Origin of the sequence: Nonomuraea sp. NPDC048881, assembly GCF_040649795.1 — a bacterium.
In the GTDB taxonomy this organism is placed as follows: Bacteria; Actinomycetota; Actinomycetes; order Streptosporangiales; family Streptosporangiaceae; genus Nonomuraea.
The window spans coordinates 1-54,493 of record NZ_JBEZGC010000035.1 but is presented as its reverse complement, the minus strand read 5'-3'; the positions used below and the strand labels follow the sequence as shown (position 1 = coordinate 54,493).

The 54,493-nt window shown below is 72.7% G+C and carries 55 protein-coding genes, 1 tRNA gene and 1 pseudogene; 34 read left to right on the top strand and 23 right to left on the bottom strand.

Translation table 11 applies throughout. The annotated features are described in order from the left end of the window. Nucleotides 1–547: 547 nt before the first annotated feature. A tRNA-Ile gene (locus AB0C33_RS49940) sits at nucleotides 548–621 on the bottom strand. A 239-nt stretch (nucleotides 622–860) separates the two neighbouring features. Here AB0C33_RS49940 and AB0C33_RS49935 point away from each other — a divergent pair. Then, on the top strand, nucleotides 861–1,406 hold the full coding sequence (locus AB0C33_RS49935) for a histidine phosphatase family protein (protein WP_358302497.1): 546 nt from the start codon (nucleotides 861–863) through the stop codon (nucleotides 1,404–1,406). Between the two features lie 256 nt (nucleotides 1,407–1,662). On the opposite strand, the gene AB0C33_RS49930 is transcribed toward AB0C33_RS49935, so the two are convergent. After that, on the bottom strand, nucleotides 1,663–2,595 hold the full coding sequence (locus AB0C33_RS49930) for a LysR family transcriptional regulator (RefSeq protein WP_352327067.1): 933 nt from the start codon (nucleotides 2,593–2,595) through the stop codon (nucleotides 1,663–1,665). A 96-nt stretch (nucleotides 2,596–2,691) separates the two neighbouring features. On the opposite strand from AB0C33_RS49930, the gene AB0C33_RS49925 reads away from it, so the two are divergent. Together AB0C33_RS49925 and AB0C33_RS49920 are read left to right on the top strand one after the other, a co-directional pair. Next, complete coding sequence (locus tag AB0C33_RS49925) at nucleotides 2,692–2,916, top strand: DUF6158 family protein (protein ID WP_125631040.1); 225 nt, start codon at nucleotides 2,692–2,694, stop codon at nucleotides 2,914–2,916. After that, the gene (locus AB0C33_RS49920) at nucleotides 2,916–3,155 is read left to right on the top strand and encodes a hypothetical protein (protein ID WP_358302494.1); all 240 of its coding nucleotides are present in this window, start codon (nucleotides 2,916–2,918) and stop codon (nucleotides 3,153–3,155) included. The genes AB0C33_RS49925 and AB0C33_RS49920 overlap by 1 nt, the downstream gene beginning before the upstream one ends. Before the next feature lie 132 nt (nucleotides 3,156–3,287). Here AB0C33_RS49920 and AB0C33_RS49915 read toward each other — a convergent pair whose 3' ends face one another. Beyond that, entirely contained in the window at nucleotides 3,288–3,455 is a 168-nt protein-coding gene (locus AB0C33_RS49915; protein WP_352353608.1) for a hypothetical protein, read from the bottom strand. After that, complete coding sequence (locus AB0C33_RS49910; RefSeq protein WP_358302491.1) at nucleotides 3,452–5,083, bottom strand: sodium:solute symporter family protein; 1,632 nt, start codon at nucleotides 5,081–5,083, stop codon at nucleotides 3,452–3,454. The genes AB0C33_RS49915 and AB0C33_RS49910 overlap by 4 nt, the downstream gene beginning before the upstream one ends. A gap of 102 nt (nucleotides 5,084–5,185) precedes the next feature. On the opposite strand from AB0C33_RS49910, the gene AB0C33_RS49905 reads away from it, so the two are divergent. After that, on the top strand, nucleotides 5,186–5,965 hold the full coding sequence (locus AB0C33_RS49905) for a putative hydro-lyase (RefSeq protein WP_358302488.1): 780 nt from the start codon (nucleotides 5,186–5,188) through the stop codon (nucleotides 5,963–5,965). Here the strand turns inward: AB0C33_RS49905 and AB0C33_RS49900 are convergent. Continuing rightward, the gene (locus tag AB0C33_RS49900; protein ID WP_358302485.1) at nucleotides 5,874–8,147 is read right to left on the bottom strand and encodes an excinuclease ABC subunit UvrA; all 2,274 of its coding nucleotides are present in this window, start codon (nucleotides 8,145–8,147) and stop codon (nucleotides 5,874–5,876) included. The two genes, AB0C33_RS49905 and AB0C33_RS49900, sit on opposite strands and share 92 nt — an antisense overlap. A gap of 52 nt (nucleotides 8,148–8,199) precedes the next feature. On the opposite strand from AB0C33_RS49900, the gene AB0C33_RS49895 reads away from it, so the two are divergent. Next, nucleotides 8,200–8,820 carry a TetR/AcrR family transcriptional regulator gene (locus AB0C33_RS49895; RefSeq protein WP_358302482.1) on the top strand — a complete coding sequence of 207 codons (621 nt, stop codon included), beginning with the start codon at nucleotides 8,200–8,202 and terminating at the stop codon, nucleotides 8,818–8,820. Here the strand turns inward: AB0C33_RS49895 and AB0C33_RS49890 are convergent. After that, on the bottom strand, nucleotides 8,745–9,389 hold the full coding sequence (locus AB0C33_RS49890; protein ID WP_358302479.1) for an ATP-binding protein: 645 nt from the start codon (nucleotides 9,387–9,389) through the stop codon (nucleotides 8,745–8,747). The two genes, AB0C33_RS49895 and AB0C33_RS49890, sit on opposite strands and share 76 nt — an antisense overlap. An 85-nt stretch (nucleotides 9,390–9,474) precedes the next feature. On the opposite strand from AB0C33_RS49890, the gene secY reads away from it, so the two are divergent. Then, nucleotides 9,475–10,764, top strand: coding sequence for a preprotein translocase subunit SecY (secY, locus tag AB0C33_RS49885; protein ID WP_358302476.1), 1,290 nt, complete (start codon nucleotides 9,475–9,477; stop codon nucleotides 10,762–10,764). Nucleotides 10,765–10,812: 48 nt separating this feature from the next. Here secY and AB0C33_RS49880 read toward each other — a convergent pair whose 3' ends face one another. The 3 genes from AB0C33_RS49880 to AB0C33_RS49870 form a co-directional block, all read right to left on the bottom strand. Next, on the bottom strand, nucleotides 10,813–11,463 hold the full coding sequence (locus AB0C33_RS49880; protein WP_352353595.1) for a response regulator transcription factor: 651 nt from the start codon (nucleotides 11,461–11,463) through the stop codon (nucleotides 10,813–10,815). 170 nt (nucleotides 11,464–11,633) lie between these two features. Continuing rightward, nucleotides 11,634–12,821, bottom strand: a complete 1,188-nt coding sequence (locus tag AB0C33_RS49875; protein WP_358302473.1) for a sensor histidine kinase — start codon at nucleotides 12,819–12,821, stop codon at nucleotides 11,634–11,636. A 129-nt stretch (nucleotides 12,822–12,950) separates the two neighbouring features. Further along, a complete protein-coding gene (locus tag AB0C33_RS49870; RefSeq protein ID WP_358302470.1) occupies nucleotides 12,951–13,856 on the bottom strand; it encodes an aryldialkylphosphatase in 906 nt (301 codons plus the stop codon). Between the two features lie 149 nt (nucleotides 13,857–14,005). Between AB0C33_RS49870 and AB0C33_RS49865 the strand changes: the two genes are divergently transcribed. Continuing rightward, complete coding sequence (locus AB0C33_RS49865; protein WP_358302467.1) at nucleotides 14,006–14,461, top strand: TIGR02611 family protein; 456 nt, start codon at nucleotides 14,006–14,008, stop codon at nucleotides 14,459–14,461. Nucleotides 14,462–14,534: 73 nt separating this feature from the next. Further along, nucleotides 14,535–15,464, top strand: coding sequence for a hypothetical protein (locus tag AB0C33_RS49860; protein WP_358302464.1), 930 nt, complete (start codon nucleotides 14,535–14,537; stop codon nucleotides 15,462–15,464). Here AB0C33_RS49860 and AB0C33_RS49855 read toward each other — a convergent pair. Both AB0C33_RS49855 and AB0C33_RS49850 read right to left on the bottom strand, forming a co-directional pair. After that, nucleotides 15,459–15,779, bottom strand: a complete 321-nt coding sequence (locus tag AB0C33_RS49855; RefSeq protein ID WP_357700902.1) for a co-chaperone GroES — start codon at nucleotides 15,777–15,779, stop codon at nucleotides 15,459–15,461. The two genes, AB0C33_RS49860 and AB0C33_RS49855, sit on opposite strands and share 6 nt — an antisense overlap. A 74-nt stretch (nucleotides 15,780–15,853) precedes the next feature. Continuing rightward, nucleotides 15,854–16,765 carry an endonuclease/exonuclease/phosphatase family protein gene (locus tag AB0C33_RS49850; RefSeq protein WP_358302461.1) on the bottom strand — a complete coding sequence of 304 codons (912 nt, stop codon included), beginning with the start codon at nucleotides 16,763–16,765 and terminating at the stop codon, nucleotides 15,854–15,856. 67 nt (nucleotides 16,766–16,832) lie between these two features. Between AB0C33_RS49850 and AB0C33_RS49845 the strand changes: the two genes are divergently transcribed. Further along, nucleotides 16,833–18,086: an ArgE/DapE family deacylase gene (locus tag AB0C33_RS49845; protein ID WP_358302458.1), complete on the top strand. Its 1,254-nt coding sequence runs from the start codon at nucleotides 16,833–16,835 to the stop codon at nucleotides 18,084–18,086. 19 nt (nucleotides 18,087–18,105) lie between these two features. On the opposite strand, the gene AB0C33_RS49840 is transcribed toward AB0C33_RS49845, so the two are convergent. Further along, the gene (locus tag AB0C33_RS49840) at nucleotides 18,106–18,423 is read right to left on the bottom strand and encodes a rhodanese-like domain-containing protein (protein ID WP_352323684.1); all 318 of its coding nucleotides are present in this window, start codon (nucleotides 18,421–18,423) and stop codon (nucleotides 18,106–18,108) included. A gap of 37 nt (nucleotides 18,424–18,460) precedes the next feature. Between AB0C33_RS49840 and AB0C33_RS49835 the strand changes: the two genes are divergently transcribed. Then, nucleotides 18,461–19,099 (top strand): helix-turn-helix domain-containing protein, encoded by a 639-nt coding sequence (locus AB0C33_RS49835; RefSeq protein WP_358302454.1) that lies wholly within the window; start codon nucleotides 18,461–18,463, stop codon nucleotides 19,097–19,099. Nucleotides 19,100–19,170: 71 nt separating this feature from the next. On the opposite strand, the gene AB0C33_RS49830 is transcribed toward AB0C33_RS49835, so the two are convergent. Genes AB0C33_RS49830 through AB0C33_RS49820 form a run of 3 tightly spaced genes read right to left on the bottom strand, consistent with a single transcriptional unit; the run spans nucleotide 19,171 to nucleotide 21,958 of the window. Further along, entirely contained in the window at nucleotides 19,171–19,974 is an 804-nt protein-coding gene (locus AB0C33_RS49830) for an ABC transporter ATP-binding protein (RefSeq protein WP_358302451.1), read from the bottom strand. Next, a complete protein-coding gene (locus AB0C33_RS49825) occupies nucleotides 19,974–20,981 on the bottom strand; it encodes an iron chelate uptake ABC transporter family permease subunit (protein WP_358302448.1) in 1,008 nt (335 codons plus the stop codon). Before AB0C33_RS49825 ends, AB0C33_RS49830 begins: the two co-directional genes overlap by 1 nt. Continuing rightward, entirely contained in the window at nucleotides 20,978–21,958 is a 981-nt protein-coding gene (locus tag AB0C33_RS49820; RefSeq protein ID WP_358302445.1) for an iron chelate uptake ABC transporter family permease subunit, read from the bottom strand. The genes AB0C33_RS49825 and AB0C33_RS49820 overlap by 4 nt, the downstream gene beginning before the upstream one ends. Nucleotides 21,959–22,160: 202 nt before the next feature. On the opposite strand from AB0C33_RS49820, the gene AB0C33_RS49815 reads away from it, so the two are divergent. Beyond that, nucleotides 22,161–23,177: an ABC transporter substrate-binding protein gene (locus tag AB0C33_RS49815; protein WP_358302442.1), complete on the top strand. Its 1,017-nt coding sequence runs from the start codon at nucleotides 22,161–22,163 to the stop codon at nucleotides 23,175–23,177. Here AB0C33_RS49815 and AB0C33_RS49810 read toward each other — a convergent pair. Together AB0C33_RS49810 and AB0C33_RS49805 are read right to left on the bottom strand one after the other, a co-directional pair. Then, a complete protein-coding gene (locus tag AB0C33_RS49810) occupies nucleotides 23,171–25,588 on the bottom strand; it encodes a helicase-associated domain-containing protein (RefSeq protein WP_358302439.1) in 2,418 nt (805 codons plus the stop codon). The genes AB0C33_RS49815 and AB0C33_RS49810 overlap by 7 nt on opposite strands. A 77-nt stretch (nucleotides 25,589–25,665) precedes the next feature. Further along, nucleotides 25,666–26,160, bottom strand: a complete 495-nt coding sequence (locus AB0C33_RS49805; RefSeq protein WP_358302435.1) for an ATP-binding protein — start codon at nucleotides 26,158–26,160, stop codon at nucleotides 25,666–25,668. Between the two features lie 232 nt (nucleotides 26,161–26,392). Here AB0C33_RS49805 and AB0C33_RS49800 point away from each other — a divergent pair, with 232 nt between their 5' ends. From AB0C33_RS49800 to AB0C33_RS49780, 5 genes are all read left to right on the top strand, one after another. Further along, nucleotides 26,393–27,214 (top strand): helix-turn-helix transcriptional regulator, encoded by an 822-nt coding sequence (locus AB0C33_RS49800; RefSeq protein ID WP_352323686.1) that lies wholly within the window; start codon nucleotides 26,393–26,395, stop codon nucleotides 27,212–27,214. Next, nucleotides 27,215–27,451 (top strand): DUF397 domain-containing protein, encoded by a 237-nt coding sequence (locus tag AB0C33_RS49795; protein ID WP_352323675.1) that lies wholly within the window; start codon nucleotides 27,215–27,217, stop codon nucleotides 27,449–27,451. It abuts the gene before it with no gap. 87 nt (nucleotides 27,452–27,538) lie between these two features. Then, complete coding sequence (locus tag AB0C33_RS49790) at nucleotides 27,539–27,790, top strand: hypothetical protein (protein WP_358302432.1); 252 nt, start codon at nucleotides 27,539–27,541, stop codon at nucleotides 27,788–27,790. Nucleotides 27,791–27,833: 43 nt separating this feature from the next. Beyond that, nucleotides 27,834–28,592, top strand: a complete 759-nt coding sequence (locus tag AB0C33_RS49785; protein WP_358302429.1) for a hypothetical protein — start codon at nucleotides 27,834–27,836, stop codon at nucleotides 28,590–28,592. 20 nt (nucleotides 28,593–28,612) lie between these two features. Further along, nucleotides 28,613–29,386: a maleylpyruvate isomerase family mycothiol-dependent enzyme gene (locus AB0C33_RS49780; protein WP_358302426.1), complete on the top strand. Its 774-nt coding sequence runs from the start codon at nucleotides 28,613–28,615 to the stop codon at nucleotides 29,384–29,386. Between the two features lie 38 nt (nucleotides 29,387–29,424). Here AB0C33_RS49780 and AB0C33_RS49775 read toward each other — a convergent pair whose 3' ends face one another. Both AB0C33_RS49775 and AB0C33_RS49770 read right to left on the bottom strand, forming a co-directional pair. After that, nucleotides 29,425–30,009: a histidine phosphatase family protein gene (locus AB0C33_RS49775; protein ID WP_352323671.1), complete on the bottom strand. Its 585-nt coding sequence runs from the start codon at nucleotides 30,007–30,009 to the stop codon at nucleotides 29,425–29,427. Beyond that, nucleotides 30,002–30,928, bottom strand: a complete 927-nt coding sequence (locus tag AB0C33_RS49770; protein WP_358302423.1) for a TIGR03621 family F420-dependent LLM class oxidoreductase — start codon at nucleotides 30,926–30,928, stop codon at nucleotides 30,002–30,004. The genes AB0C33_RS49775 and AB0C33_RS49770 overlap by 8 nt, the downstream gene beginning before the upstream one ends. Before the next feature lie 58 nt (nucleotides 30,929–30,986). On the opposite strand from AB0C33_RS49770, the gene AB0C33_RS49765 reads away from it, so the two are divergent. From AB0C33_RS49765 to AB0C33_RS49720, 10 genes are all read left to right on the top strand, one after another. Next, nucleotides 30,987–31,754, top strand: coding sequence for a phytanoyl-CoA dioxygenase family protein (locus tag AB0C33_RS49765; RefSeq protein ID WP_358302420.1), 768 nt, complete (start codon nucleotides 30,987–30,989; stop codon nucleotides 31,752–31,754). Then, nucleotides 31,739–32,695 (top strand): phosphotriesterase-related protein, encoded by a 957-nt coding sequence (locus AB0C33_RS49760; RefSeq protein ID WP_358302417.1) that lies wholly within the window; start codon nucleotides 31,739–31,741, stop codon nucleotides 32,693–32,695. Before AB0C33_RS49765 ends, AB0C33_RS49760 begins: the two co-directional genes overlap by 16 nt. Beyond that, on the top strand, nucleotides 32,692–33,909 hold the full coding sequence (locus AB0C33_RS49755; protein WP_358302414.1) for a cytochrome P450: 1,218 nt from the start codon (nucleotides 32,692–32,694) through the stop codon (nucleotides 33,907–33,909). The genes AB0C33_RS49760 and AB0C33_RS49755 overlap by 4 nt, the downstream gene beginning before the upstream one ends. Continuing rightward, the gene (locus AB0C33_RS49750; RefSeq protein WP_358302412.1) at nucleotides 33,906–34,718 is read left to right on the top strand and encodes an SDR family oxidoreductase; all 813 of its coding nucleotides are present in this window, start codon (nucleotides 33,906–33,908) and stop codon (nucleotides 34,716–34,718) included. The genes AB0C33_RS49755 and AB0C33_RS49750 overlap by 4 nt, the downstream gene beginning before the upstream one ends. A gap of 72 nt (nucleotides 34,719–34,790) precedes the next feature. Further along, nucleotides 34,791–35,648 (top strand): Gfo/Idh/MocA family oxidoreductase, encoded by an 858-nt coding sequence (locus AB0C33_RS49745; RefSeq protein ID WP_358302409.1) that lies wholly within the window; start codon nucleotides 34,791–34,793, stop codon nucleotides 35,646–35,648. 215 nt (nucleotides 35,649–35,863) lie between these two features. Continuing rightward, on the top strand, nucleotides 35,864–36,841 hold the full coding sequence (locus AB0C33_RS49740; RefSeq protein ID WP_358302406.1) for an ABC transporter substrate-binding protein: 978 nt from the start codon (nucleotides 35,864–35,866) through the stop codon (nucleotides 36,839–36,841). 2 nt (nucleotides 36,842–36,843) lie between these two features. Beyond that, nucleotides 36,844–37,902: an iron ABC transporter permease gene (locus AB0C33_RS49735; RefSeq protein ID WP_358302404.1), complete on the top strand. Its 1,059-nt coding sequence runs from the start codon at nucleotides 36,844–36,846 to the stop codon at nucleotides 37,900–37,902. Beyond that, entirely contained in the window at nucleotides 37,899–38,675 is a 777-nt protein-coding gene (locus tag AB0C33_RS49730) for an ABC transporter ATP-binding protein (protein ID WP_358302401.1), read from the top strand. Before AB0C33_RS49735 ends, AB0C33_RS49730 begins: the two co-directional genes overlap by 4 nt. After that, entirely contained in the window at nucleotides 38,672–39,310 is a 639-nt protein-coding gene (locus AB0C33_RS49725; protein ID WP_358302398.1) for an adenosylcobinamide amidohydrolase, read from the top strand. The genes AB0C33_RS49730 and AB0C33_RS49725 overlap by 4 nt, the downstream gene beginning before the upstream one ends. Before the next feature lie 21 nt (nucleotides 39,311–39,331). Beyond that, nucleotides 39,332–39,949, top strand: coding sequence for a Uma2 family endonuclease (locus tag AB0C33_RS49720; RefSeq protein ID WP_358302395.1), 618 nt, complete (start codon nucleotides 39,332–39,334; stop codon nucleotides 39,947–39,949). Here the strand turns inward: AB0C33_RS49720 and AB0C33_RS49715 are convergent. Continuing rightward, nucleotides 39,915–41,600, bottom strand: coding sequence for a hydantoinase B/oxoprolinase family protein (locus AB0C33_RS49715; RefSeq protein ID WP_358302392.1), 1,686 nt, complete (start codon nucleotides 41,598–41,600; stop codon nucleotides 39,915–39,917). The genes AB0C33_RS49720 and AB0C33_RS49715 overlap by 35 nt on opposite strands. Further along, entirely contained in the window at nucleotides 41,597–43,600 is a 2,004-nt protein-coding gene (locus AB0C33_RS49710) for a hydantoinase/oxoprolinase family protein (protein ID WP_358302389.1), read from the bottom strand. The genes AB0C33_RS49715 and AB0C33_RS49710 overlap by 4 nt, the downstream gene beginning before the upstream one ends. A 102-nt stretch (nucleotides 43,601–43,702) precedes the next feature. On the opposite strand from AB0C33_RS49710, the gene AB0C33_RS49705 reads away from it, so the two are divergent. The 6 genes from AB0C33_RS49705 (at nucleotide 43,703) to AB0C33_RS49680 (ending at nucleotide 51,429) form a co-directional block, all read left to right on the top strand. Next, nucleotides 43,703–45,178, top strand: coding sequence for a hypothetical protein (locus tag AB0C33_RS49705; RefSeq protein WP_358302386.1), 1,476 nt, complete (start codon nucleotides 43,703–43,705; stop codon nucleotides 45,176–45,178). Continuing rightward, complete coding sequence (locus tag AB0C33_RS49700) at nucleotides 45,178–46,896, top strand: protein kinase (RefSeq protein ID WP_358302500.1); 1,719 nt, start codon at nucleotides 45,178–45,180, stop codon at nucleotides 46,894–46,896. The genes AB0C33_RS49705 and AB0C33_RS49700 overlap by 1 nt, the downstream gene beginning before the upstream one ends. 70 nt (nucleotides 46,897–46,966) lie before the next feature. After that, nucleotides 46,967–47,623, top strand: coding sequence for a response regulator transcription factor (locus tag AB0C33_RS49695; RefSeq protein ID WP_125630960.1), 657 nt, complete (start codon nucleotides 46,967–46,969; stop codon nucleotides 47,621–47,623). Nucleotides 47,624–47,693: 70 nt separating this feature from the next. Next, nucleotides 47,694–49,757 (top strand): DUF6421 family protein, encoded by a 2,064-nt coding sequence (locus AB0C33_RS49690; protein ID WP_358302383.1) that lies wholly within the window; start codon nucleotides 47,694–47,696, stop codon nucleotides 49,755–49,757. Continuing rightward, nucleotides 49,754–50,383 carry an SDR family NAD(P)-dependent oxidoreductase gene (locus tag AB0C33_RS49685; protein WP_357986948.1) on the top strand — a complete coding sequence of 210 codons (630 nt, stop codon included), beginning with the start codon at nucleotides 49,754–49,756 and terminating at the stop codon, nucleotides 50,381–50,383. Before AB0C33_RS49690 ends, AB0C33_RS49685 begins: the two co-directional genes overlap by 4 nt. Next, nucleotides 50,380–51,429 (top strand): low specificity L-threonine aldolase, encoded by a 1,050-nt coding sequence (locus tag AB0C33_RS49680; RefSeq protein ID WP_352353523.1) that lies wholly within the window; start codon nucleotides 50,380–50,382, stop codon nucleotides 51,427–51,429. Before AB0C33_RS49685 ends, AB0C33_RS49680 begins: the two co-directional genes overlap by 4 nt. 7 nt (nucleotides 51,430–51,436) lie before the next feature. Here the strand turns inward: AB0C33_RS49680 and AB0C33_RS49675 are convergent, their stop codons facing one another. After that, nucleotides 51,437–52,858: an NAD(P)/FAD-dependent oxidoreductase gene (locus AB0C33_RS49675; protein WP_358302381.1), complete on the bottom strand. Its 1,422-nt coding sequence runs from the start codon at nucleotides 52,856–52,858 to the stop codon at nucleotides 51,437–51,439. Between the two features lie 58 nt (nucleotides 52,859–52,916). Continuing rightward, entirely contained in the window at nucleotides 52,917–53,570 is a 654-nt protein-coding gene (locus tag AB0C33_RS49670) for a DUF305 domain-containing protein (protein WP_358302379.1), read from the bottom strand. Between the two features lie 120 nt (nucleotides 53,571–53,690). On the opposite strand from AB0C33_RS49670, the gene AB0C33_RS49665 reads away from it, so the two are divergent. Beyond that, entirely contained in the window at nucleotides 53,691–54,392 is a 702-nt protein-coding gene (locus AB0C33_RS49665; RefSeq protein WP_358302375.1) for a DUF3105 domain-containing protein, read from the top strand. A gap of 21 nt (nucleotides 54,393–54,413) precedes the next feature. After that, nucleotides 54,414–54,493: pseudogene (locus AB0C33_RS49660) on the top strand (Scr1 family TA system antitoxin-like transcriptional regulator); the annotation flags it as partial.

Below are 54,493 nucleotides of genomic sequence, written 5' to 3'. Positions count from 1 at the left end.
ACCCGGAGGTGGCCCGGGCCGCCGCGGAATCCACCGCCGCTCTCGTCAACACCGCAGCCGCAGGCGCGCAGGCCGCCCGGCTGATCACTTTGCCGACCCACACCGGCGACGCCACAACCTGAACCACCGAACCCAGCAGGCCCGTCGCTTCTTCGGCGGGCCTGTGTCTTTGTCCTCAGCGCTGTCGTGCAGGTGATGCAGCCGATCGATCCCTAGCGCGTCCTGTAAGAGGGTCGAGAGGTCGCCGCGAGAAGCAGCGGATCTTTTATCGGCTGGTCAGAAAATGCCTGTTGAGCCCGACGGGGCAGCTTGGGTGAGACTTGACCCGCCGAAAGCTCATCGCTGACTTACGGCGCTGGGTAGGTCTTCCGGCTTGATCTTCTGTTGGTCGTCGCCGGGGTCTGAACTGACGATGGCGGTCTAAATGATCTACCGGCATACACGGTGCGTACACAAGAGCAACCATGGAGCAACCAACCATGATCAACAGGAAGATCCGAGGGTGGCGAGAACCGAGAAACACCAGGTCGGACGTGGTTTTGAAGAGTAGGGCGGGTGGGACTTGAACCCACGACCCACGGATTATGAGTCCGATGCTCTGACCGGCTGAGCTACCGCCCCTGGATTCAGTTGTGACATGCGGTGTGCGGCGTATGGATCTTGGTGAGGCTCGCGCATGTCAAGGCTAGAGCATCGGATCCGGGTGTGCCGCACGGCCGGATGGGGACGGGGTCCCGCGGACATCATTCCATGCCGGGCAAGGTTGGTGGAGTCGTGTCGATCATATTCGGGTCTCGGTTGGGGGTTGTGTTTGCTGTGGGCGGAATGGGAGGGGTTGGGAGGGGAGGTACGGTGCCGATATGGCGATCAAGGTGGTGTACGAGACCCACTCCATCACTGTGGACAACGAGATCGGCGTCGCCACCGGGTGGCTGCCCGGGGAGTTGTCCGAGCGGGGGCGGGAGCTGGCCGCCGAGCTCGGGGGGCGGAGGCGGGGGGTGGACGTCGTCTACTGCTCGGATCTGCGCAGGGCGGTCGAGACGGTGGAGGTGGCGTTCGGGGGTGGGAAGAGCGGGAAGGGCGGGAAGGAGGTCCGGCTCGACGCGCGGCTCAGGGAGTGCGACTACGGCAGCTACAACGGACGGCCGGTGAGCGAGGTGGCAGCCCTGCGCAGGCGGCACATCGACACGCCGTGGCCGGGCGGGCAGAGCTATCGGCAGGTCGTGGCGGCGACGGCCGCGTTCCTCGACGACCTGCGGGAGGAGTGGCAGGGGGCCACGGTGCTGGTGGTGTCCCATTCGGCCAATCGGTGGGCGTTGCAGCACCTGCTGGACGGCACTCCGCTCGAGGACCTGGTGGACGCGCCGTTCGAGTGGCGGCCCGGGTGGGAGTACGAGGTGGCGTAGCGCCTTGGGGTACGTGGTGGCGTAGCGCCTTGGGGTGCGACGTGGCATGGCGCCTTGTCTGGAGGCGGGGGCCGGTTCGGGGTGGGGTTGGACGTGAAGGGTCGCGGCCCAGGCAGCCGGACATGGCTGATGCGCCGATCGCGTCCGCGATCAGCGCCGGCGGGTGGAGCTGGGTTGTCTCCCGCCGCTGGGGGTGCCGTCACGGTAACGGCGGGCCCACGGGGCGAGGAGTTATTACTTCACTCCTATCAGGGTGTTATGGCGCGGTGCCGTACGCCGGGTTGCGTGCGAGCCAATCGGAGTAGACCGGACTGCGGCGTACGGCCTCGGTGTGCGCCTGTTTGGCCTGGGCGACCACCCAGGTGGCGTCGGGGGCGGTGGGGTGGCGGCCGAGGAGCTGCCGCCAGCGCAGCGGCGCGCCGGACAGCGGGACCATGGCCAGCCCCGGCAGGGCCTGGTGGGTCGCCTGGCAGAGCACCACGGCGCGGCCCACCTGGGCGAGGTGGGTGCAGGTCGGGACGTCCGTCTCGTAGATCGTTCCGGGGGTGAAGCCGGCTCGGGCGCACGCCATGGCGAAGCAGTCGGCGAAGCAGCCGTCGCCGGGGGTGACGGCCCATTGTTCGCCGGCCAGGTCGGCCAGCTCCACCTCTTTCTCCTTGGCGAGCGGATGGTCCTCGCCGACGAGGGCGAAGACCGGGTCGACGCTGATCGTCTCCCACAGGAGCGTTCCTGTGGGGGTGCCGGAGTCGCCGCAGGCGCCGGTCAGCACGTAGTCGAGGCGGCCGAGCTCGACCATGTTGATCAGCTCGTGCGTTGACCACGACGTGAACGTGGTGACCGTGCGCTCCGCGGCCAGCCGGTCGACCAGGCCGCCGAGTATCGGGCCGTTGGTGGCGCCGATGCGGAAGCCGGGGGAGGGGGTGTGGGCGAATCGTACGGCCTCGTCCTGCAATTCCTTGGCCGCGGGGAGCAGCACGCGCGCCCGGGCGAGCACCAGCTCGCCGAGTCGCGTGGGCCGCGCCCCGTGGCGGTCACGTTCGAACAGGGCGCCGCCGAGCACCCTCTCGATCCGTTTGAGCTGGGCGGTGAGGGCCGGCTGTGCCAGCCCGAGCAGGGACGCGGCCTTGCTCACACTTCCCGCGTCCGCTACCGCGCGGACGATCCTGAGGTGCCTGAGCTCAAGGTCCATACCGGGAAGGTAAGGCGACGAATCGCTCCCAAACAATGGCTATATGTCAGGAATTGTGACAGATATTGTCGGGGGTGTCTGGGGTAGGGGGAACCCATGACGACGATGGGAATAGATCCGGCCCAGCTCAGCGACGAGGATGTGGTACGCGAGCTGCGGCAACTCCATGCCACTCGTAGTGACACATTCTTCCATGGATCAGACGATGCTCTGGCACGTCACACTTCCCGTACCAATGAGCTAGAGGCGGAATACCTTCGCAGGTTCCCCGACCGCGAGGTCGATCCGGCCAGGCTGAGGGAGGGGGCGAGGCAACGTTGATGTCCGAGGGGCATGACGTGCAGGAGCTGTCGGACGTCGACATCCACGTCTACGAGGCGGTGGCCTCGCAGGCGATCGGGTCCGGCGGCGTGGCCGGCCTGGAAGCGGTGATCCGGGCGACCGGCCTGGAGGACGACGAGGTGCGCGACAGCCTGGCCGTCCTCGCGAACCAGGGGTACGTCGTCCCGCGGGGCGACGGGTACGGCCTCGGTCCCCACACCTTCGAGGTCGAGTACTGAACGGGCGCGGACGGCTCCGCGCCGCCGCCGCCGCGCCGCCGCCGCCGCGCCGCCGCCGCCGCGCCGCCGGCGCGGAGCCCACAGGCCGGGCGTACGGCCTGTGGGCTGTAGGGCGGGTCGAGGGCGGTGCGGCTAGGGCTTGAGGGGGCGGAGGCGGGCCCACAGGACGAAGGCGGCGCCGAAGACGGCCATCGGCAGGCCCGTCCACAGGTTCACCGCGTCCCCCAGCAGGCCGGCCACGACGAGGATCACGCCGTACAGCAGGAACAGCCCGCCGATCACCATCCGGATGTCGCTCACAGGATCACTCCGTACAACAGGGCGGCCAGGATCACGGCGCCGGTGCCGAGCAGCACCGGCGAGCGGTACCAGCGTGTGTCGCCGGCGAGGGCGTCGTCCTCCAGGTCCGCGGCGCTCAGGCCGTACACCAGGCCGCGCAGCTCCCGCTCCGGCTTGGGCGTGGTGACCAGCGTGACGATCACCGACACCAGCACGTCCACGGCGAAGGCGATGCCCGCGCCCCAGAAGCTGGCGTTCAGCTCGGTGCCGAAGTCCACCACGCCGGCCTTGTAGGCGAAGTACGACGCGAAGGCGCTCAGCGTCCCCGCCAGCAGCCCCCAGAACCCGGCCCACGGCGTCATCCGCCGCCAGAACAGCCCGACGACGAACGTCGCGAACAGCGGCGCGTTGAAGAAGCTGAACAGCGCCTGCAGGTAGTTCATGATGTTGGAGTAGCCGGCCGCGATGAACGCCGTGCCCACGCCGAGCGCCACGCCGGCGACGGTGGCGACGCGCCCGACGTTCAGGTAGTAGCCGTCCGGGCGGTCGGGCCGTACGTGCGCCTGCCAGATGTCGTTGGTGAACACCGTGTTGAACCCGCTGATGTTGGCCGCCATCCCCGCCATGAACGAGGCCAGCAGCCCGGTCACCGCGACGCCGAGCACGCCGTTCGGCAGCAGGTCGCGCATGAGCAGCGGGATCGCGTCGTTGTAGTCCTGGCCCTTGCCCAGGTCGCCGAAGAGCACCAGCGCGATCATCCCCGGCAGCACCGTGACCAGCGGGATCAACAGCTTGGGGAAGGCCGCGATGATCGGCGTCATCCGGGCCGCGTTGGTGTTCCTGGCCGACAGGGCGCGCTGCACCTCGGCGAAGTTCGTCGTCCAGTAGCCGAAGGAGAGCACGAACCCCAGCCCGAAGACGATCCCGATCCAGTGGGCCTGCATCGGGTTGGCGCCGGCGGTCCCGGCCCAGGTGTGCAGGCCGCCCTCGCCGAGCGCGCTCTGCCGTACCTTGTCGAAGAGCCCGGCCACGCCGCCGACCTTGACCAGGCCGAGCACGGTCAGCGGGATCAGCCCGGCGAGGATCACGAAGAACTGCAGCACCTCGTTGTAGATGGCCGAGGACAGCCCGCCGAGCGTGATGTAGGAGAGCACGATCAGCGCCGAGACCACCACCGACACCGGCAGCGGCCAGCCCAGCAGGGCCTCCATGACCAGGGCGAGCGCGTACAGGTTCACCCCGGCGATGAGGATCTGCGCGACCGCGAACATGAGGGCGTTCAGCAGCTGGGTGGCGCCGTTGAAGCGCTTGCGCAGGAACTCCGGGACGCTGCGCACCTTCGAGCGGTAGTAGAAGGGCATCATCACGATGCCGAGGAACACCATCGCGGGGACGGCGCCGATCCAGTAGTAGTGCACGGTCATCGCGCCGTACTGGGCGCCGTTGGCCGCCATGCCGAGGATCTCGATCGCGCCCAGGTTGGCCGACACGAACGCCAGCCCGGTGATCCAGGCGGGCAGTCCGCGGCCCGCGAGGAAGAAGTCGAGGCTGGAGCTGATCCGGCGGCGGGCGGCGAACCCGATGGCGAGCACGGTGGCGAAGTAGACCGCGATGAGCAGGTAGTCGAGGAGGTTGACGTCTAATCGCACAACCGGCCCGCTACCCGGAAAACACCGCGATAGCCGTACGGCCGGGCGTCCCGGTGAGGTGCGATTGTGGACCGTGCGAGCCGGTCGCCATAGTGTCGAGAGGTGGACGTCGCCACCTTGACCCCCGCGCAGGCGCGGGCCCGCTTCCGCGTCGGCGAACGGGTGCCCACCGCGGGCTGGTGCCGCGGCTGGACGCAGGCCAACCTGATCGCCGTGCCCGCCGCCCTGCGGTACGAGCTGCTGCTGTTCGCCCACCGCAACCCCCGGGCCTGCCCCGTGCTGGACGTGGGCGAGCCGGGCGCCTGGTCGACCACCCTGTTCCGCGGCGACCTGCGCACCGACCTGCCCGGCTACCGCCTCTACCGCGACGGCGAGCCCGTGGCCGACCTGGACGAGGTGACCGGGCAGTGGCGGGCCGACCTCGTGCCGTTCCTCATCGGCTGCAGCTTCACCTTCGAGGCGGCGCTGCTGGCCGCCGGCGTCCCGGTACGGCACCTGGAGCAGGGCAGGAACGTGCCGATGTACCGCACGAACGTGCCGTGCGAGTCCACCGCCTCGCTGTCGGGGCCGCTGGTCGTCTCGATGCGGCCGGTCCCGGAGGAGCTGGTGCGGCGGGCCGTCGAGGTGAGCGGCAGGTATCCGCGGGTGCACGGCGCGCCGGTGCACGTGGGCGACCCGGCCGCGATCGGCGTGCTCGACCTGGGGCGTCCCGACTTCGGTGACCCGGTGGAGCTGCGGCCGGGGGACGTGCCGCTGTTCTGGGCCTGCGGGGTGACGCCGCAGGCGGCGGTCATGGCGAGCGGCGTGGAGTACGCGATCGGTCATCTGCCCGGTCACATGGCCGTGCTGGACGTCCGGGACGACGACTATCGAGTGACTTGACCAGATATTTCGCGGTATAGGTGGATGCTTCGGTCAGTTCGGCCGGGGTGCCTTCGAAGATCACCTCGCCGCCGTGCCGGCCCGCCTCGGGGCCGAGGTCGATGACCCAGTCGGCGTGCTTGACCACGTCGAGGTCGTGCTCGACGACGATGACCGTGTCGCCGCCGTCCACCAGCCGGTCGAGCAGGGCCAGCAGCGTGTCCACGTCGGCCATGTGCAGCCCGGTCGTCGGCTCGTCGAAGACGTACACCTGGCCGCGCTCGCGCATCCGGTGCGCCAGCTTGAGCCGCTGCCGCTCCCCGCCGGACAACGTGCTGAGCGGCTGCCCGAGGGTCAGGTAGCCGAGCCCCAGCGCGCCGAGCCCGCCGATGCCCGGCAGGTCGAACAGGCCCGCGGCCTCCTCGGCCGTCATCGCCAGCACGTCCGCGATCGTGCGGCCCTCCACCGTGTACGACAGCGCCTGCGGGCTGTACCGGCTGCCTCCGCACGCGTCGCACACCCGGGTCACCGGGTCCATGAACGCCAGGTCCGTCTTGATCTCGCCGCGCCCCTTGCACACCGGGCACGCGCCGGCCGAGTTGAAGCTGAACAGCCCCGGCCGCACCCCGTTGGCGTCGGCGAACAGCTTGCGCAGCGGGTCCATGGCGTCGAGGTACGTGGCCGGGGTCGAGCGCGGCGAGCCGCCGATGGCCGACTGGTCGATGAGCACCACGTGCGGATGCCGGGCGACCAGCTCCTGGCGCATCAGCGTGCTCTTGCCCGACCCGGCCACGCCGGTGACCGCGGTGAGCACGCCGAGCGGCACGCGTACGGTGACGTCCTTGAGGTTGTGGGCGTTCGCGCCCTCGACGGTCAGCCAGCCGGCCGGGGCGCGCACGGCGTCCTTGAGCCCGGTGACCCGCCGCAGCATGCGGCCGGTCAGCGTGCCGCCGGACGTCAGGGCCGCCACCGTGCCCTCGAACACGACCCGGCCGCCCCGCGTGCCCGCGCCCGGCCCCATGTCCACCACGTGGTCGGCCAGCTCGATCAGGTCGCGGTCGTGCTCGACGACCAGCACCGTGTTGCCCTTGTCGCGCAGCTCCACCAGCAGGTCGCCGAGCCGGTGGACGTCACGCGGGTGCAGCCCCACGCTGGGCTCGTCGAAGATGTACGTCATGCCGGTGAGGCTGCTGCCCAGGTTCCGCACGGTCTTGAGCCGCTGCGCCTCGCCGCCCGACAACGTCGGCGTCCCGCGGTCGAGGCTGAGGTAGCCGAGGCCGATGGCGTCGATCCGGCGCAACGACTCCACCGCCGCCTCGGCCACCGGGTCGCCCAGGCCCTCCAGCACGCCGATGAGGTCGGTCACCTCCATCGCGCAGTGGTCGGCGATGGACCGGCCGTCGATGCGCGAGGCCAGCGCGGCCGCGTTGAGCCGCCGGCCGCCGCACTCCGGGCACGTGGTCTGCCGCACGTACGGCGCCGCCGCCTTGTCGAGCTGGTCGAGGTCGCGCTTGAGGTGGACGCGCTCGAACCGGGTGACCAGCCCCTCGTAGGTGTTGGTGTACTCGCCCCGATTGACCTTGAAGCCGCCGCCGTACAGCAGCAGGTCGCGCTCCTGCGGCGTGAAGCCGCGCAACGGCTTGTCCGGGTCGAACAGCCCCGACCTGGCGTAGAGCTGCCACACGTACGACCCGGGCGGGGCCATGCGGATCGCGCCCTCGTTCAGCGAGAGGTCCTCGTCGAGCATCTTGCCGACGTCGGCCTCCACCTTCTTCCCCAGACCGTCGCAGACCGGGCACATGCCCTGCGGGTCGTTGAACGAGTACGCCGTCGCGGGCCCCGCCGACGGCTCGCCGCGCCGCGAGAACAGCACCCGCAGGATCGCGTGCACCTCGGTCATGGTGCCCACGGTCGAGCGGGCGCCGCCGCCGACCGGCTTCTGGTCCACGATCACGGCGGCGGTCAGGCCGGACATGCGCTCAGCGCGCGGGCGCTCGTGCTTGGGCAGCCGGTTCCTGACGAACGCGCTGAAGGTCTCGTTGAGCTGCCGCTGCGATTCCGTGGCGATGGTGCCGAACACGATCGAGGACTTGCCCGACCCCGACACGCCGGTGAACACCGTCAGCCGCTCCTTGGGCAGCCGCAGCGAGACGTCCTTGAGATTGTTCTGCCGCAGGCCGATCAGCTCGATGTCGCGCGACACGTGCCACACCCCCAATAGCTTTGGCTACTACCTATAGCCTAAGCTATTCCATGTGGCTGACATTCCCGACCGGCGAGCACGACGGCGAGCCGAGACGCAGGCCGAGATCCTCGGCATCGCCCTCGACGTGATGGCGGAGGAGGGCGTCGCCGGGCTGAGCCTGGCGACCGTGGCCAGGCGGCTCGGCATCCAGCCGCCGTCGCTGTACAAGTACTTCCCGTCCCGGCACGCGGTCTACGACGCCCTGTTCAGGCGCGGGCAGGAGGGCTACCTGGCGGCCGTGCGGCGGGGGGCAGAGCCGCATGAGCCGGGGCTGGCGGCCATGGGGTCGTCCCTGGAGGCCGGAGCGCGGTGGATCATGGAGAACCAGGTGCTGGCCCAGTTGATGTTCTGGCGGCCGGTGCCGGGGTTCGCGCCCTCGCCCGAGGCGTACGCGCCCGCGCTGGCCGTCCACGAGCACTTCGCCGAGCTGATCAGGGCCGCCGTCGGGCGCGGTGAGCTGCATCCCGACGCCGCGGGCGAGGAGGGGCTGGCCCTGGCCGCGAGCCTGATCGCCGGGCCCGTGTCCCAGCAGCTCAGCAACGAGCCGGGCGCCTCCTACGAGGAGGGGCGGTTCACCCGGCTCGTCCCCCGGCTGCCGGCCGTGTTCGCGGCGGTGTACCCGCCGCCATGAGCAGGTCGCGGCGGTGTGCCCGCCGCCGTGAGCTGGTCGCCGAGCGGCGGCGCGCCCCGCCGGTTGTCGATCTCCAGGTGCGGCACGACGGGCGGCTCGTCCACCCGGATGTTCCGCAGGTAGTCGGCGAAGGCCGCCAGCTTGCCCGCGTCCCTGGCCAGGCCGCGCGCCTCCAGCCGGGCGCGCAGCGTCGGCCCGTCCGAACGCACCCACAGCAGGCGCACGGGCGGGCCGCCCAGCTCCGCCACCCACCGGGCCCACCGCGCCGCGTCGTGCACCTGCGCGGTGAACGGGCCGTCGAGCAGCACCGGGCAGCCGTGGCCGCGGATCTGCGCGGCGATCCTGGTCAGGCCGGTGTACTCGTGGTGCTTGACGTGCCGGTCGTACCAGGGGCCCTCGCGCTCGCCCTGGTCGCGGCCGTGGGCCCGCAGGACCTCCGCGACGAGGTCGCCGTAGACGGTGTCCTTGTCGAGCAGGGCGGGCACCGGCGACAGGCGGGCCAGCAGCTCGGCCGCCACCGTGGACTTGCCCGCCCCCGGCGGCCCGCTGATCACCCACACGGTCGTCATGCGCCCAACCTACGCGGATCTGCGTACGCGGGTGCCTCGCCTGGGCGGACGACGTCCGGCCCGCCCGCGGACAGACTTCCTGCTCATGCTGACCGTCTTCGCCAGAGCGTTCCGGGTGCCGGAGCTGCGCAGGAAACTGCTGTTCACCTTGGGGCTGATCGTGCTGTTCCGCCTCGGCCAGATCATGCCCGCGCCCGGCGTGGACGTCGTGGCCGTGCGGCAGTGCGTGGGCTCGGCGAGCGGCGGCGTCTTCGACATGATGCAGATGCTCAGCGGCGGCGCGATGCTCCAGCTGTCGGTGTTCGCGCTGGGCGTCATGCCCTACATCACGGCCAGCATCATCCTGCAACTGTCCGCCGTCGTGGTGCCGCGGCTCGACACGCTCAGGAAGGAGGGGTCCAACGGGCAGGCGCGGATCACCCAGTACACCCGTTACCTGACCGTCGGCCTCGCCGTCCTGAACGCCACGACCGTCGTCACCCTGGCGCGCTCGGGGAACCTGCTGCCCGGCTGCGCCCGTCCGCTGCTGCGCGACCAGGGGCTGCTCGCGGTGTCGGTGATCGTGGCGACGATGGTCGCGGGCACCTGCGTGGTCATGTGGATGGGCGAGCTGATCACCGACCGGGGGATCGGCAACGGCATGTCGATCCTGATGTTCACGCAGGTCGTGGCGGTGTTCCCGGGGTACATGGCGAAGATCTTCGTACTCACGCCGTTCGGGTTCGCGGTGATGCTGGCGGCCGGGTTGTGCCTGGTGGCGGCGGTGGTGTTCGTCGAGCAGGCTCAGCGGCGGGTCCCCGTCCAGTACGCCAAGCGCATGGTGGGGCGGCGCATGTACGGGGGGAGCAGCACGTACATCCCGCTCAAGGTCAACCAGGCGGGGATCGTACCGGTGATCTTCACCTCGTCGCTGCTCTACGTGCCGACGCTGGCCGCGCCGCTGCTCGGCGCGGAGGCGGGCGCCTGGGTCTCGCGCAACCTGACCGCCGGGACCCATCCGCTCTACATGAGCGTGTACGTGCTGCTGATCGTCTCCTTCGCCTACTTCTACGTCGCGATCACCTTCAATCCCGTCGAGGTGGCCGACAACATGCGGCGGTTCGGGGGGTTCGTGCCGGGGATCCGGCCGGGCGCGCCGACGGCCCGCTACCTGGCGTACGTGTTGTCGCGGCTGACCGCGCCCGGAGCCCTCTACCTCGGCGTGCTGGCGCTGCTGCCGCTGGTGGCGTTCGCGATCCTGCGTGACCCCGGCACGCAGCAGAACTTCCCGTTCGGCGGGACCAGCGTGCTCATCATGGTCGGCGTCGGGCTGGACACGGTCAAGCAGATCGAGGCTCAGCTCCAGCAGCGCAACTACGAGGGCTTCCTGCGGTAGGCCGCGGGCCCGGCAGGAGGGTTACCTCCGGCGGGCCGCGGGCCCGGCTCAGACCGGCGGCGCGAGCCCGGCCCGCATGGCGAACACCACGAGCTGGGCCCGGTCGCGGGCGCGCAGCTTGACCATGGCCCGGCTGACGTGCGTGCGCACGGTGTCGGGGCTGATCACCAGCTCCCTGGCGATCTCGTCGTTGGACCGGCCCGTCGCCACCCACGCCACCAGCTCGCGCTCGCGCGGGGTGAGCGTGCCCAGGCCCTCGACGGGCTCGGCGCCGCCGCGGCCGAACAGGCCGATGACCTTCCTGGTGATGGACGGCGACAGCAGCGCCTCGCCCGCCGCCACCACCCGCACGGCGTTGACCAGCTCGTCGGGCGCGCTGTCCTTGAGCACGAATCCGCTCGCCCCGGCCTGGAGGGCGGCGAAGACGTACTCGTCGACGGCGAACGTGGTCACCACGACGATCCGGGTGCCGGCCAGCGTGGGATCGGCGGCCACGGCCCGCAACGCGGACAGGCCGTCGGTGCCGGGCATGCGGATGTCGAGCAGCAGCACGTCGGGACGGGTGCGGCGGATCAGGTCGAGCGCCGCCGCGCCGTCGGCCGCCTCGCCCACGCACTCCATGCCGGGCTCCCGCTCCAGCAGCGCCCGCAGCCCCATCCGCACGACGGCCTGATCGTCGGCGACCGCCACCCTGATCACGCGGCCCCCGGCGTCCGCACCGGGCAGGGCTGTGCCGGCGGCGGGCGCGTCCGGGCCTGTCCGGACGGGGGGTGGGCCGGGGGCGTGCGCGCCCGGGCCTGGGTGGTGGGGGCCTGGACCGGGGGTGTGCGCGTCCGGGCCTGGGGGGTGGGGGCCTGGGCCGGGGGCGGTCATGCCTCGTACCGGGGGAAGCGGGCGGTCACCTGGAAGCCGCCGCCCTCGCGGGGCCCGGCGGTGAGCCGGCCGCCCGCCTCGGTGACGTGGGCGCGCATCCCGGCCAGCCCGCGGCCCTCGGCGGCGCCGTTCCAGCCCGCGCCGCGGTCGGCCACCTCCAGGACGAACGCGCACGGGCCGTCGGCCAGGCGCACCGAGGCCCTGGTCGGGCCGGCGTGCCGGAGCACGTTCGTGAGGGATTCGCGGACCACCCGGTAGACGGCGTCCTTGAGGTGGGCGGGCACGGCGGGCTCGGCGGGCTCGACGTCGACCGGCAGGCCTGCGGCGCGTACGCCCGCGATGAGGCCGGGCAGGTCGGCGGCCGGCGGGTCGATGCCGTCGAGCGCGGCGCGCAGGTGGGCCAGGGCGGTGGTGCTGGTCTCCCTGATCGCCCGGAGCGAGGCCCGTGCCTGCTCGGGGTCGTCGTCGAGGACGACGAGCGCGAGCCCGGCCTGCATCGCGATGGCGGCGAGCCCGTGACCGGCGGCGTCGTGCACCTCCCCGGCGATCCGCGCCCGCTCGGCCGCCACCACTTCGGCCCTACCGAGGAAAGCCCCCGACCGCCCGAGCACGGCGTCCGGCGCGTGCGGGGCGGCGGTCGCGGAGGCATCGGCGGTGGCGGCGGGCCGGGCGGGACGAACGGTGGCGGCGGGACGGGCGACCGCGGGCGCCGGGATCCCCCAGGCCGCCCCCACCGGCCAGGCCCCGCGCCCCGAAGCCGCATCCCCGGCCCCCGGACCGCACAGCGCCCCGCCCCCAGCAACGGGCGCACCCGGGACGAACGCGGACGGCAACGAGGAGTGGGAAGTGAGTGCGGACGGCGACGCGGTGTGCGAGGCGAGCGCGGACGGCGGCGTGGTGTGCTGCGAGGCGACCGCGGACGGTGGCGTGCTGTGGGAGGCGAACGCGGACGGCGGTGGGGCGGTGTCGGAGGCGTGGGACGAGGGCGGGGGCTCGGCGTCGGCGGCGGCCGCCGCTGCCGCGGCCCTGGCCTGCGCGAGGCCGCTGAACGACCACGGGACGGCCAGCCACCCGGCCCAGGCCAGCATGACGACGACCGGGACGTCACCCACCCGGCTCAGGCGCGACAGCGCCGCGACCGACCTGCGCAGGCGCCCGCCGCGTTGCGTGTGCTCGCTCACCATCCCCCACCCGGCCAGGCTCGTGTCGCCCCGATCCTAGCGAGTTCTGGGCGGCACGGTCCGATCACCGCCCGCCCGGCCGCCCCGAGACGATCTTGACGACAGCGCCCGGTGTCGGGGCGGGGCCCCGGGTCAGCGCATGCCGTCGGTGAGCCAGCGCAGGGGGTTGTCGTGGGTGATCAGGCGGATGACGTCCTCGCCGGTGCCGGCCTCGCGCAGGCGGGGGAGCAGGCTGTGGAACAGGTGGGCGTACCCGCAGCCGCCGTACCGCTGGACCTGGGCCACGCGGCTCAGGCCGGTGCTGAGGAGCAGGCGGTCGGCGTGGCCGTCCTCGATGAGGCCGAGCGCGATCCTGGCCGCCTGGTCGGGGCCGAGCGCCAGGACGCTGAGGCTGACGTACGCGCCCGCCTCGGCGATCTTGCGGGCGCCGCCCAGGTCGCCGGAGTAGCCGGCGGCCACGCGGGAGCCGGGCAGGTTCTCGCCGAGCAGGATCTCCAGCAGCGCCGGGGCGTTCTGGCCGTGGGTGGCGACGGGCAGGCGCGACTGCCGGGAGGCGCGGGCGGCGGCGCGCAGGCAGCGCTCCTCGCGGGCGGTGGGCTCGGCGCCCCAGCTGCCGACCTCGCCGATCACGCCGGGGAAGACACCCGTGCCGTCCACGCCGCTGGAGATCTCGGTCATCAGGCGCCGGGTGAGCTGCTCGACGTCCTCGTCGCCGACGTCGGTGAACGGCTGGGCGAAGAAGCCGGTCGAGGCGATCACCGGCACCCGGCTGCCGGCCGCGATGCGGGCCAGGGCGGCGGCGTCGCGGCCCATGCCGAGACAGGTGAGCTCGACCACCAGGTTGAGCTCGTCGGACTGGCGCAGCTCGCGGAGCTCCGCGGTGACAGTGGTCTCCTCGTCGAGCCAGCGGTGGGGGTCGGAGTCGATGCCGACCGCCCAGCGCATGTCGTTGCGCAGGTGCTCGTGGGGGAGTACGGCGCCGTTCACCGCTGCCGCGCGGATCGGGCCGGTGACGGTGCGAAGGATGACCTCGGGCATAGCCGACATTAACCGATAGTTGCCGGAATACCCTTCCTTCTGGCGGGAAATTTTACTCTTCGTCCTGTTTGGCGGCCTGCTAGTGGTCTGCAAGTGTTCCTGCCAATGTGGGCCGTATCCTGAGAAGCAGCCGACGACACGGGGGAGACGTGCCGATCCAGAACTCCGAGACGGGCGACGCCGACGTGATGAAGGACGAGGCCGCCGAACGCTCCGCCATGCCCGCCCGCCGCGGCGGTCTGAAGGGCCGGCTCGACGGCATACGGTCCACCCGCGCGGGCGCGCTCACGCTGAAGATCGTGGTCGGCGTCATCGGCGCGGTGATGGTGGTCGGCGGCCTGATCATGGTGCCGTTCCCCGGGCCCGGCTGGCTCGTGGTGTTCGCCGGGCTGGCGGTGCTGGCCACCGAGTTCCACTGGGCCCACCGGGTGCTGGAGTTCGGCAAGCAGACGCTGCACGCCTGGACGCAGTGGTACAAGCGGCAGGGCTGGACGGTGCGCATCCTCGTGCTGCTGGTGACCGTGGCCGCCGCCGCGGTGATCGTCTATTTCGGCATGCTGACGCTCGGCATCGACCTGCTGGAGATCGCCCAGCGTTTCGTCTAGTTCCGCGGGGGCCTTTCAGACCGGGTCGTTATCGTTCCCGGAATCGCCGCCTTTCTCTGCCTATTCTGCGGGCGTGCTCGCTCACCTCGCCGTCGCGCTGTCGCTGACGTTCCTCGCCTCGGCCGCCGCTCGGGCCGACCTGACGTTGCCGGAAACCGGCGGCATGAAATATCACGAGAAATCGGGTGACCCGGTACGGCTGAGCGCGTACGGCCTCGGCACCGGCCGCACGTACCTGCGCGCCGCCACCGGCGACTCCTTCACCCGGCAGAAGGGCCTGTCGGAGGTGGCCGTCTCGCCCGACGGCCGCCTGACGGCCGGGGTGCCGTCCGTCTACCGGGCGGGCTACGACTCCGTGGTCGTCACCGACCGGGCCACCGGCAAGACCGCGCGGATCCGTACCGTCAAGAAGCCCATGACGGCGGCCTACGCCTCCTGGTCCAGGGACGGCAGGAAGCTCGCGCTCACCGTCGAGCAGAAGAGCGGCGGGACGTGGCGGGTGCTCGGCTTCACGGTGGTGGACGTGCGCGCGGGCACCGCGAGCACGGTCCGCGTCGCGGGCCTGGCCCGGAAGGCCGGGTTCTGGTGGAGCCCCGACGGCAACCTCGTCAGCATGTACGGCACCGGCCTGCGCGTCTACCGTCCCACGGACGGCGCGGTGCTGCGCACGTACGCGGACGTGGGCCTGCCGACCGGCCCCGAGGACTCCTACGCGCCCTCGGGCAAACGCCTGACGACGTGGTGCCCCTCGCGGTTCAAGGAGCAGGTGTGCCTGGTCGACCTGGCCACCGGCACGATCGCCCAGCGCGTGGCCGTCGAGCCGGCGGCCCTGTTCGGCTGGTGGGACGACACCCACCTGATCGCCGTCACGACGGCCGGGAAGGGCCGCCGCCTGTCGGTGCTCGACCTGACCGGCCGGACGACGCGGGTGCTCGCGGACGTGCCCGCCGCCACCTGGGCCGCCGAGCTGTGGGTCAACTTCGCCAGGACCCGGGTGTCATAGGTACAGGCCCGTGCCGTGGTCGGTCTCCTGGGTGGCCACCGCGTGCAGGTCGCGCTCGCGCATCACGAGGTAGACCCGCGCGTGCACCTCGACCTCGAACTGGTCTTCCGGGTTGAACAGCACCTTGTCGCCCACCTTGACCGCGCGCACGTTCGTGCCGACGCCGCAGACCTCGCCCCACGACAGCCGGTTGGCCATCTTGACCGTCGCGGGGATGACGATCCCGGAGCCGCTGCGCCGCTCCTCGGCCTCCTGCTCCAGCCGGATCATCACCCGGTCGTGCAGCATCTGAATCTCGAACTTGGGCGCTTCCACGGGTCACAGTTTACGAGCCGCCGCAGCTCCGGGATCCCGCGGTCGTCCCAGGTCCCGCCTTCCCCGGGATGGGGTCACGGCAGCAGGAGCTCGGCGTACACCGGACGGTGGTCGCTGCCGACCGGCGCGAGCACCCGGAAGTCCCGCACCGCCATGCGGTCGCCGGCCAGCACGTGGTCGATCGTCACGCCGGGCAGCGGCCCCCATCCGCCCCACGTCGTGGACAGACCGCGGCCCATGGCGTCGGCCGCGTCGCGGTAGCCGGCGGCCAGCAGCTCGCGGAGCGGGAGGTGGTCGAGGGTGGCGTTGAAGTCGCCGGCCAGCACGCGCAGCCGTCCACCGCCGCGCGGCAGGCGCTCCAGCCCAGCCAGCCAGCACGGCTGCCTCCCCGTCCGCTTGGGGGCGCACGGATGCACCGAGACGATCTCCACCCGGGCCCCGCCGGGGTGCGTCAGCACGGCCGTGGCCTGGCCGAACCCGCCCGCCTCGATCAGCTCGCCGGCGGTGAGGGGATGGCGGGCGTACACGGCCGAGCCGCCCACGCCCTTGGCGGGCCACGTCACCGCGTACGGCAGCAGCTCGCGCAGCCCGGCCGCCGCCAGCCGCCGCTCGGCGAGGGGCGTGAACTCCTGCAACGTCAGCACGTCCGGCCGCAGCGACCTGACCTGAGCGGTCAGCTCGGCCGCGTCGGCCGTGCCGACCAGCAGGTTGGCGGCCAGCACGCGCAGCGGCGCGCCGTGGGCGGCCGGCGCGGGGTCGGGCAGCGCGCGGGGCAGCACCGCGACGCCCAGCGCCAGCACCGTGACCAGCGCGACCGCCCCCGCCGCCCACCGCCGCAGCAGCCCGGCGAGCACCAGGCCCAGGGCCGCCCCCACCGCCGCGTGCGGCGTGAACGCGACCACCGGCACCCACGGCCAGTCCGGCTCGAACCCGCTCAGGCGCACCGCCGCCCAGACGGCGAACGGCGTCACCGCGATCCAGCTCATCCAGCTACGCACGTTCTGTATCGCCATATGTCGTGAAAGGCGTTCACGGCGTGAGAAAGTGTGCTGCATGCGCGACGTGGAAGCCCGGGTCCTGAACGCCATCGACGAGGCGGAGACCGTCGGCCTGCTGGCCGAGACGGTGCGCGTCCCGAGCGTCACGGGCACCGACGCCGAGTCCGACCTCCAACACCGCTTCGCCCGCCTGCTCACCGAGGCCGGCCTGGACGTGGACGTCTGGAAACTCGACCTCGCCGACCTCACCGCGCGCGCCGGTTTCCCCGGCACCGAGGCCCCCAGACAGGAGGGCTACGGCGTCGTCGCCGTGACCGAGGGCGAGGGCGTGCCGGCGCTGGCCCTCCAGGGCCACGTGGACGTCGTCCCGACCGGCGACCTGGCCAAGTGGGAGGGCAGCGACCCGTTCGCCGCCCGGATCACCGGCGACGTGCTGCACGGCAGGGGCGCCTGCGACATGAAGGCCGGCCTGGTGGCCAACCTGGCCGTCGTCCGGGCGCTGAAGCGGGCGGGGGTGCGCCTGGCCAGGCCCCTCGCGGTGCACTGCGTGATCAGCGAGGAGGACGGCGGTCTCGGCGCGTTCGCCACCCTGGCCAGGGGCCACACGGCGGAGGCCGCGGTCATCACCGAGCCCACCAGCGGCGCGGTCATCACCGCCAACGCCGGCGCGCAGACCTTCCGGCTGGAGGTCGCCGGCCGCGCCGCGCACGGCGCCACGCGGTACGAGGGCGTCAACGCGATCGAGGTCTTCTGGCCGGTGTTCGAGGCGATCAGGCGTCTGGAGGCCGACCGCAACCGGGACGTGCCGGAGCTCTTCGGCGCCAACCCCATGCCGTACCCCATCGAGGTCGGCACCGTGCGGGCCGGCGACTGGGCGAGCACCGTGCCGGACCTGCTGGTCGCCGAGGGACGCCTCGGCGTGCGCCTGGACGAGGATCCGGCCGCGGCGCGGGCGGCCTTCGAGGAGGCCGTCGCCTCGACCGGCCATCCGTGGCTGCGGGACAACCCGCCCGCGGTGACCTGGCCGGGCGGCCAGTTCGCCAGCGGCCGGCTGCCCGCCGGGCACGAGCTGCTCGGCGCGGTCAACCAGGCCGTCGCCGACGTCGCGGGCCGCCGTCCGGCCGAGGCGGCCGCGCCGTACGGGAGCGACCTGCGCCTGTACGCGGCGGGCGGCGTCCCGACCCTGCACTACGGCCCGGGGGACGTCCGGTTCGCGCACGCGCCCAGGGAGCAGGTCGAGCTGGCCGAGCTGCGCGAGGTCACCCGCGCGCTGGCGCTGCTCGCGGTGCGCCGCTGCGGCGTCCTGTGAGCAGCTCCCGGTACGACGGTCACAGGGACGACTCGACCGGCAGGCCGGCCCCGACCCAGTCCTCGATGCCCTCGACGTACCGGCGCACGTCGGTGTAGCCGAGCGCGGTCAGCCGGTTGGCCACGGCCTTGCTGTTGCCGCAGGCCGGGTTGGAGCAGTAGGTGACGATGGTGGCGTCCTTGTCGGGCAGCAGCTCGGCGGCGCGCTCGGCGACCTCGCTCTCCACCAGGGCGACGGCCCCGGGCAGGTGCTGCTGAGCGTAGTAGGAGCCGCCGAGCGTGTCGAGCACGGTCACGCTGCCCAGACGGGCGTGCAGCTCCTCGCGGGTGATGGTCATTGTGGCCTCCGAGCGAAATGGACTAGAGTCCGGATGTGTGAATGGCCAGGAACCTAACGGACCGCAGTCCGGTTCGTCAAGCGAGCCGCTGGAGCTGCTGACCGGCAAACCGGTCAGGGAACGCGCGGACGCGGCCCGCAACAGGGAGAAGGTGCTCGCGGCCGCCGCGCGGCTGTTCGCCGAGAAGGGCGTGGAGGCGGTGTCGATGGACGCGGTCGCCGCCGAGGCGGGCGTCGGCAAGGGCACGCTGTTCCGCCGGTTCGGCGACAAGTCGGGGCTGGCGGTGGCGCTGCTGGACGCCCGCGAACGCGACCTGCAGCAGCGCGTGCTGTCGGGGCCGCCGCCCGTCGGCCCCGGCGCTCCGGCCGCCGAGCGCCTGACCGCTTTCACGGCCGCCTACCTCGACTACCTCTACGCCCACCTGGACCTGGTGCGGATGTCCGAGACGGCCAGCCCGGGGGCCCGCTACCGCATCGGCGCCTACCGCTTCTGGCACCGCCACGTCGCGATCCTGCTGGCCGAGGCCCGGCCCGGCGGCGACGCCGACGTGCTCGCCCACACCCTGCTGGCCGCGATGGGCGCGGAGGCGGCCGGGGTGTTGCGCGAGGAGTACGGCCGCGAGCGCGCGACCGCGGGCATCACGGCCCTGGCCGCCGCCCTCGCCCAGCCGGTCTAGCTCAGCCGGTCTAGCTCAGCCGGTCCGGCTCAGGCGGTCCGGCTCAGGCGGTCCGGCTCAAATGCTTCGGCTCAGGCGGGGGCGGCCACCCGCCGCCGCGCCTCGGGCACGATCATCGGCGTGCCCGACTGCGGGTCCTGGATGATCTCGCACCGCAGCTCGAACACCCGGTGGACCAGCTCGGGCGTGACGATCTCGGCCGGCACGCCCTCGGCCACGACCTGGCCGGCCCGCATGACGATCAGGTGGGTGGCGTACCGGCACGCCTGGTTGAGGTCGTGCAGCACGGCGACCATGGTCCGGCCGGCCTCGTGCAGGTCGGCGCAGAGGTCGAGCACCTCGATCTGATGGGAGATGTCCAGGAACGTGGTGGGCTCGTCCAGCAGCAGGATCGGCGTCTCCTGGGCCAGCGCCATGGCCAGCCACACCCGCTGCCGCTGCCCGCCGGACAGCTCGTCCACGATCCGGTCGGCCAGCCCGGCGACGTCGGTCGCGCGCATGGCCTCGGCCACGGCCGCCTCGTCGGCCCTCGACCACTGGCGCATGAGCCGCTGGTGCGGGTAGCGGCCGCGGGCCACCAGGTCGGCCACGCTGATCCCGTCGGGCACGATCGAGCTCTGCGGCAGCAGGCCCAGCCGCCGCGCCACCTCCTTCGACGGCAGCGCGGTGATCACGCTGCCGTCCAGGTGCACGGCGCCCTTCCTGGGCTTGAGCATCCTGGCCAGCGCGCGCAGCAGCGTGGACTTGCCGCACGCGTTCGGGCCGATGATCACGGTGAAGGACTCGTCCGGGATCGCCACGCTGAGCTCGGTGGCCACGACGCGTTGGTCGTAGGCGAGGGTGAGGCCGGTGCCCGACAGGCGGTGGTCAACCATCAGTGACGGTCCTTTCGCAGGAGCAGGGCGAGGTACGTGCCGCCGACGGCGGCGGTGACCACCCCGACGGGAAGCTGGGTCGGCGCGAGCAGCCGCTGGGCGACCAGGTCGGAGGCGGTCAGCAGCACCGCGCCCATGAGCGCCGAGGCGCCCATCGTGACGCCGGGGGAGCGGGTCAGCCGGCGGGCGATCTGCGGCGCGGCCAGCGCGACGAAGACGACGGGCCCGGCCGCCGCGGTGGCCACGCCGGTCAGCAGCACCCCGGCGGTGATGGCCGCCGCCCGTACGGCCTCGACCTTGACGCCCATGGCCCGGGCCGCGTCGTCGCCCATCTCGATCATCCGCATCGGCCGCGCCACCAGCGCGCACACGGGCAGCAGGACGGCCAGCGCCACCGCGACCGGGATCGCGTGCTCCCACCCGCGCCCGCCGAGGCTGCCGGTCAGCCACGCGCCCGCGGTGGCCGCGTCGTTGATGTTGGCCCTGGTCAGCAGGTAGTTGTTGACTGCCAGCAGCAGCGTGTTGGCGCCGATGCCGACCAGCACCAGCCGGTAGCCCTGCACGCCGCGCCGGAAGGCCAGCGCGTAGACCAGGACGGCGGTGACCACGCAACCGGCCAGCGCGCCGCCCGCGATCGTCATGGCCGAGCCGCCCGCGACGACGGCGAGGATGCCGCCCGTCGAGGCGCCGGCGGTGAAGCCGATGAAGTCGGGGCTGCCCAGCGGGTTCTTGGTCAGGCTCTGGAAGATCGCGCCGCCCGCTCCGAACGCCGCCCCCACCAGCAGCCCGGTGACCACGCGCGGGGCCCGCAACCTGCTCACGATCAGCTCGGCGACCGGCGTGCCCTGGCCGAACAGGGCGTCCAGGATGTCGGGCACGGAGACGGTGAACTCGCCGGTGGCGATCGCCGCCACGCCCACCCCGCAGCCGACCGCCACGAGGGCGGCGCAGACGAGCAGGGACCGGGGCGCGAGCCGTACGGACCAGGGGCCGAGACGTACGGTCACAGCGCCGCCACCCGCCTGCGCCGGGCCAGCAGGATGAAGATCGGCGCGCCGATCACCGCCCACACGATGCCCACCTGCACCTCTCCCGGACGCGCGATCAGCCGCCCGACGACGTCGGCGCCCAGCAGCAGCACCGGCGCGGCCAGCGCCGAGTACGGCAGCACCCACCGCTGGTCGCCGCCCACCAGCGCGCGCACGGCGTGCGGCACGACCAGCCCGACGAACCACAGCGGCCCGGCGGCGGCGGTCGCGGCCCCGCACAGCAGCGTGACGGCCACGCCGGTGAGGACGCGCGTCCTGCCGACCGCGACGCCCAGCGAGCGCCCGGCGTCGTCGCCGAGCGAGAGCATGTTGAGCGGCCTGGCCAGCGTCAGCCCGAGCGCCAGCCCCGCCACCATGAAGGGGGCCAGCCGCACCAGCGTGTCCGCGTTCTGCCCGGCCAGCGAGCCGGTCAGCCAGAACCGCATCCGGTCGAAGGTCTGCGCGTCCATGCGCAGGATCGCCGAGGCGACGGCCGTGAACACCATGCCGAGCGCGACCCCGGCCAGCGCCAGGCGTACCGGTCCGGCGCCGGAGCGGCCGGCCGCGGCCAGCGCGTAGACGACGACGGAGGCCACCGCGGCGCCGCCGAAGGCGAACCAGACGTACACGGCGGGGTCGGAGAGGCCGAACAGGCCGAGCGCGAGCGTGACGCCGAGCGCGGCGCCCTCGTTGATGCCGAGCAGCCCCGGGTCGGCCAGCGGGTTGCGGGTCAGGCTCTGGATGAGCGCCCCCGCCAGGCCCAGCGTCGCGCCGACGCCGATGCCGAGCAGCGTGCGAGGGATGCGCAGCTCGCGGATGACGACGTGGTCGCTGGAGCCGTCGGGGGCGAGCAGCGCGTCGATCACCGTCGAGAACGGCACCGACCGCGCCCCGAGCGCCACGCTCGCCATCGCCACCAGCGCCAGCACCCCCGCGGTCACGACCAGCCCACTCACCAGCACGGACGCGGACCGGCGCGGCCGTGGCCCCTCCGCGGTGGCCGGCGGTCGCCCGCCGGCGGGCTCAGCCGCGTCCTCAGCCCTGTCCTCAGCCGTGTCCTCAGCCGGGCGCACCCGACCCCCTCTCGTAGCGGTCAAACTTAGGCAAGGCTAATCTAATGTCTCTGTAAGAAGGCAAGCCTAACCTTAGGAGCTGGACATGTCGGGACCGGTATTCGCGCGCAGAGGCTTCCTGGCCGCCACGGCAGGGCTCGCGGCGGCCCTGACACTGTCGGCCTGCGGCGGTGGCGGCACCCAGGCGGCGGGCGACGGCGACGCGACCGCCTCGGCCGCGCCCGCCGCGCAGGGCTGGACGTTCACCGACGACCGCGGCAAGAAGCTGGACCTGCCCAAGCGCCCGTCCCGGGTGGTGGCCCAGGTGGGCGCCGCCGCCGCGCTGTGGGACTTCGGCGTGCGCCCGGTCGCCGTCTTCGGCCCGCACAAGCTCGCCGACGGATCCAGGGACCCGCAGGTCGGCAACGTCGACATCGCCAAGGTCGAGGGCCTGGGCAACGTGTGGGACGAGTTCAACGTCGAGAAGTACATCTCCCTCCAGCCCGACCTGCTGGTCAGCAGCATGTACGTCAAGGGCGACCTCTGGTACGTGCCGGCGAAGTCGAAGGAGACCATCGAGCAGGTCGCCCCCACCGCCGGCGTCCTGCTCACCGGCCGCAGCGCCACCCAGGTGATCGGCAGGTACGAGGAGCTGGCCAGGTCACTCGGCGCCGACCTCCAGGGCGTGCCCGAGGCCAAGGCCCGCATGGAGGCCGCGACCAAGGAACTGGCCGCCTTCAAGGACCTCAAGATCCTCTTGATGTCCGGCGGCGCCGACGCCATGTGGGTCGTCAACCCGCCCGAGTACCCCGACATCGTGCATCTCACCGAGAACGGCCTGGACGTCGTCAAGCCCGCGAAGGTGGACGAAGGCGGCTTCTTCCAGACCCTGAGCTGGGAGAACGCCGACACCTACGACGCCGACGTGATCCTCTACGACACCCGCACCCAGTCGCTCAAGCCCGAGGAGATGCTGAAGAAGCCCACCTTCGCCAAGCTCCCGGCGGTCAGGGCGGGCCAGTTCTACCCGTGGCGGGCCGAGGCCCCCTTCAGCTACCAGGGCTACGCCACGTTCCTGGAGGAGCTGGTGTCGAACCTGAAGAAGGCCAAGAAGCTTCAGTAGGCCCCGCGCACCTCGACGATCTCGGCGAGCGGGAACTCCAGGTAGTCGCCGGCCTCCTCGCACCAGGCGTCGAGCGCCCCGGCGCGCAGCTCGCCGTGGCTGATCGTGGCCGTCAGGCCGTCGGCCAGCGTGATGCCCGCCCGGACTCCCCGGTCGACGACGAAGCCGAGCAGCGACTGCTGGGCGGTCGGCAGCCTGGTCGCCATCCGGCCGATGACCGCCCAGGTGCGGCCGTGCTTGCCGGAGTCGTCCCGGCCGGCCGCGACCAGGCGGCGGGCGTGCTCGTGCGGGTCGGGGGCGGGCTCGGCGATCACGTACGGCGCGTGCGGCTCCGAGCCGGGCGTGAACTCCGACAGCTCGGCCACCTGCCCGCCGGGCAGCAGGATCAGCTTGCCGTTGTGCGGCTCCTCGGCCCTGGCCCGGTGGATGGTGATCTCCCCGGTGTCGGAGACGGGCACGGGGGAGTAGCCGTTCTCGCGCAGGGCGGCCAGCGTGCGCTCGGCCGGCGCCGCGCTGATCAGCACCGTGGGGGCCAGCAGCCGCAGGCCCAGCCGGGCCAGCCGCCGGTGCCCGGCGATCTCGGCGAGCAGCGCGGTGTCGCCGGCCTGCACCACGCAGCCGACCGTGGAGACCGTCACCTCGCCGTGCCGGCGCGCGGTGTCGCGCACCAGGTACTCAAGGGGCTGCGGGATCGTGCCGACCGTGGCCAGCTCGTCGAGCAGCTCGTCGGCGTCGTAGCCGTGGTCGAGCGCGCCGCGCACGCTCTCGGTGGTGAAACGCCACACCGAGGCCGCGCCGCGCGACTCGCGCTCGGCCACCCGGTCGAGCAGCGCCGCCAGCTCGGCCGACGGCGGCCCGGTCACCACCGCGGTGAGGTCGGGGCCGAACAGCGCGCTCCTGCGCACGCTGGCCAGCGCCCTGGTGGACGCCTCGGCCAGCACCGGATCGTGCTCGACCTGCGGGACGGCGTCGTCGTTCTCGTCGCCGGGGTCGGCGGTCAGCCCGGCCAGGGCGCGGCCGAGGTCGGTGAGCGCGCCGTTGGCCAGCAGGCCGAGCAGCGTGGCCTCCTCCAGCACGGCCGGCGCGCACTCGGCCAGCAGCGCCTGGTCGAGCAGCGGGGCGTGCCAGTGGACGTTGCGCACGAGGCTGTCGCGGTCGGCGAAGGCGGTGCCGGCCGGCAGATGGGCCAGCGCCGCCAGCACGGCCCTGCGCACCCTGGCCACCGCGCTGCCCGAGGGGTCGTCGCCGAGCACGGTGGCGTACTTGCCGTCGACCTTGCGCAGGGACGAGCGTTCCATCCGCCACCACGCCGACAGCAGCACCCGCAGCCGGGCCGAGCCCTCGTCGAGCCGCCAGCGGTCGAACCGCTCGGTGGGGATCATGCCGCCCGACTGCTCGTCCCAGGCCAGCAGCCTGGCCACCGCGCAGACCTCCAGCAGCAGGCGGGTCTCGTCCTCGTCGCAGCCGGTCTCCTTGGCCACCCTGCGGACCTCGCGCACGCCCACTCCGCCGGTCTTGAGCAGCGGCAGCGGGGTCTTGGAGGTGTTGTCGAGCAGGGCCGCGCAGCGCTCGACCACGTGCGGGGCGGCCAGCGTCATCAGGTGGTCGACCTCCTCGGGGTCGACCGGGATCGAGGCCACCTCGGGCGCCTCGGGCTGGAACGGCGGATGGTAGGCGGGGCCGCGCAGGCACAGCGCCACCTCGCGGGGGATCTCGGCGACGTGCCAGCTCGGGCGGAACAGCAGGCCGTGGTCGGCGCACCACTTCTCCGGCGTGCCGGGGGTGACGAACCGGCCGCCGTCGACGTCGCGGGCGGGGCCGTCCCAGGCGAGGCGGCCGAGCAGCGCGAGCGTGCCGTCGGGGGCGGTGGCCGTCAGCCGGTCGAGGCGGCCGGGGTCGGACAGCAGCTCGATGACGCGGGCGATCGTGCGCCGCTTGTTGCCGTGGGCGGGCAGGCCGAGCACGCGGGCCAGGGCGCGCAGGGCGTCGTTGCTGATCGTCCAGGAGTTGAGGTAGTGCTCCAGCGGCTCGCCCAGGCCGAGCGGCGCCGCCCACCAGCGCGCCACGCCCTCGGCCAGATGGATCACGCCGTCGGCGTCGGGCCAGGCCAGCGCGTGGTCGTACAGATGGTCGAGCCAGGGGGCCACCGTCTGGCCCGGGACGCCGAGGAAGGCGGCCAGCCCCTCGGGCGTCGGCCGGCTCATGGTCAGGCCGGCCTCGGCCAGTTGCAGGGCGGGCAGCGGCAGCCCCCGCATGGCCTCCATGACGGCGAAGCCGTTGCCCAGGCGCTGGGCCAGCGTGTCGAGCCTGCGGGGCCAGGGCGGCGCGATGGCGTCGGGCCTGTTGGCCAGGATGCGGGCAAGCCGGTTTTCGTCTAGTGTGCGCAGCCAGCCGAGCAGGTGATCTTCCATCTGTCAGCACTCTCATGGGGTCGCGTGGGACTCACCGTGAGCCATGACCATCCACGGTAGTGCAGAGCACCCCTCTCTCAGGAGAGGACTGCCCAGACGATCTTTCCGTGGGGCGCGAGTGCCGACCACCCCCAGCGGAGGCTGAGTGATTCGACGATGTGGAGACCCAGGCCGCCGGTGTCAAGGGGGCCAGGGTATCGCAGCACGGGCACCGAGGTGCCGGGATCGGTGAACGCGCTGGTGACGAGCGAGCCGCGGCGCACCAGGGACATGTGGACCGGGCGCTGGCAGCGGGGCTCGTCGAGGCGCAGACCGTGGCGCAGGGCGTTGGTGGCGAGCTCGGAGACCACCAGTTCCATGTTCTCGGCCAGCTCGCCGAGCCCCCAGCCGGACAGGGTCCCCGTGGTGAAGCTGCGCGCGGAGTGGACCGAGGAGGCGGTGGGCGGGAGCACGTACGTGGCGCTCGCGGACGGGCCGGTCACCAGGAGATCGCGAGCCGCCTCCGGCCACCAGCCGACGGGCGGCCACCAGTCGAACGTGGTCCACTGGCCGGACGCCGTGGTGGATTGCACGTGATCATTCTGCGGCAATCTCTCGTGCAGGTGCAAGAGCGAATGCACGTGCAGACAACTCGTGCAACCGCTACGGTTCTCCTCAAGTGGTCAATATGGGGGAAAGGGGATCTTGTCCGCGGCCCATGATCTTTCGGCCGCCAAGTGACAGACTGTGTCTTCAAGGAAACGACACAAGGAGCAGCACGTGTCCATTGATCCGCCCGGCTCCGGCTCGACCGTTCGGCGCATCATGCTGGGTGCGAGCCTCAGGCGCCTGCGCGAGGCCTCTGGGCTCGACCGCGGCCAGGCCGGGTTCCACATCCGGGCGTCCGAGTCCAAGATCAGCCGTATGGAGCTCGGGCGTGTCGGGTTCAAGACACGTGACGTGGAAGACCTGCTCACCCTGTACGGCGTCGTCGACGATGCCGAACGCCGTGCCCTGCTGGAGATGGTCCGCGAGGCCAACACCCCCGGGTGGTGGCACAAGTACTCCGCCGAGCTGCCCTCGTGGTTCACGACGTACGTGGGCCTGGAGGAGGCCGCGAGCGTGATCCGCACCTATGAGGTGCAGTTCGTGCCCGGCCTGCTGCAGACGGCCTCGTACGCGCGATCGGTCTTCCAGCTCGGCAATCCCGACGCGAGTCCGGACAAGATCGAGCGCCGCGTGCACATGCGCATGCAGCGCCAGGAGCGCTTCACCCAGAAGGACGGCCCCAAGCTGTGGGCCGTCATCGACGAGGCGGCGCTCAAGCGGACCATCGGCGGGCGAGAGGTCATGTCCGAGCAGCTCCAGCATCTGCTGGAAGTCGCCGCCCTGCCCAACATCACCCTCCAGGTGATGCCCTTCAGGTTCGGCAAGCACGCCGCCGAGGGGGGCGCGTTCAGCATCTTGCGGTTTCCCGAGTCCGATTTGTCGGACGTTGTCTACGTCGAGCAGCTCTGGGGTGCCCTGTACCTGGACAAACGTGAGGACATCGACCCGTACCTCACCGCCATGGAGCAACTGTGCGTGGAAAGCACCACGCCAGGGGGCACCGTCGAGCTCATCGGCGGTCTTCTCAGAAAGATGTAGATGAACCACACCTACAACGGCATGCCCGCGGCCGACCTCACCCAGGTCGCCTGGCGCAAGAGCCGCTACAGCAACTCGCAGGGCAACTGCGTGGAGCTCGCGGAGCTTCCCGACGGAGGGATCGCGGTCCGCAACTCGCGCTTCCCCGACGGTCCTGCTCTCATCTATACCCGCGACGAGATCCGGGCCCTGGTGCTCGGCGCGAAGGACGGCGAGTTCGACGGCCTTCTCGTGTAACAGCCTGTTCACCTCCGGCGCGCTCCCTTAACGGGGGTGCGCCGGTGGCGTAACCGGCGGGGACTTTCCGCCGGTCAGGATGGGCGCATGCTCGACCGGATGAACCTGTACCCGATCGCCGACGACGTGCTGCTCGCGCCGGGCGGCAAGGTCGTGGTCCGCACGTACGGCGTGGCGCCCGCGGGCGCCGCCATCTCCTACCGCACCTGGGTGACCGGCCTGCGCGACCAGCCGCGCTACTGGCACTGGGGCCACTTCGAGGACGCCGCCTCCGGGCACCGCCGGGTGCTGGAGTGGCTGACCGGCAGGGGGCCGCGGCCTTCCCAGGCGCTGACCTGATCGCTATCCTCGTGCCAAGCAAATGCTTGGTAGAGGAGGCGTGGTGCGGCGCGCGATCCACCTGCTCGAAGAGGTCGACTTCCGGCCGATGAACTCCAGGCGGCCGCTGGAGTACCTGACCTGGCTGACCCGCTACAAACGCGAGGACGAGAGCCGCGCCGAGCCCGCCCTGACCACCGGCATGTCCATCAGGTCGCGCGAGATCGACCTCGTCGGCGCCTTCTACGCCGTGGGCATCACCGGCCACCCCCAGTTCAAGGCCGTCACACTGTGGGACTGCCACGGCGGGTGGGACGGCGGCTGGCGCCAGATGATGGACATCTACCAGGGCGTGGACGAGCGCCTGTTCCTGTCCGACATCGACGACCTGCGCTTCTCCGCCTTCTCCAGGCCGCTCGGCGCCGCGCCGGGCTGCCCGCCGCTCGCCGAGGCCCCCGCCGCCGAGTTCTACCTCTTCGAGAGCGCCCGGGTCCGCCCCGGGGCCGCGCTGGACTACCTGGAGGCCGTCCGCGCCGAGCGCGCCCCGCTGCTGGCCGAGCACGGCCACACCCTGACCGGCCTGTACGAGGTGCTGTTCTGCGACACCGAGGCCGTCACCATGTGGGCCGTCTCGCTGGAGGACCACCTGGCCACCCAGCGGGCCCGCGACGCCGCGCTCGGGCTCGACGACGAGGTCCCGCCCGATTCCCGGCTGCTCGACTGGGGCAGGCGGGCCCGCGGCTACCTCGAAGGCCCCTGGCGCGAGACCCTGCTCGCGCCGTTCCCCGGCAGCCGTCTGGCGCGGGAACCGCGGCCGGGTTAGCGTCGGCTGCGGAGGCAGCCATGACGGACCCGTACCTCTACGGCGTGGGTGAGGCCGGGGGCGTGGCGTCCGTGACCGTGCCGTACGCCGAGCAGGTGGCGCTCATGGACGACCTGCTCGCCGAGCTGAGCCCGGCCCAGTGGGACGCGCCGATCGCCCGGCACGGCACGGTCCGCGCCCTGGTGGGTCACCTGGCCGCCAACGACGCCACCGTGACCTCCTTCATGGGCCTGCCCGGCGCGGGCGCGGCCTCGGAGCACCGGCGCTGGCGGGAGCAGGCCGGGGCGCTGCTGGAGCGGCTCTCCAGGACCGGGGCGCTGCTGGAGCGGCTCTCCAGGACCGGGGAGGTGCTGCTCGGGGTGGAGGTGGCGCTGGCGGGGGTGCGCCCGGCCCGCGCGCCGCTGCGCCAGGCCCTGGTCCAGCGCACGTTCGAGACCTGGACGCACGCCGACGACATCAGGGCCGCGACCGGCCGGCCGCCCGCGCCGCCGCACGCCGGGCACGTGCGCCTGGCCGCCGAGTTCGGCCTGGCGCTGCTGCCCCGGGCGCTGCGGGGGCCGCGCCGCGACGTCTCGGTCACCGTCGTGCTGACCGGGCCAGGGGGCGGCACCTGGACGGTCCCGCTCTCGCGCACCCCGGGCCGGGACGCCGGGCTGATCTCGGCCGGCGCGGTGGACTTCTGCCGGCTGGTGGCCGGCCGGTGGCCCCCGGACGCCTTCCCGCACGCGTCGGAGGGCGACCGGGACCTCGCCCGCGACCTGATCCGCGCCGCCGCCACCCTCGGCTGCGACTGACGGGTCTCCTCAAGGGGCCGCGACCCCGGCGTTCCGGCTCAGGCCACCGGCGAGTTCCAGCTCAGCAGCACCGGTTCGGCGTGCTCGAAGCCGAGCCGGGAGTAGGTGCCGGTGTCGAGCCGCAGCAGCCGCCCGTCCGCCGGGTCGAGGCCGAGCCAGCGGGCGGCCAGCACGCGCAGGAAATGGCCATGCGCCACCAGCACGACCCGCCCCTCGGCCCCGCGGGCCCGCTCGATCACCCGGTCGGCGCGCGCGGCCACCTCGGCGGCGCTCTCGCCGGGATGCTCGGCGTCGCCGGGGATCACGCCGTCACGCCACAGGTACCAGCCGGGCCGGGTCTTCCTGATGTCCGGCGTGGTGATGCCCTCGTAGCCGCCGTAGTCCCACTCCCACAGGTCGGGGTCGACCTCGTAGTCCGTCAAACCGGCCAGCTCCGCCGTACGGCGGGCCCGCTGCGCGGGGGAGACCAGCGCCAGCCCGAACGCGGACGCCTTGACCAGCGGCGCCAGCGCCCTGGCCTGATCCTCCCCCTCGGGCGTCAAGGGCAGGTCGGTACGGCCGGTGTGCCGGCCGGCCGTGCTCCATTCGGTGGCTCCGTGCCTCAGCAACAACATCTCATCCATGAGGTCCATCATCCGGCAGGGCCGCCAGCTCCTCGACGACAGGGGTGAAGGCGGCCAGGTCACGCTCATGGTGCAGCACGAAGTAGGTGACGCCGTGCGCGTCGCGCCAGTGGCGCAGCTGGTCCGCGATGTCGCGGCGGGTGCCGAGCAGCACCTGCGGCGTGTCGCCGAGGCCCGAGCTGTCGGCGGCGCTCCACGACTCCTCCGGCTTGCGCTCGCCCACCTGCATCACGCTGGTGCCGATCTCCAGCAGGTGGTGGCGGGGGCTGCGCCGCAGCAGCGCCAGCTTGGCGAGGAACGCCTCCGGTCCGGCGTCGCGCGGGTCGGGGCCGGTGCCGTCCGCTTTGACGCGGGTGCCGAGGTTGACGATGTCGGCGTGCTCGGCGGCCAGGGCCAGCATGCGGGGGCCGCCGCCGCCCAGCAGGATCGGCGGGCGCGGGCGCTGCACCGGCCGGGGCTCCTGCGCCAGCCCGGCCAGGCGGTAGTGCGCGCCCTCGTACGTCAGCGGGCCGCCGTCCCACAGGCCCTTGATCACCTCCAGGGCCTCGCGCAGCCGGTCGAGGCGCACGCCGGGCGGGTCGAGCCGCAGCCCGGCCCGGTCGTACTCGTCGGCCATCCAGCCGGTGCCGAGGCCGAGCTCCAGGCGTCCGCCGGAGAGCAGGTCCAGGGTGGCGGCCTCCTTGGCCAGCACGGCCGGGTGCCGGAAGTCGTTGGCGAACACCAGCGTGCCGACGCGCAGCCGGGTGGTGGCGCAGGCCGCCGCCGTCAGCGCCGCGACGGGCGCGAAGCGCGGGCCGACCAGATGGTCGGGCACCAGCAGCACGTCGAAACCGGACGCCTCCAGCCGCCTGGCCCGCTCGGCCCACTCCTTGCCGGACCGCGCCCCGCGCAGCACCGCACCGAACCTGAACCGTCGCACGGCATCCTCCTCGACCGGATCTTACCAAGCGCTTGCTTGGAGTGGCACACTGGTGGCCATGGAGATCCCGGTACGCCAGGCGACGGACGACGAGGCGGCGTTCTTCGGCGAGCACGGCTGGGTCCGCCTGGACCGGCTGGTCGCCCCGGACACGGTCGGCGAGCTGCGCGAACGGGCCCGCGAGCGCCTGCGGTCGCGCGGCCGGGCCGGCAACACGCCGGTCGACCGGGCCTTCGGGCAGTCCCGCGACGTCGCCGCCGAGGACGAGCTGTTCGGCGCGCTGAGCACCAGCCCGGCCATGGGCCGCAACGCCGTGCGGCTGCTGGGCGGGGTGCGGGCCGTGCGCGTGCAGGTCACCAACCTGCTGGTCAAGGAGCCGGGCGAGCACGGCGCCACCGAGTTCCACCAGGACTTCCCGTGGATGCCCATGGACCGCTCGGCCATGCTGACCGTGTGGCTGGCGCTGGCCGACGTGCCCGCCGACATGGGGTCGCTGCGCTTCTACAGCGGCTCCCATCGCTGCGGCGTGCTCGGGCGCAGCTTCACCCGCGCCGGGGACGACCAGCTCAGCCAGCATCCCTGGCTCGCCGAGCTGGAGCTGTCGCCGCCGCTCGACCTGCGGGCCGGGGACGCCACCGTGCACCACGCGCTCACCGTGCACGGCGCGCCCGCCAACCGGCGCGACGCCGCCCGCCTGTCGTTCACCGTCACCTACTTCGACGCCGACGCCCTCTACACCGGGCTGCCGTACCGGCAGACCGACGGGCTCGGCCTGGAGGTCAACCGGCCCTTCGAGCACGAGAGGTTCCCGTGCCTGAGACCGTGAGGGGGCCGGTCGCCGACCTCGGGGCGACGCTGATGCACGAGCACGTGTTCGGGCTCAGCCCGGAGATCCTGTGGAACTGGCCGGACGTGCCCGAGGGCTGGGACCTGGAGCGGCGGGCGCGGGAGGCGGCGGCCAAGCTGGACGCGCTCAAGGCCGAGGGCATCGACACGATCGTCGACCTGACCGTCGTCGGCCTCGGCCGGTACGTCCCGGCGGTCCAGCGGGTGGCCGAGCTGACGTCGGTGAACATCGTGGCCGCCACCGGGCTCTACACCTACGACGCGCTGCCGCCGTACTTCGGCAACCGGGGGCCGGGGTCGCTGTTCGGCGGTCCGGACCGGCTGGCCGAGTTCTTCGTCCGCGACCTCGCCGAGGGGATCGGGCGGACCGGGGTGAAGGCGGCCATGCTGAAATGCGCCTCCGACCATCTAGGCATGACCAAGGGGTGCGAGCGGGTGTTCCGGGCCGTGGCCGAGGCCCACCTGGCCACCGGCGCGCCGATCACCACGCACTCGCACAGCGCCTCCAGGGGCGGGCTGGAGCAGCAGCGGCTGCTCGGCTCGCTCGGCGTGGACCTGGAACGGGTGGTGATCGGGCACGCGGGCGACTCGACGGACCTGGCGTACCTGGAGGAGCTGGTGGCGGGTGGCTCCTACCTGGGCATGGACCGGTTCGGCATCGAGACGATCAGCTCGTTCGAGGACCGGGTGGCGGTGGTGGCGGCGATGTGCGAGCGCGGCCACGCCGGAAAAATGGTTCTAGGTCATGATTCGTACTGTTTCAATGACCGGTTCGACCCCGACGTCGTACGGCGTCGCCATCCGAACTACCACCTCCTGCACATCTCCCGCGACGTCGTGCCCGAACTGCGCAGCCGCGGCGTCACCGGCGACCAGCTCCACCAGATGCTCGTCGACAACCCCAGGAGGATCCTGCGATGACCTCTGCGACGCCCCCCGCCTCGGCGCAGGACTTCGACGTCGCCGCCGACTGGCACGTCGCCGCGCCGTACGACTTCCTGCGCCGTCTGCGCGCCGGACTGCCGGTGTTCCGCAGCGAGCATCTGGGCGCGTACGTGCTGACCCGCCACGCCGACGTGCGCGCCGCGTACGGCGACCCGGCCCGCTTCTCCTCCGAGGGGTCGCTCACGATCTCCCGCAGCCTCACCCCGCAGACCCGCGCCAAGCTGGGCGAGCACGGCTCGTTCCTGTCCAGCTTCGTGGCCAACGTGGACCCGCCCGACCACACCCGCCTGCGCCGCTCGGTCTCCCGGGCCTTCACGCCGCGGGCCGTCGCCGCCATGGAGGAGCGCTTCCGGCGGCTGAACGAGGACGTCCTCGACCGGGTCGCGCCGAGGGGCCGGGCCGACTTCGTCGCCGAGATCGGGCACGAGCCGTCGGTCAAGCTGACCGCCCGCTTCATCGGCGTGCCCGCGGCCGACGAGGCGTTCGTGCAGGCGCACGTCAAGGACTGGTTCATGCTGTTCCTGTCGCCGCAGCCGCCGGCCCGCCAGCTTGAGCTGGCCGACAGCTTCCTGGCCTACCTCGACTACGTCGACCGCCTGGTGGCCGCCCGCGCCAAGGACCCGCGGGACGACTTCACGTCCCTGATGACCTCGCTGATCGGCGACGAGCTGAGCCGTCGGGAGGTCGTCGAGCTGATCTCCACGATCCTGCTCGGCGGCAACGACACCGTCCCCAACCAGCTCGGCAACAGCGTCCTGCGGCTGCTGCGCGAGGACGCCTGGCCGGTGCCGCCGGACCTGATCCCGGGGGCGGTCGAGGAGTGCATGCGGATCGACGGCGCCTCCCTGGGCTCCTTCCGGCACGCCGTCCAGGACGTCGTCCTGCACGGCGTGACGATCCCGGCGGGCTCGCTCGTCCTGCTGTCCACCGACTCCGCGGGGCACGACGAGACCGTCTTCCCCGACCCGGAACGGTTCGTGATCGACCGTCCCAACGCCGCCGACCACCTGGTCTTCGGGTACGGCATCCACTTCTGCGTCGGGGCGGCGCTCGGCCGTCTGCAGCTGCGCACCGCGCTCGACGTCCTCGGGCGCCGCCTGCCCGGCCTGCGGCTCGCCCCGGACGCGCCCGTCGCCTTCCGCAGGTCGCTGGTGGGCCGCGGGCTGAGCGCGCTGGAGGTGGAGTGGTGACCGCGGATCCCTCGAACGGGCGGTTCGGCGGGCGGGTGGCGCTGGTGACGGGGGCGGGATCGGGCATCGGCGCGGCGTGCGCGGCCCGGCTGGCCGCCGAGGGCGCCCGGGTGGGCGTGCTCGACCTGCGCGCCGCCCCCGCCCGGGCCACCGCCGCCGCCGTACGGGCCCGGGGCGGCGCCGCCATGGCGCTGACCTGCGACGTGTCGGACGAGAAGCAGGTGGCGGAGTCGGTGGCCGCGCTGGTGGCCGCCTTCGGCCGGGTGGACGTGCTGCACTCCAACGCCGCCTGCCTCGACCGCGACGTCTACGGCCGCGACCGCGACCTGACCGCCATGGACGCCGCCGTCTGGGACCGCACGATGGAGGTCAACCTGCGTGGCGCGATGCTGCTGGTCAAGCACGTCGTCCCGGTGATGCGCGACGGCGGCGCGATCGTCCTGACCTCCTCGGTGTCGGGCCTGACCGGAGACGTGGACCACGCCGCGTACGGCACCTCGAAGGCGGCCCTGGTCGGCTTCACCCGCTACGTCGCCACCATGTACGGCGCCCGCGGCATCCGCTGCAACGCCGTCGCCCCCGCCCTGGTCATGACCGCCGCCGCCGAGCGCGCCCTCACCCCCGGGCAGCTCGCCGACAAGGCCGCCGAACGCCTCCTGCCCTGGCCCTGCGCCCCCGAGGACGTCGCCGACCTGGTCGGCTTCCTGGCCTCGGCCGAGTCCCGCTGCATCACCGGCCAGACCATCGCCCTCGACGGCGGCACCCTCGTCCACCGCCCGGAACACGCCATCCACCGCTCCCGCGCCTGACCACAGGGGCCGGTGGGCGGGAGCCCGGACAGGGGATCTAAGGTCTGGAGAAAAGCGGACTAAGGGGGACGGATGGAGCCGGTCGCGGTCGGGCTGATCGGGGCAGGGCCCTGGGCGGAGATGGCGCATGCGCCGATGCTGGCCAAAGGCCCCCACACCCGGCTCGCCGGCGTCTGGGCCCGCCGCCCCGAGCAGGCCGCCAGGCTCGGCGCCCCGGTGTACGAGCGGGTCGAGGAGCTGTTCGACGCCTGCGAGGCCGTGACGTTCTGCGTGCCGCCCGGCGTGCAGGCCGAGCTGGCCGTCCGCGCCGCCCACGCGGGCAAGGCGCTGCTGCTGGAGAAGCCGCTCGCCGACTCCGTCGAGGGGGCCATGCGGGTGGCCGAGGCCGTGGCGGAGACGGGCGTGCCCTCGCAGATGATGCTCACCATGCGCTACGCCACCCCGACCCGCACGTTCCTGGCCCGCTGCGCCGAGATCCAGCCGTTCGGCGGGCACGCCGCCAACATCTCCGGCGCGCTGCTCGGCGGCAACCCGTTCGCCACCCCGTGGCGGCTGGAGCGCGGCGCCCTGCTGGACGTCGGCCCGCACGTGATCGACCTGCTCGACGCCGCGCTCGGCCGGGTCGTCGGCGTGCGCGCGCACGGCAACCCGCTCGGCTGGACCGGCCTGCTGCTGGAGCACGAGGGCGGCGCGGTCAGCGAGGCGTCCCTGTGCATGGCGGCCGTCGGCGACCTGCCGCCCTCGACGTTCGAGGTGTACGGCAGGACCGGCAACGCCGTCCTGCTGCCCGGCGACGAGGACCCCTTCGAGGTCGTGGCCGAGGAGTTCGCCCAGACCGTCCGGCGCGGCGGCGGCCACCCGCTGGACGCGGCGCACGGCCTGCGCCTGCAGGAGATCATCGCCGCCGCGGAGGCGCAGCTCGCCGCCTGACCCCGAGACCCCTTGACGTCGAGGACGTCTGGGGCATTGATAACGTTTGTCCGACGCGCAGTGCTGCAGCGAAGTCCGGTGCGATTCCGGCGCTGTCCCGCAACTGTCATAGCCAGGTCGCCTGCCTCTGCGCCGACGTCATCAACCCTCGTGGAAAAGGGTGATCCGTCGCTCATCGCGGGTCTCTCGGTTCCGACAGTGTGAAAGGACTACTCGTGAGGCCCGTACGCACGGCCTTCGCGGGCGCGCTGCTGGGAACGCTCGTCCTGGCCGGATGTGGCCAGACCGGCGCCAATGTCGCCCCCTCGAATTCCCCCACCGATTCCCCCACCGGCCCCCCTGCCGCGACCGCGGCGGCGAGCACCGGGGACTTCCCGGTCACCGTCGAGGCGGGCAACGGCAAGGTCACCCTCGCCAAGAAGCCCGAACGCATCGTCTCGCTCTCGGCCACCCACACCGAGACGCTGTTCGCGGTCGGCGCCGGCCCCCAGGTCGTCGCGGTGGACGACCAGTCGAACTACCCGCCGGAGGCGCCCAAGAGCGACCTGTCCGGCTTCAAGCCGAACGTCGAGGCGATCATCGCCAAGAAGCCCGACCTGGTCATCCTCTCCAACGACCAGGACAAGATCGTCGCCGAGCTGGCCAAGGTGAACGTCCCCGTCCTGCTCGAACCGGCCGCCACCGGGCTGGAGGAGGCGTACGAGGAGATCAGCGAGATCGGCGCGGCCACCGGCAACAAGGCCAAGGCCGACGAGGTCGTCTCCGGCATGAAGGCGGCCATGGCCAAGCTGGCCGCCGACGCCCCCAAGGACAAGAAGCTCACCTACTACCACGAGCTGGACCAGACGCCGTACGCCGCCACGTCCAAGACGTTCATCGGCCAGGTCTACGGCATGTTCGGGCTGACCAACATCGCCGACCAGGCCCCGGACGCGGCGGGCGGCTACCCCAAGCTGTCGGCCGAGTTCGTCGCCCAGGCCGACCCCGCGCTGATCTTCCTGGCCGACGTCAAGTGCTGCCAGCAGAGCAAGGAGACGCTGGCCAAGCGGCCCGGCTGGAAGAACCTCTCGGCCGTCAAGAACGACCAGGTGATCCAGCTCGACGACGACCTCGCCTCCCGCTGGGGCCCGCGCGTCGTGGACCTGGCCCAGGCGATCGGCGCGGCCGTGGCCAAGGCCGGCGGCGCGGGCTGAGCGTGACAGGCAAGGCGCAGCCGTCGAGGGCGCGTCCGGTCTGGGTGGCGGGCGCCCTCGCCGTGCTGGCCCTGACGATGGTCGCCGGGCTGCTCGGCGGCGCGGCGGACATCTCGCCGTGGCAGGTGGTCCTCCAGGTGGCGGACTGGTTGCCGTTCGTCTCGGCCGACTCGGGCCTCGCGCCGGTCGAGCAGGGCCTGCTGTACGAGCTGCGCCTGCCCAGGGTGCTCGTCGCCGCGGTCGTGGGCGGCCTGCTGGCCATGGCCGGCGCCGGGTACCAGGGCGTGTTCCGCAACCCGCTGGCCGACCCGTACCTGCTGGGGGCGGCCTCCGGCGCCGGGCTGGCCACGACGCTGGCCATCGTGCTGCTGCCCGGCGCGAGCGCGAGCATCCCCGTCGCCGCCTTCGCCGGGGCGGTGGGCGGGGTGTTCCTGGCGTACACGCTGGGCAACGCGGCCGGCCGCTCCGGCGGCACCGGCGGCGGCACCGGTGGCGGCACCGCGACATTGGTGCTGGCCGGGGTGGCGGTCACGTCGTTCCTGACCGCGATCCAGACGTTCGTCCAGCAGCTCAAGGTCGAGGAGCTGGAGCGCATCTACTCCTGGATCCTCGGCGACGTCGGCGGCGGATGGGACCAGCTCCTGCTGGTGCTGCCGTACGCCGCGGTCTCCTCCGTCCTGCTCCTGCTGCACGGCCGGATGCTGGACGTGCTCAGCGTCGGCGACGAGGAGGCCGGCAGCCTCGGCGTACGGGCCGGGCGGGTGCGCCTGACCGTCCTCGTGGCCGCCTCGCTGGCCACCGCGTCGGCCGTGGCGGTCAGCGGGCTCATCGGGTTCGTCGGCGTGGTCGTGCCGCACGTCGTCCGGCGGCTGGCGGGCGGCTCGTACCGGATCGTGCTGCCGCTGTCGCTGATCGGCGGCGCGGCCTTCCTCGTGGCGGCCGACCTCATCGCCCGTACCGTGATCGCGCCGGCCGAGCTGCCCATCGGGGTCGTCACGATGTTCGTCGGGGCGCCGTTCTTCGTCGGCGTCCTGCGCATGACCAGGCGGGTGGCCACGTGATCGGCGTACGGGCCCTGTCGGTGCGCCTGGGCGAGCGCGACGTGCTGACCGGCGTGGACGCGCACGTGCGGCGCGGCGAGTGGCTGGCGATCATCGGGCCCAACGGCGCGGGCAAGTCCACGCTGCTCAAGACCGTCATGGGCGCGATCGTCCCGCACCAGGGCGAGGTCGTGCTCGACGAGCGCCCGCTCGCCGCGCTCAAGCCCCGCGAGCGCGCCAGGCTGCTGGCCTACGCCCCGCAGACGCCCGCCCTGCCGCCCGACATGACGGTCTTCGACTACGCCCTGCTGGGGCGCACGCCGTACATCCCCTACCTGGGACGGGAGAGCCGGCACGACCGCGAGGTGACCGGGTCCGTGCTGGACCGGCTGGACCTGACCTCCTTCGCCGGACGCCGCGTCGGCGAGCTGTCCGGCGGCGAGCGTCAGCGCGTCGTGCTGGCCAGGGCGCTGGCCCAGCAGGCCCCCGTGCTGCTGCTCGACGAGCCCACCACCGCGCTCGACCTCGGCCACCAGCAGCAGGTGCTGGAACTGGTCGACCGCCTGCGCCGCGCCGACGGCCTGACCGTCGTCACCACCCTGCACGACCTGACCGTCGCCGGCCTGTACGCCGACTCCCTGATGCTGCTGGCCGACGGCCACGCCGCCGCCACGGGCCGCCCCGAACAGGTGCTCACCGAGGCGCTGATCGGACGGCACTTCGACGCCCGTGTCAAGATCGAGCCGGGTCCCGACGGGCGGCCCGTGGTGCACCTGGTGCGAGGTGGGACGTGAAGCTGACCTATCGCGTGGAGGAGGGGACCCGGCTGGGGTCCCTGCTGTGGGAGTTCGGGCCCGGCTTCCGGATGATCTCCTCGGCCATGCTCGGCGGCGGCATCGGCCCCCGCGAATGGGTGCTGAACGCCCAGGTCGTGGCCGGTTACGCGCGGATGGACCCGGTGGACCACCTGGTCGAGCTGGGCCCGTTCGGCCCCGGCGTCGGCATGCTGACCGCCGCCTCCGTCGACCGGTACGTGCGGGCCGCCGACGGGGGAGCCGAGGCCGTGGCCACCGTCGGGCTGCGCGTCCCCACCTGGGCCGCCGCCCCCGAGGGCGCCGCCGACCCCGAACTCGCCCCCATGCGGGCGGGCACCGTCAACATCGTGACCGTCCTGCCCGTCGCCATGACCGACGCCGCCCTGGTGAACCTGGTCATGACGGTCACCGAGGCCAAGACCCAGGCGCTGATCGAGGCCGGCTACCCCTGCACGGGCACCGCCTCGGACGCCGTCTGCGTGGTGGTGCCGCAGGACGGCCCCGAGCAGCTCTTCGGCGGCCCCCGCTCGGAGTGGGGCGCCCGCGCGGCCCGCGCCGTCCACACCGCCGTCCGCCGCGGCGCCGAGGCGTGGCGCCCCGGTGACTACAGGTGAGCATTTTGGGGGAAGTAGCATGTGGACAAGGGCGTGACTCCCGATACTGAGTGGGTGACCGCATTGGCGATCGAACCGACCACGAGGCGCACCGTTCTTCCCGGCGCGCCGCCGTTCACGGTCGACGACCTGCTCAGGTTCCCCGACGACGGGAACCGCTACGAGCTCTTCAACGGGAGTCTGGTAGTGAGTCCTGCCCCCACCCCCCCGCACCAGGATGCGATCTTCCTGCTTCAGACGATCCTGCACCGCGCCCTGCCGGCGCAGCTGAAGGTGTACTCGACCGTCAACGTCCGAGCCTCGGAGAGAGACCTCTTCATCCCGGATCTGGCCGTCATCCCCAGGGACAAGGCCAGAAACGTCAAGCTCGTCTTCGAGGCCGCCGACGTCCTGCTGGCCGTGGAGGTGGTCAGTCCGAGCACCAAGACGCATGACCGGGGCAACAAGGCGGCCGCCTACGCCGCTGCGGGAATCCCCGCATACTGGCGCATCGAACTCGATGAGGGGCCTTCTCTCTACGTGTATGAGCTCGACGGCGGCTCCTATCGTGAACCCGTCGCCCACAAGGCCGGCACGATGGTGAGTCTGTCGTCACCCTGCCCGGTCAGCTTCGATCCCGAGGAACTGGTCGACTACTGAAGCCGTAGTCGTTCGCGGCGCCTTCGGCGGTGATGTGGCCGGACTCCAGGTCGGCCAGGATCGCCGCCGGGTCCCTTTCCGACGGGGGGCCGAGGCCGCCGCCGCCCGTGGTCTCCACGACGAACGCCTCGCCCGCCGCGAACCGCACGTTGTTGACCTTCGAGGCCAGGCGTTCCACCCGCCCGTCCAGGTGGCGCTTGTGGAAGCCGCCCACCCTGCCGGGCAGACCGCCGTCCCGGCCCGGGGGCGGGAGGCGCAGGCGGTCGCCGCGGGTGGTGACGTGGCAGTCGGCCAGGAAGCGGTAGACGGTACGCGAGCCGAGCCCGCCCCGGAAGCGGCCGGGGCCGCCGGAGTCGGCGATCGTCCCGACCGACTCCACGATCAGCGGGCAGCGGCTCTCCACCGGCTCGGCCTGCGGCACCGAGTTGCGGCCGATGCCGAAGTGCACGCCCGTCGCGTCCGGCCCGTCCAGCCCCTGCCGGGCGCCCACCCCGCCGAAGTCGTAGGACAGGTGGATCCAGTACGGCGCCCCCACCGCCGCGATCGAGAACGGCTGGAGGATCCCGCTGGCCGCGATCGCGCGGTCCGGCATCGCGTCCGACATCGCCTGGAACACGGCTTCCATGGCGGCGTAGATGGGGACGTACCGGCCGCCGCACGGATGCGGCGAACGGGCGTTCAGCAGGGAGCCCTCCGGCAGGACGACCTCGATCGCGCGCAGGCAGCCGTCGTTCATCGGGATCGTCGGGTCCAGGAAGCAGCGCACCGCGAAGACGGCCGCCGCCAGCGACTGCGACGCCGAGGCGTTGATCGCGGCGGGCACCTGCGGCCCGGTGCCGGTGAAGTCGAGGACGGCCGCGTCCCCGCCGAGCGTGACGGCGACCCGTACGTGGTGCGCCACCCCCGGCCGCACCCCGTCGTCGTCGATCGGGTACGACGCCTCGAACCGCCCCCGGGGCAGCTCCGCCAGCGCTGCGCGGGTCCTGGTCTCGGTGTGGTCCAGGTAGTCCTCGACGCCCGCGGCCAGGCCCGCCACCCCGTACTCGGCCATCAGGGCCTCCACGCGGGCGGCGGCCACCGCCGTCCCGGCGACCAGCGCCCGCACGTCGCCCATGACCTTGTCGGGCGTGCGGCTGTTGGCCCGCAGGACGGCCTCCACGGCCGGTTCGAGGCCGTCCCGGGTGGCCAGGCGGACCGGCGGGAGCTGGAGCCCTTCGAGGAAGATGTCGGTGGCCAGCGGGGCCATCCCGCCGGCCGACAGCCCGCCCAGGTCGGAGACGTGGATCATGGTGGCGGTGAAGTACGCCGGGACCCCGCCGGCGAACACCGGCCGGTAGACCAGCAGGTCGTTGGTGTGCACGCCGCCCCGGTAGGCGTCGTTGAGCGCGTACGCCTCGCCGGGCCGCATGGTGTGCGGCGGGACGTCCTTCAGCAGCTCGGGCAGCGCGGCCTTCAGTGCCATGCTGTTCATCAGCGTGGTCGCCATGGACTGCGCGACCAGGCGGCCCCCGGCGTCCAGGATCGCCGCCGAGGCGTCGGAGCCCTCCACGATGAACGTCGAGTACGCCGACCGCACCACCACGATGCTGGCCTCCTCGGCGGCCACGACCAGCGCGTTCCTCAGCACCTCGGCGGTCAGGGCGTCGTTCACGCGGCCCCCTCCAGGGTCAGGCGCACCGCGCCCGACGGGCCGGCCGCCGCCCGCCAGCCGGGCGGGACGACGATCGTGGACTCGGCGTCCTCGACGATCGCCGGGCCGCGCACCCGGCCCAGCGTCCGCCGGGTGTGCACGGGGACGTCGAGCCACCCGCCGGCCTCGGGGAAGTACGCCCTCCTGCGGCCCTCCGCGCCGCCGCCCGCGTCCCCACCAGACCCAGGTGCGGCGGGCGTGGCAGGCGTGGCGGGCGTGGCGGCGTCGGTGACGCGGACGCGGTAGCTGACCAGCTCGATCTCCCCCTGCTGGACAATCCCATACACCTGCGCATATTTCGCGAAGAACCGCGACGCCAGCTCCTCCCGCGACTCCGCCCAGTCCACGGTCAGGTCGTGCGACTGGCCCTTGAACCGCACGTCCACCGACCGGGCCACCCGCACCCGGGCGACGCCCAGGTCGGCGGCGGCGTCGGCGGCCAGCGCGGCGAAGACCTCCTCCGGGTCGCCCGCGTCCAGCCGCGACAGCACCCGGTCCGTCGACAGCGCCCCCGCCAGCAGCCCGGCCGCCGAGGCCACCCCGCAGTACGCGGGCACCACCACCGTCGCGATCCCGAACCGCCGCGCCACCCCGGCCGCGTGCATCGGCCCCGCGCCGCCGAACGCCACCAGCGCGAACCCCCGAGGGTCGATCCCGCGCTGGACCGTCACCACGTGCACGGCCGCGGCCATCGAGGCGTTGACGATCTCGTGCACGGCGTGCGCCGCCTCCTCCCGGGACACCCCGAGCGGCCCGGCCAGCCGGTCCACGGCCTTGGCCGCGAGCGGCGCCGACAGCGGCATCGAGGCCGAGGAGAGATAGCCGAGCACGAGGTCGGCGTCGGTGACCGTCGGCTCGCCGCCGCCGAGCCCGTAGCAGGCGGGACCGGGGGAGGAGCCCGCCGACCGGGGCCCGACGCGCAGCGCGCCCGCCGGGTCCAGCCACGCGACGCTGCCCCCGCCCGCGCCGACCTCGGCCAGGTCGATGGCCGGCGTCTTGATCGGCACGCCGGTGCCCGCCCGCCGCCCGCCGAAGCTGCCCTTGCCGCCCACGTGGAACTCGTGGGTGATCTCCGGACGCCCCCCGCGCACCACGCACGCCTTGGCCGTCGTGCCGCCCATGTCGAACGAGATCACGTCCGGCAGCCCGGTCGCGGCCGCCGCCAGCACCCCGGCGGCCGGGCCCGACTCGATGGTGGACACCGCGCGCCGGGCCGCCAGCTCGGCCGAGACGACCCCGCCGCCGGACTCCATGACATGCACGGGCGCGTCGATCCCGATCGCGGCCAGGCGCTCGCGCAGGCGCGACAGGTAGGAGGTCATCAGCGGGCCGATGTAGGCGGACATGATGGTGGTGGTGGCGCGCTCGTACTCGCGGATCTCGGGCCAGATCTCGCAGGAGGCCACCACGTGCGGCACGTGCTCGCGCAGGATCGCCGCGGCCCGCCGTTCGTGGGCGGGCTCGGCGTAGGAGTGCAGCAGGCAGACGGCCGCCGAGGTGATGCCGCGCCGGGCGATCTCCGCCGCGGCCCGCCGTACCGAGCCGGGGTCAAGGGGGGTGAGCACGGCGCCGCGGGCCGAGACGCGCTCGTCCACCTCGAAGCAGTCGCCGGGCGCGACCGGGGGAGGGGGCGGCGTGAAGCGCAGGTCGTACCGGTCCTCCTCCACGCGGGCGTAACGGCCGAGCGGGACGGCGGCGCGGAAGCCCCGGGTGGTCACGAACGCCACCCGCGCGCCGGTGCGTTCGAGCACCGCGTTGGTCGCCAGCGTGGTGGCGTGCACGACCCGGGTGACCCGGGCGGGGTCCACGGATCCGAGCGCGCGAGTAACGCCGGTGAGTATGCCCGCGATGGGGTCGTCGTGGGTGCTCAGACACTTGGCCACGGCGGTGACCCCGTCGGGGCCGCTCAGGACCACGTCGGTGAAGGTGCCGCCGACGTCGACGCCGATCGCGAACCCCATCCCGGTACGGTAGATCCCCGAGCAAGCGCTTGTCTATGTATCGATCTCTTGACTTACGGCATCTGATTGGGAACCTGGATCTATTCAGTGTTTGGAGCCAAGATGGCGCGCATCACAGCTCTGGCGGGCGGCGTGGCGGCGGCGCTCGTGCTGCTCGCGATCCCCGCCGCTCTCCCCGCCGCGGCCCACAACCATCCCAGCGGGATCACCGATCTGGTGACGCCGGCCGTGGTGCGGGTGGAGGCGGTGTCCCATGTGGAGATCACCCTGCTCGACCACATCGGCGAGCTGAAACACGTGGAGCGCTCCTACGACATCCCGTTCGCCTCGGGCACGGGGACCGTCGTCAACCCCGAGGGCGACGTCGTCACGCTCAGGCGCAACGCCGTCAACCCCGATGACGTCGCCGTCTACGCCGCCAACAAGATCTTCGCCGAGCACCACAAGGTGAAGATCCCGCTCGACTACCAGAAGCACAAGCTCAAGGACGACCTGCTCGACCACCACCTGCAGGAGTGCTACCCGCCCAAGACCAGCACCGCCACCTGCATCATCGACGTGACCACCGACATCACGGTGTTCACCAACGTCTCGCCGCCCGGCCAGGGCCTGAAGTACAAGTGCATCAAGGCCGGCAAGACCCCCGACACGCCCGCCGTGCTGGTCCCGCTCACGCCCGCCGCCGGCAGCGTCGGCATGCCGACCGCGCCGCTCGCCGACAAGGTGCCCGAGCAGGAGGGCTCGCCGACCAACGTGGCCGGCTTCCTCGGCCGGCCGGGGCCCGGCGTCCAGGAGACCGTGCAGATCGCCCACCTGGCCAAGGGCGGCCAGGCCGGCGTGTCCGGCCGGCCGTTCGCCGACCCGGAGAAGAAGGTGGACGAGCCGGTCAAGCTGGGCGCCCTGGTCGACCAGGGCCTGGCCGGCGCGCCGGTGATCGGCGACAAGGACGGGCACGTCATCGGCATGCTCATCGGCGGCGGCAAGTCGGCCGCCATGCTGGGCGTCAGGGAGATCACCGCCACCCTGGCCGCGGCCAAGGTCGCGCCGCGCAGGGGCGCGATCGACACCGCCTTCGAGGCCGCGCTGACCCGCTACCACACCAGGTACTACACCGAGGCGGCGCCGGGCTTCCAGCGCGTCCTGGAGCTCTACCCCGGCAACGTGGTGGCCGCCACGCTGCTCAAGACGTCGCTGGCCAAGCGCGGCGGCCCCGAGGACCAGGGCACCAAGCAGGCGGCGGCGCCCCCGTCGCGCTCCACGCCGCTGTGGCCGTTCCTGGTGGCGGCCGGGCTGCTGCTCATCGCCGGGGCCGGCCTGGTGTTCCTGCTGTGGCGGCGGCGGGCCCCGGAGAGACCGGTCGAGCCGCCGGAGCCCCTGCCGGTGCCCTCGCCCTTCGACGAGGGCGCCAGCCAGACCGTCGTCGTGCGCCGCTCGCAGCCGTTCCAGGCGGTCCCGCAGCAGCAGCAGGTGATGACCGCCCCCGACTCGCCGCCGGTCAAGTACTGCACCTCGTGCGGCATGAGGCTCGGCCCGGCCCATCGATTCTGCGGCTACTGCGGCCATCCCATCGAGACGTGATGCAATTGAACGACAGATCGCTCATCGGCCAGGAGGTGGCCGGGTACTACATCGAGGACATCGTCGGCAAGGGCGGCATGGCCGTCGTCTACCTGGCGCTCGACCCCCGGCTGAGCCGCCGCGTGGCGTTGAAGATCCTCAACCCGGTGCTCTCCGTGGACGACAGGTTCCGCCAGCGCTTCATCCTGGAGTCCAGGACGGTCGCCAGCATCGAGCACCCCAACATCATCCCCATCTACGAGGCCAACGCCGACGCCGACGGCGTGCTGTACATCGCCATGCGCTACGTGGACGGCCTCGACCTGCGCCGGCTCATCTACGACCGGGGCCCGCTGCCGCTCGCCCAGGCCAGCCAGATCTTCGCCCAGACGGCCGCCGCGCTCGACGCCGCGCACGCCCACGACCTGATCCACCGCGACGTGAAACCGGCCAACATCCTGCTGGCCGGCGACCACGTCTACCTGACCGACTTCGGCATCACCAAGCACCGCTCGTCGATCTCCGGCCTGACCCAGACCGACCAGTTCATCGGCACGCCCCGGTACATGTCGCCCGAGCAGATCAACAAGGAGCACATCGACGGCCGGTGCGACCAGTACGCGCTGGCCTGCGTGGTCTACGAGGCGCTGAGCGCGCGGCTGCCGTTCCAGCGGGAGAACGACATCGCGCTGCTGTGGGCGCACCTGGCCGAGCAGCCCGCGCCGCTGTCGCAGCTGCGTCCCGAGCTGCCGCCGCAGGTGGACGTCGTGATGGCGCGCGCGCTGGCCAAGGCGCCCGAGCAGCGCTACGCCACCTGCGTCGAGTTCGTGACCGCGCTGCGCGACGCGATCAGCGGCCAGGAGGCCGAGCCGGGCGGCCGGCACCCGTCGGGGCCCCATCTGGTCCCGCACGCCGTCCCGCGCACCGGCCCGCATGCGGCTCCGGTCCCGGGCGTGGCGGCGGGTCCACAGGCAGGCCCGCGTACGGGGCCTCAGGCCGTCCCACAGACAGGACCGCACCAGAGCCCGTACGCGGTGCCCGGCACGGGCCCGCACGGCCTGGGGCAGCCCTCGGGGCCGCACGAGGACCATTCCCGGCGCGCGGCCCCCACCCATCCCACGGCTCCGGCCAGGCGGCCGGGGCGGCTGCCGATCGTGGCTGTCACGCTGGTGGCCGCCGCGGCCGCGCTGACGCTGGTCGCGATGATCATCTTCAACCACCGCGGCGACACCTGGTCGCGCTACGCCGCCAGCGCCGCCGCGCCGCTGGCCTTCGAGTACCCCGGCGACTGGACCGCGCGCACCCACCAGGACCTGTTCGCCGTGGCCTCGCCGCACGCCACCGAGTTCGAGTCGCTGTTCGTGGCCGGTCCGGGCGCCGACTGGTCGGCGATCTCCCAGATCGTCGCCGACGACCCCGACAGCGCCGTGGGGGTGTACGTCCAGGTCTCCGACACCCTCGACGCGGGCGGCGACTCCGAGCAGATGAAGAGCAAGATGGACAACCTGCTGCCCGGCCAGGTGGACCTGGGCAAGCCGGTCCAGGACCAGGCGGGCAGCAGCCCGGCCACCCGCTTCGACGGCGTGCTGCACGACCCGGCCGGCGGCACCCGGCTCGGGTTCGTCAGCTACGTCATCGACCGTCAGCCCAAGACCATGCTCGTGATGTACTTCTGCGCCAAGAACACCTGCGACGACGCCGTCCAGACGCGCATCAGGCAGAGCGTGCGCCCTTCGTAGACTTGTAACTGACTTGTGCCCGGCTTGACCTGGGTGTCCAAGCCGGGCATCGGCCGTCTACCCTCCGCCTGTGGGCATACGAATCGTCATCGCCGACGACCAGGCGATGGTCAGGGCCGGGTTGCGCATGGTCGTCGAGAGCGACCCCGGCATGGAGGTCGTCGGCGAGGCCGGCGACGGACGCGAGGCCATCGCGGTGGCCCGCCGCACCAGACCCGACATCGTCCTGATGGACATCTCCATGCCCCGGCTCGACGGGCTGGCCGCGGCCAAGGAGCTGCTGGACACGCCCTCGCCGCCCAAGGTCATCACGCTCACGACGTTCGACACCGACGAGAACCTCTACGCCGCGCTGCGCGCCGGCACCAGCGGGTTCCTGCTCAAGGTGTCGCCGCCCGAGCAGCTGCTGGAGGCGATCAGGGTGGTGCACGCCGGCGACGCGCTGCTCGACCCGGCCGTGACCAGCCGGGTCATCGCCACGTTCGCCGGGCGCGCCGACCCCACGCCCTCGCCGATGCTGGCCGAGCTGACACCGCGCGAGCTGGAGGTGCTGCGGCTGCTGGCCAGGGGGCTGACGAACGCCGAGATCGCCAGGGACCTGTACGTCGGCGAGGCCACGGTCAAGACGCACGTGGCCAGGGTGCTGATGAAACTGTGCCTGCGGGACCGGGCCCAGGCGGTCGTCTTCGCCTACGAATCAGGGGTTGTGCGCCCCGGTGCGGCCTGAGGTTTGACGGACAGGGGGGTACGTATGTGTATATTTTCCGTGAGAAGGCGGTAGCAACAGGAGATATTTCATGCCATCGTTCCCCCGGGTGCTGTTCGACGAGGCCCACAGCGAGTCGTGGACCATCCGCCGCGAGGTCGCCGAGACCATCAATCCCGCCCATCCCGACGACAACAGCTACGCGCGCGCGGCAGCCGCGCTGCGCCATCTGGGGCACGAGGTGCTCGCCCACACCGAGGGCGCCCTGACGGCCGGGGCGCTGTCCGGCCAGGACGTCCTGGTGATCGCCCACCCGTCCGGCGACCGGTGGGAGCGCACCACCGGCCACGGCAGCCCCGTCTTCGCCGCCGACGAGCTGGACGCCGTCGAGTCGTTCGTGGCCGAGGGCGGCGGGCTCGTGGTGCTGGCCGAGGAGGAGCAGGACAAGTACGGCAACAACGTCGCCGAGCTGCTCGCCCGCTTCGGCGTCGGCGTCGGTCACACGACCGTGCGCGACCCGAGGAACGCCCACCGCGAAGTCGCCACCTGGGTGCTCGCCGAGCGCGCCACGGGCGACGGCGTGCTGGCCGGCGTCCAGCGGGCCTGCTTCTACCGCTCGGGCGTCCTGACCGCCCCCGAGGAGGCGACGGTGCTGTTCGCCACCTCGGCCACCGCCGACCCGGCGGGCGCGTCGCTGGCCGTCGCCCTGCGGCACGGCAAGGGCCGCGTCGTCGTGTTCGCCGACTCCGACCTGTTCGGCGACGACTCGATCGAGGACTACGACCACCGCAGGCTCTGGGGCAACGTGATCACCTGGGCCGCCCGCGTCCCCGGCGGCGACGAGGCCGCCGGATCCCGGGACGAGGCCAAGGCCGCGCTGTTCGCCCGGCTCAAGGAGGCCGTGGAGGAGCTGCGCCCGCTGCAGGTCAAGGACGGCTCGGTGCCGGAGGAGAAGGAGCGGGCCAAGGCGCTGGTCGCCGAGATCGGCCGCCGCGTGGGCGAAATTTCGCCTTATTTCCCCCATGACGCCGCGTACCTCCAGGCCGTCCAGGACGACCTGGCCGCCTGGGCCGAGCAGGACCTCGGCGTGCCCGACTTCCTGCGCGCCCTGGACCTCTTCCACCCCGACACCCAGCGCGTGGACGGCCTGGAGCACGTCGTGGTGTTCCCCATGTACACCCAGAACGGCAACCTCGACCGCAACCTCGAAGCCGTCTGGATCCGCACCATCTGGCCCGACTGGCTGGCCCGGCTGGAGGCGGGCGGCTACGACAACCCGATGTTCGTGCCGATCGCGTTCGAGGACTTCACCTCCGGCTACGACACCCACTCGGCCGTGCTGTTCCCCGAGACGGTCGCGGTGCGCCAGGCCCCGGCCCGCTTCACCTGGGGCGGCATCTTCGCCGACCGCGAGTCCGCCCGGTTCCGCCGGGTCTCGGCGGCGGCCGCCGCCACGCTCCGGCTCGACCTGCCGCCGGACGCCGCCCGCCTGCTGGACTCCCAGCAGCTCGCCCAGGACACGTTCGTGCTGTGGGACCTGATCCACGACCGCACGCACAGCCACGGCGACCTGCCGTTCGACCCGTTCATGATCAAGCAGCGGATGCCGTACTGGCTGTACTCGCTGGAGGAGCTGCGCTGCGACCTGACGGCGTTCGGCGAGGCCGTGGAGCTGGAGGGCAAGGGCGTGCCGCACGCCCGGTACGTGCAGCTCGCCATCCTGTTCGACCGGCTGTTCAGGTTCCCGGTCACCGGTGACCGGGTGCGCAACTACGACGGGCTCGGCGGCCAGCTGCTCTTCGCGTACCTGCACCGCAACGACATCGTCCGCTGGACCGACAACCGGCTCACGATCGACTGGGAGCGGGTCGCGGACGGCGTGGCCGACCTGCGGGGCGAGGTCGAGAAGTTGTACCGCGACAGCATCGACCGGTCCAAGCTGGCCCACTGGCTGGCCGCGCACGAGCTGGTCAGCGCGTACGTGCCGCCGGCCCCCGGCTCGGTGTGGGCCAAGGGCGTCCAGGCCCTGCCCGAGGAGCAGAAGGCCAAGGTGGACGCGGTGCTGCCGGACGAGTTCCCGCTCAGCATGTTCTACGAGGCCCTGCGCCGTAAGCTGACAGACGTGGTCGAGTCGACTAAGGGGATCCGCGCATGATCATCCTGGTTACGGGGGCCGGCGGCCCCACCGGGGAAGCCGTTTCCGAGCACTTCCGCAAGCAGGGGCACACCGTGATCGGGGTCGACAAGGACGACGTCGACCTGCTCGACCGCGCGGCCGTCCAGGACCTCGCGGCCCGGATCGACGCCGAGCACGGCCGGGTCGACGGCGTGGTCCACCTGGTCGGCGGCTGGCGCGGCTCGCGCACGTTCGCCGACACCCGCCTGGAGGACTGGGACGCCCTGCACGACCTGCTGATCCGCACGCTCCAGCACGTGTCGCTGGCCTTCGAGCCGCTGCTGCGCAAGAGCGACAACGGCCGGTTCGTGATCATCTCCGCCAAGGCCGCCCAGCGGCCCACGGCGGGCGGCGCGGCCTACGCGGCGGCCAAGGCGGCCTCGGAGGCCTGGACGCTCTCCCTGGCCGACGCGCTGTCCGGCACGAACGCGGCAGCGGTCATACTGGTGGTGAAGGCCCTGGTCAACGACGCGATGAGGGCCGCGAAGCCGGAGGCGAAGTTCCCCGGCTTCACCGACGTCGGCGACCTGGCGGAGGCGATCGCCGGCCTCTACGACCGCCCCGCCGCAGACATCAACGGCACCCGATTGGACCTCACTTCTTGATCCCCCGGCACGACCCCCAGCTCAAGGCGTTCGCCAGCGACAACTACGCCGGCGTGCACCCGGAGATCCTCCAGGCCATCGTCCAGGCCAACGGCGGTCACCAGATCGCCTACGGCGACGACGTCTACACCGAGGCGCTGCAGCAGGTCTTCCAGCGGCACTTCGGCGACGGGGCGCGGGCCTGGCCGGTCTTCAACGGCACGGCGGCCAACGTGGTCTCGCTGCGCGCGATGACCGCCCACTGGGAGGCGGTCATCTGCGCCGAGAGCGCCCACATCCACACCGACGAGGGCGGCGCCCCCGAGGTGGCGGGCGGCATCAAGCTGCTCACCGTGCCCACGCCCGACGGCAAGCTCACCCCCGAGCTGATCGACCGCCAGGCGTGGGGCTTCGGCGACGTGCACCGGGCCCAGCCCAAGGTGGTGTCCATCTCCAACACCACCGAGTGGGGCACCGTCTACACGCCCGAGGAGATCGCCGCGATCTGCGCCCACGCGCACGAGCTCGGCCTGCTCGTCCACCTCGACGGCTCGCGGCTGACCAACGCCGCGGCCGCGCTCGACGTGCCGATGCGGGCCCTGACCACCGACGCGGGCGTGGACGTGCTCTCCTTCGGCGGCACCAAGATCGGCCTGCTGTACGGCGAGGCCGTCGTGGTGCTCAACCCGTCGGCGGCCACCGGCGTCGACTACATCCGCAAGACGTTCATGCAGCTGTCGTCCAAGATGCGGTTCGTCTCGGCGCAGTTCGAGGCGCTGCTCTCGGGCGACCTGTGGCTGCGCAACGCGCGGCAGGCCAACGCCATGGGGCGGCGGCTGGCCGAGGCCGTGGGGCGCATCCCGGGCGTCACACTGCCCCGGCCCGTGGAGGCCAACGCGGTCTTCGCGATCCTGCCGGCGGACGTCACCGAGCGGCTGCAGAAGCGCTTCCGCTTCTACACCTGGAACGAGGCGACCGGCGAGGTGCGCTGGATGTGCGCCTTCGACACCACCGAGGCGGACGTCGACGCGTTCGCGGCGGCGGTCGCCGAGGAGATGCGGGCCTGACCGGCGGTCAGGAGGCGTGCCGCTCCGCCTGCGTGGCCAGGCGGGCGGCCTGCCAGCCGCCCATCCCGTGCACGCCGGGCCCCGGCGGCGTCGAGGACGAGCAGAGGAACACCCCCGGCAGCGGGGTGCGCCACGGCGCGGCCGACCAGACCGGCCGCCGCACGAGCTGGACCAGGTCGTTCAGCCCGCCGCCGATGTCGCCGCCGACCAGGTTGGGGTTGCCCGCCTCCAGGGCGGCGGGGCCGGTCGCGTGCCTGGCCAGCACCCGGTCGCGGAAGCCGGGCGCGTACCGCTCGATCTGGGCCTCGACGGCGTCCGTCATGTCCGCCGCCGAGCCGTTGGGGACGTGGCAGTAGGCCCACAGCGTGTGCCCGCCCCTGGTCGGATCGGCCGCGTACGGCTGCACGACCAGCACGTACGGGCGGGGCGAGTGCCGTCCGGCGGCGACCTCCGCCTCGGCGAGCGCGATCTCCTCCAGCGTCCCGCCCAGGTGCACGGTCCCGGCCCGCGCGACCTCGGGGTCACGCCAGGGCACCGGGCCGTCGAGCGCCCAGTCCAGCTTGAAGACGCCGGGCCCGTACCGGTAGCGGCGCAGGCCGCGGCGGTAGCCGGCGGGCAGGTCGGCCATCGCGAGGAACTGCCGGGGCGTCACGTCGAGCACCACCGTCCGGGCGTCGAGCTCGTCGAGCCGCTCGACCCGGTGGCCCGTCACCGCCTCGCCGCCCAGCGACCGCAGCTCGGCCACCAGCGCGTCGGCCAGCACCTGCGAGCCGCCGCGCACGACCGGCCAGCCCACCAGGTGGGCCAGCGCCCCGAGCACCAGCCCGTAACCGGCGCTGACGGGGGAGCGCAGGTCGAGCATGGAGTGCGCGGCCAGCCCGGCCAGCAGCGCCCGCCCCTCGACGGTGCGCAGCGCCCGGCGGCCGAACGTCGTGGCCGGCAGCGCTGCCGCGGCCCCGAACCCGGCCGCCCGCGCGAACGTGCCCGGCCCGGCCCGCCACGGCCCGAGCGGGCTGAGCAGCACCTCCATGAGCGGGAACCCGGCCCGCGCCGCCGCCCCCGCGGTCGCCTGCCAGACCCGGCCGTCCCTGCCGAGCCCTTCGGCCGTACGGGCCGCGTCGCGGTGCAGCAGCACGGCCGGACGGTCGTCGAGCGGATGGGCCGCGGCCACCGGCGGATGGGCGAACTCGACCCCCTTGAGGTCGAGCGCCCGCATCGCCGGCGAGGCCAGCGCCATCGCCATCACGGTGGCGCCCAGGTCGTGCACCCGTCCGGGCAGCGTCAGCTCGCCCGAGCGCAGCCCGCCGCCGAACCGGTCGGCCGCCTCCAGCAGCAGCACCTCGCGCCCGGCGCGGGCCAGCATGACCGCGGCGATCAGCCCGTTGGGGCCCGACCCCACGACGACCGTCTCAGCCCTTGCGGTGACCATGGCGCCCGCCCTTCCGCGCTCCGGGGCTCCAGCCTCTCACGCCGCCCCGCGCGGGGGTTCAGGAGGCCAGGATCGACGGGTACGGCTGCGCGCCCCGCTGCTTGAGCAGATCGGTCATCAGCTTGATCTCACCGCTCTGCCCCTGGACGATCTTCTGGGCCATGCCGGCCACCTCGTCCCGCTTGGACAGCTTGAGCAGCCCCTCGGCCATCTCCACGCCGCCCTCGTGGTGGCGGATCATGAGCTGCAGGAACAGCACCTCGGCCTGGACGCCCTGCAGCTCCTTGAGCTTGGCCAGCTCCTGCGGCGAGGCCATGCCGGGCATCGCGCCCGCGGCCGTGCCCGCAGCCGTGCCCGGCGCCGCGGGCGTGGCGCCGTGGCCGTGGCCCGCCATCCAGGCCATCGGGCGCTGGTCGGTCGCCTGGTCGAGGCCCCACTGCTGCAACCAGCCCTGGAACATGCCGCGCTGGTTGGACTGCGTGGTGATGATGTCGAAGGCGAGGTTCCTGATCTCCTTGGCCGGGCCCTTGTCCCGGATGACGAACGCCATCTCCACGGCCTGCGCGTGATGCGTGGCCATGTCGCGGGCGAACCCGGCTTCGGGCGAGGAGTCCCCGGGCGTGGAGTCGCGGCCGAACAGCAGGAACGCCGCGGCGAGGAGCACCAGCACGGCGCAGACGATCAGAACGGGTTTTCTGGCGGGCTTTTCCATGGCCAGTCCAGCGTACCCATCCCCGCGCAAGCTGTGATCCGACGCTTATGCGCCTCTTATTCTCCGCATACGCCGGTAGGGCATAGGGTGACCGGAGTCAGGTACGCCGATGGAGGGACGATGACGAAGGAGAAGGCGCAGGCGCGGCGCGAGCATCTGCAGAAGATGCGGGCCGAGCAGCAGCGCAAACAACGCCGCGCCGCACTGCTCATGTGGGGGACGGGCGGTCTCATCGTCGTGCTCCTCGTCGGCGTGGTCGGCATCTACCTGGTCAACCAGGCGCGCGCGACCTCGCTCGACGCGGTGACCAACTACAAGTACGAGGCCGGCCAGCACGTCGCCAAGACGGTCACCTACAAGGAGACCCCGCCCGTCGGCGGCGAGCACAACAACTACTGGCAGCAGTGCGCGGTCTACGACAAGCCGATCCACAACGAGCACGCGGTGCACTCGCTGGAGCACGGCGCGGTCTGGATCACCTACCGCCCCGACCTGCCCAAGGCGCAGCTCGACGCGCTGAAGGACGTGGCCACCTCCACCGGTCAGCAGGACTACATGCTGGTCAGCCCCTACCCGGGCCTGCCGGCGCCGATCGTCGCCTCGACGTGGGGCCACCAGCTCAAGCTCCAGGACCCGTCCGACCCCAAGCTCCCGGCCTTCATCAAGAAGTACCAGAACGGCCGTGACACCCCCGAGCCGGGCGCCATCTGCGGCGGCCAGGACGCCATCACCACCACGTCCGACCAGGCCCCGCTGCCGCCCGCGCCGACGGGCAACACCCCGATGGAGACGCTGGCGCCCTCGCCCAGCCAGTCCAAGTAACACCCCTTCGCGACACGTCCGCACGTCACCATCCAGGTGATCCCGTTCACGGCGGGGGCGCACGTGGGTTTCGACAGCACCTTCCGGCTCATGGAGTTCGA

Excerpts from the sequence above, each read along its gene's own strand:
- AB0C33_RS49935 (WP_358302497.1), top strand. The coding sequence starts at position 861 with ATGGCGATCAAGGTGGTGTACGAGACCCACTCCATCACTGTGGACAAC.
- AB0C33_RS49930 (WP_352327067.1), bottom strand. The coding sequence starts at position 2,595 with ATGGACCTTGAGCTCAGGCACCTCAGGATCGTCCGCGCGGTAGCGGAC.
- AB0C33_RS49925 (WP_125631040.1), top strand. The coding sequence starts at position 2,692 with ATGACGACGATGGGAATAGATCCGGCCCAGCTCAGCGACGAGGATGTG.
- AB0C33_RS49920 (WP_358302494.1), top strand. The coding sequence starts at position 2,916 with ATGTCCGAGGGGCATGACGTGCAGGAGCTGTCGGACGTCGACATCCAC.
- AB0C33_RS49890 (WP_358302479.1), bottom strand. The coding sequence starts at position 9,389 with ATGACGACCGTGTGGGTGATCAGCGGGCCGCCGGGGGCGGGCAAGTCC.
- secY (WP_358302476.1), top strand. The coding sequence starts at position 9,475 with ATGCTGACCGTCTTCGCCAGAGCGTTCCGGGTGCCGGAGCTGCGCAGG.
- AB0C33_RS49875 (WP_358302473.1), bottom strand. The coding sequence starts at position 12,821 with ATGGTGAGCGAGCACACGCAACGCGGCGGGCGCCTGCGCAGGTCGGTC.
- AB0C33_RS49870 (WP_358302470.1), bottom strand. The coding sequence starts at position 13,856 with ATGCCCGAGGTCATCCTTCGCACCGTCACCGGCCCGATCCGCGCGGCA.
- AB0C33_RS49850 (WP_358302461.1), bottom strand. The coding sequence starts at position 16,765 with ATGAGCTGGATCGCGGTGACGCCGTTCGCCGTCTGGGCGGCGGTGCGC.
- AB0C33_RS49845 (WP_358302458.1), top strand. The coding sequence starts at position 16,833 with ATGCGCGACGTGGAAGCCCGGGTCCTGAACGCCATCGACGAGGCGGAG.
- AB0C33_RS49840 (WP_352323684.1), bottom strand. The coding sequence starts at position 18,423 with ATGACCATCACCCGCGAGGAGCTGCACGCCCGTCTGGGCAGCGTGACC.
- AB0C33_RS49830 (WP_358302451.1), bottom strand. The coding sequence starts at position 19,974 with ATGGTTGACCACCGCCTGTCGGGCACCGGCCTCACCCTCGCCTACGAC.
- AB0C33_RS49815 (WP_358302442.1), top strand. The coding sequence starts at position 22,161 with ATGTCGGGACCGGTATTCGCGCGCAGAGGCTTCCTGGCCGCCACGGCA.
- AB0C33_RS49810 (WP_358302439.1), bottom strand. The coding sequence starts at position 25,588 with ATGGAAGATCACCTGCTCGGCTGGCTGCGCACACTAGACGAAAACCGG.
- AB0C33_RS49800 (WP_352323686.1), top strand. The coding sequence starts at position 26,393 with ATGCTGGGTGCGAGCCTCAGGCGCCTGCGCGAGGCCTCTGGGCTCGAC.
- AB0C33_RS49795 (WP_352323675.1), top strand. The coding sequence starts at position 27,215 with ATGAACCACACCTACAACGGCATGCCCGCGGCCGACCTCACCCAGGTC.
- AB0C33_RS49790 (WP_358302432.1), top strand. The coding sequence starts at position 27,539 with ATGCTCGACCGGATGAACCTGTACCCGATCGCCGACGACGTGCTGCTC.
- AB0C33_RS49780 (WP_358302426.1), top strand. The coding sequence starts at position 28,613 with ATGACGGACCCGTACCTCTACGGCGTGGGTGAGGCCGGGGGCGTGGCG.
- AB0C33_RS49775 (WP_352323671.1), bottom strand. The coding sequence starts at position 30,009 with ATGGATGAGATGTTGTTGCTGAGGCACGGAGCCACCGAATGGAGCACG.
- AB0C33_RS49765 (WP_358302420.1), top strand. The coding sequence starts at position 30,987 with ATGGAGATCCCGGTACGCCAGGCGACGGACGACGAGGCGGCGTTCTTC.
- AB0C33_RS49755 (WP_358302414.1), top strand. The coding sequence starts at position 32,692 with ATGACCTCTGCGACGCCCCCCGCCTCGGCGCAGGACTTCGACGTCGCC.
- AB0C33_RS49745 (WP_358302409.1), top strand. The coding sequence starts at position 34,791 with ATGGAGCCGGTCGCGGTCGGGCTGATCGGGGCAGGGCCCTGGGCGGAG.
- AB0C33_RS49710 (WP_358302389.1), bottom strand. The coding sequence starts at position 43,600 with ATGGGGTTCGCGATCGGCGTCGACGTCGGCGGCACCTTCACCGACGTG.
- AB0C33_RS49705 (WP_358302386.1), top strand. The coding sequence starts at position 43,703 with ATGGCGCGCATCACAGCTCTGGCGGGCGGCGTGGCGGCGGCGCTCGTG.
- AB0C33_RS49700 (WP_358302500.1), top strand. The coding sequence starts at position 45,178 with ATGCAATTGAACGACAGATCGCTCATCGGCCAGGAGGTGGCCGGGTAC.
- AB0C33_RS49690 (WP_358302383.1), top strand. The coding sequence starts at position 47,694 with ATGCCATCGTTCCCCCGGGTGCTGTTCGACGAGGCCCACAGCGAGTCG.
- AB0C33_RS49685 (WP_357986948.1), top strand. The coding sequence starts at position 49,754 with ATGATCATCCTGGTTACGGGGGCCGGCGGCCCCACCGGGGAAGCCGTT.
- AB0C33_RS49675 (WP_358302381.1), bottom strand. The coding sequence starts at position 52,858 with ATGGTCACCGCAAGGGCTGAGACGGTCGTCGTGGGGTCGGGCCCCAAC.
- AB0C33_RS49670 (WP_358302379.1), bottom strand. The coding sequence starts at position 53,570 with ATGGAAAAGCCCGCCAGAAAACCCGTTCTGATCGTCTGCGCCGTGCTG.
- AB0C33_RS49665 (WP_358302375.1), top strand. The coding sequence starts at position 53,691 with ATGACGAAGGAGAAGGCGCAGGCGCGGCGCGAGCATCTGCAGAAGATG.